Annotated in this window: 45 protein-coding genes, 5 tRNA genes and 5 pseudogenes (2 of these 55 running past the window's edge); 16 read left to right on the top strand and 39 right to left on the bottom strand. The window is 51.7% G+C overall.

All coding sequences use genetic code 11. The annotated features are described in order from the left end of the window. The 3 genes from HRU73_RS03625 to cspE all read right to left on the bottom strand — a co-directional run. Nucleotides 1–648: the 5' portion of a type II toxin-antitoxin system HipA family toxin gene (locus tag HRU73_RS03625; protein WP_287399493.1), read on the bottom strand. 642 nt of this gene lie to the left of the window's left edge; 648 of the gene's 1,290 nt are visible here — the first part of the coding sequence; it begins with the start codon at nt 646–648; the stop codon falls past the left edge of the window. Between the two features lies 1 nt (nt 649). Continuing rightward, entirely contained in the window at nt 650–898 is a 249-nt protein-coding gene (locus HRU73_RS03620) for a helix-turn-helix transcriptional regulator (protein WP_287400024.1), read from the bottom strand. Between the two features lie 680 nt (nt 899–1,578). Continuing rightward, complete coding sequence (cspE, locus tag HRU73_RS03615; RefSeq protein WP_011111890.1) at nt 1,579–1,782, bottom strand: transcription antiterminator/RNA stability regulator CspE; 204 nt, start codon at nt 1,780–1,782, stop codon at nt 1,579–1,581. 219 nt (nt 1,783–2,001) lie between these two features. Here cspE and HRU73_RS03610 point away from each other — a divergent pair, with 219 nt between their 5' ends. Next, entirely contained in the window at nt 2,002–2,250 is a 249-nt protein-coding gene (locus HRU73_RS03610) for an XkdD/Y8K6 family phage-associated protein (protein WP_502709305.1), read from the top strand. A gap of 169 nt (nt 2,251–2,419) precedes the next feature. After that, nucleotides 2,420–2,872: a hypothetical protein gene (locus tag HRU73_RS03605; RefSeq protein ID WP_287399491.1), complete on the top strand. Its 453-nt coding sequence runs from the start codon at nt 2,420–2,422 to the stop codon at nt 2,870–2,872. A 22-nt stretch (nt 2,873–2,894) separates the two neighbouring features. On the opposite strand, the gene HRU73_RS03600 is transcribed toward HRU73_RS03605, so the two are convergent. Then, the gene (locus HRU73_RS03600; protein ID WP_287399489.1) at nt 2,895–4,013 is read right to left on the bottom strand and encodes a Fic family protein; all 1,119 of its coding nucleotides are present in this window, start codon (nt 4,011–4,013) and stop codon (nt 2,895–2,897) included. A gap of 368 nt (nt 4,014–4,381) precedes the next feature. Between HRU73_RS03600 and HRU73_RS03595 the strand changes: the two are divergent. Then, nucleotides 4,382–5,075 (top strand): annotated as a pseudogene (locus tag HRU73_RS03595) (IS5 family transposase). Nucleotides 5,076–5,250: 175 nt separating this feature from the next. Here HRU73_RS03595 and HRU73_RS03590 read toward each other — a convergent pair. The 6 genes from HRU73_RS03590 to HRU73_RS03565 all read right to left on the bottom strand — a co-directional run bounded on the left by HRU73_RS03590 (nt 5,251) and on the right by HRU73_RS03565 (nt 9,426). Then, nucleotides 5,251–5,326: transfer RNA gene (locus tag HRU73_RS03590), tRNA-Phe, on the bottom strand. Between the two features lie 64 nt (nt 5,327–5,390). Then, nucleotides 5,391–5,467, bottom strand: a tRNA-Arg gene (locus HRU73_RS03585). A 213-nt stretch (nt 5,468–5,680) separates the two neighbouring features. Beyond that, nucleotides 5,681–6,214 (bottom strand): response regulator transcription factor, encoded by a 534-nt coding sequence (locus tag HRU73_RS03580; RefSeq protein WP_011111891.1) that lies wholly within the window; start codon nt 6,212–6,214, stop codon nt 5,681–5,683. Between the two features lie 24 nt (nt 6,215–6,238). Next, the gene (locus tag HRU73_RS03575; protein ID WP_281871571.1) at nt 6,239–7,537 is read right to left on the bottom strand and encodes an ATP-binding protein; all 1,299 of its coding nucleotides are present in this window, start codon (nt 7,535–7,537) and stop codon (nt 6,239–6,241) included. Nucleotides 7,538–7,754: 217 nt separating this feature from the next. Further along, nucleotides 7,755–8,759, bottom strand: a complete 1,005-nt coding sequence (locus HRU73_RS03570) for a cytochrome-c peroxidase (RefSeq protein WP_276679761.1) — start codon at nt 8,757–8,759, stop codon at nt 7,755–7,757. A 103-nt stretch (nt 8,760–8,862) separates the two neighbouring features. Continuing rightward, nucleotides 8,863–9,426 (bottom strand): RNA pyrophosphohydrolase, encoded by a 564-nt coding sequence (locus tag HRU73_RS03565; RefSeq protein ID WP_011111894.1) that lies wholly within the window; start codon nt 9,424–9,426, stop codon nt 8,863–8,865. 238 nt (nt 9,427–9,664) lie between these two features. On the opposite strand from HRU73_RS03565, the gene HRU73_RS03560 reads away from it, so the two are divergent. Both HRU73_RS03560 and HRU73_RS03555 read left to right on the top strand, forming a co-directional pair. Next, the gene (locus HRU73_RS03560; RefSeq protein ID WP_287399487.1) at nt 9,665–11,371 is read left to right on the top strand and encodes a proline--tRNA ligase; all 1,707 of its coding nucleotides are present in this window, start codon (nt 9,665–9,667) and stop codon (nt 11,369–11,371) included. After that, entirely contained in the window at nt 11,359–11,952 is a 594-nt protein-coding gene (locus HRU73_RS03555) for a lytic transglycosylase domain-containing protein (RefSeq protein WP_011111896.1), read from the top strand. The genes HRU73_RS03560 and HRU73_RS03555 overlap by 13 nt, the downstream gene beginning before the upstream one ends. A gap of 17 nt (nt 11,953–11,969) precedes the next feature. Here the strand turns inward: HRU73_RS03555 and HRU73_RS03550 are convergent, their stop codons facing one another. The 11 genes from HRU73_RS03550 to HRU73_RS03500 all read right to left on the bottom strand — a co-directional run bounded on the left by HRU73_RS03550 (nt 11,970) and on the right by HRU73_RS03500 (nt 26,203). Beyond that, entirely contained in the window at nt 11,970–12,431 is a 462-nt protein-coding gene (locus tag HRU73_RS03550; RefSeq protein WP_287399486.1) for a TlpA family protein disulfide reductase, read from the bottom strand. 172 nt (nt 12,432–12,603) lie between these two features. Beyond that, on the bottom strand, nt 12,604–14,136 hold the full coding sequence (locus HRU73_RS03545) for a 2-isopropylmalate synthase (RefSeq protein ID WP_287399484.1): 1,533 nt from the start codon (nt 14,134–14,136) through the stop codon (nt 12,604–12,606). Nucleotides 14,137–14,374: 238 nt separating this feature from the next. Further along, complete coding sequence (gene pssA, locus HRU73_RS03540; protein WP_287399483.1) at nt 14,375–15,154, bottom strand: CDP-diacylglycerol--serine O-phosphatidyltransferase; 780 nt, start codon at nt 15,152–15,154, stop codon at nt 14,375–14,377. A gap of 29 nt (nt 15,155–15,183) precedes the next feature. After that, the gene (locus HRU73_RS03535; RefSeq protein WP_276679743.1) at nt 15,184–15,834 is read right to left on the bottom strand and encodes a phosphatidylserine decarboxylase; all 651 of its coding nucleotides are present in this window, start codon (nt 15,832–15,834) and stop codon (nt 15,184–15,186) included. Between the two features lie 4 nt (nt 15,835–15,838). Continuing rightward, nucleotides 15,839–16,855 carry a ketol-acid reductoisomerase gene (gene ilvC, locus HRU73_RS03530; RefSeq protein ID WP_011111901.1) on the bottom strand — a complete coding sequence of 339 codons (1,017 nt, stop codon included), beginning with the start codon at nt 16,853–16,855 and terminating at the stop codon, nt 15,839–15,841. Between the two features lie 96 nt (nt 16,856–16,951). Beyond that, nucleotides 16,952–17,443, bottom strand: coding sequence for an acetolactate synthase small subunit (gene ilvN, locus HRU73_RS03525; protein WP_011111902.1), 492 nt, complete (start codon nt 17,441–17,443; stop codon nt 16,952–16,954). A 4-nt stretch (nt 17,444–17,447) separates the two neighbouring features. Then, nucleotides 17,448–19,151, bottom strand: a complete 1,704-nt coding sequence (locus HRU73_RS03520; RefSeq protein ID WP_011111903.1) for an acetolactate synthase 3 catalytic subunit — start codon at nt 19,149–19,151, stop codon at nt 17,448–17,450. A gap of 316 nt (nt 19,152–19,467) precedes the next feature. Beyond that, nucleotides 19,468–20,919 (bottom strand): metalloprotease TldD, encoded by a 1,452-nt coding sequence (gene tldD / locus HRU73_RS03515; RefSeq protein ID WP_276679739.1) that lies wholly within the window; start codon nt 20,917–20,919, stop codon nt 19,468–19,470. Nucleotides 20,920–21,022: 103 nt separating this feature from the next. Next, nucleotides 21,023–21,886 carry a carbon-nitrogen hydrolase family protein gene (locus HRU73_RS03510; protein WP_287399480.1) on the bottom strand — a complete coding sequence of 288 codons (864 nt, stop codon included), beginning with the start codon at nt 21,884–21,886 and terminating at the stop codon, nt 21,023–21,025. A 221-nt stretch (nt 21,887–22,107) separates the two neighbouring features. Further along, nucleotides 22,108–25,986, bottom strand: a complete 3,879-nt coding sequence (locus HRU73_RS03505; protein ID WP_287399479.1) for a YhdP family protein — start codon at nt 25,984–25,986, stop codon at nt 22,108–22,110. Nucleotides 25,987–25,990: 4 nt separating this feature from the next. Continuing rightward, nucleotides 25,991–26,203, bottom strand: coding sequence for a hypothetical protein (locus HRU73_RS03500; protein WP_287399477.1), 213 nt, complete (start codon nt 26,201–26,203; stop codon nt 25,991–25,993). On the opposite strand from HRU73_RS03500, the gene glnE reads away from it, so the two are divergent. Next, on the top strand, nt 26,190–28,979 hold the full coding sequence (glnE, locus tag HRU73_RS03495) for a bifunctional [glutamate--ammonia ligase]-adenylyl-L-tyrosine phosphorylase/[glutamate--ammonia-ligase] adenylyltransferase (protein ID WP_287399476.1): 2,790 nt from the start codon (nt 26,190–26,192) through the stop codon (nt 28,977–28,979). The genes HRU73_RS03500 and glnE overlap by 14 nt on opposite strands. 169 nt (nt 28,980–29,148) lie before the next feature. Continuing rightward, entirely contained in the window at nt 29,149–31,479 is a 2,331-nt protein-coding gene (locus tag HRU73_RS03490; RefSeq protein ID WP_287399475.1) for a fatty acid cis/trans isomerase, read from the top strand. Between the two features lie 8 nt (nt 31,480–31,487). Here HRU73_RS03490 and HRU73_RS03485 read toward each other — a convergent pair whose 3' ends face one another. From HRU73_RS03485 to HRU73_RS03470, 4 genes are all read right to left on the bottom strand, one after another. Then, complete coding sequence (locus HRU73_RS03485; protein WP_287399473.1) at nt 31,488–33,281, bottom strand: gamma-glutamyltransferase family protein; 1,794 nt, start codon at nt 33,279–33,281, stop codon at nt 31,488–31,490. A 241-nt stretch (nt 33,282–33,522) separates the two neighbouring features. After that, nucleotides 33,523–33,598, bottom strand: a tRNA-His gene (locus tag HRU73_RS03480). A gap of 51 nt (nt 33,599–33,649) precedes the next feature. After that, nucleotides 33,650–33,726: transfer RNA gene (locus HRU73_RS03475), tRNA-Arg, on the bottom strand. Between the two features lie 44 nt (nt 33,727–33,770). Further along, a tRNA-Pro gene (locus HRU73_RS03470) sits at nt 33,771–33,847 on the bottom strand. A 360-nt stretch (nt 33,848–34,207) separates the two neighbouring features. Here HRU73_RS03470 and HRU73_RS13525 point away from each other — a divergent pair. Both HRU73_RS13525 and HRU73_RS03465 read left to right on the top strand, forming a co-directional pair. Beyond that, nucleotides 34,208–34,459 (top strand): winged helix-turn-helix domain-containing protein, encoded by a 252-nt coding sequence (locus HRU73_RS13525; protein WP_502709304.1) that lies wholly within the window; start codon nt 34,208–34,210, stop codon nt 34,457–34,459. Continuing rightward, complete coding sequence (locus HRU73_RS03465) at nt 34,368–35,027, top strand: IS630 family transposase (protein ID WP_502709303.1); 660 nt, start codon at nt 34,368–34,370, stop codon at nt 35,025–35,027. Before HRU73_RS13525 ends, HRU73_RS03465 begins: the two co-directional genes overlap by 92 nt. Nucleotides 35,028–35,051: 24 nt before the next feature. On the opposite strand, the pseudogene HRU73_RS13375 reads toward HRU73_RS03465, so the two are convergent. From HRU73_RS13375 to HRU73_RS03420, 9 genes and pseudogenes are all read right to left on the bottom strand, one after another. Next, nucleotides 35,052–35,210: pseudogene (locus tag HRU73_RS13375) on the bottom strand (transposase); the annotation flags it as partial. 144 nt (nt 35,211–35,354) lie between these two features. Next, nucleotides 35,355–36,680 carry an LTA synthase family protein gene (locus HRU73_RS03455; protein WP_287399471.1) on the bottom strand — a complete coding sequence of 442 codons (1,326 nt, stop codon included), beginning with the start codon at nt 36,678–36,680 and terminating at the stop codon, nt 35,355–35,357. After that, entirely contained in the window at nt 36,670–37,437 is a 768-nt protein-coding gene (locus HRU73_RS03450) for an SDR family NAD(P)-dependent oxidoreductase (protein ID WP_287399469.1), read from the bottom strand. The genes HRU73_RS03455 and HRU73_RS03450 overlap by 11 nt, the downstream gene beginning before the upstream one ends. Nucleotides 37,438–37,602: 165 nt before the next feature. Beyond that, nucleotides 37,603–37,734 (bottom strand): annotated as a pseudogene (locus tag HRU73_RS03445) (IS481 family transposase); the annotation flags it as partial. 283 nt (nt 37,735–38,017) lie between these two features. Then, a complete protein-coding gene (locus HRU73_RS03440; protein ID WP_425595633.1) occupies nt 38,018–38,263 on the bottom strand; it encodes an H-NS histone family protein in 246 nt (81 codons plus the stop codon). 359 nt (nt 38,264–38,622) lie between these two features. Beyond that, complete coding sequence (locus HRU73_RS03435; protein WP_287399468.1) at nt 38,623–38,826, bottom strand: hypothetical protein; 204 nt, start codon at nt 38,824–38,826, stop codon at nt 38,623–38,625. Nucleotides 38,827–39,098: 272 nt separating this feature from the next. Continuing rightward, nucleotides 39,099–40,019, bottom strand: a complete 921-nt coding sequence (locus HRU73_RS03430) for a glycosyltransferase (RefSeq protein WP_287399467.1) — start codon at nt 40,017–40,019, stop codon at nt 39,099–39,101. Between the two features lie 174 nt (nt 40,020–40,193). Further along, nucleotides 40,194–41,366, bottom strand: coding sequence for a nucleotide sugar dehydrogenase (locus HRU73_RS03425; RefSeq protein ID WP_281870779.1), 1,173 nt, complete (start codon nt 41,364–41,366; stop codon nt 40,194–40,196). Nucleotides 41,367–42,088: 722 nt separating this feature from the next. After that, entirely contained in the window at nt 42,089–42,334 is a 246-nt protein-coding gene (locus tag HRU73_RS03420) for a hypothetical protein (RefSeq protein WP_287399465.1), read from the bottom strand. 47 nt (nt 42,335–42,381) lie between these two features. Here HRU73_RS03420 and HRU73_RS03415 point away from each other — a divergent pair, with 47 nt between their 5' ends. Further along, on the top strand, nt 42,382–43,650 hold the full coding sequence (locus HRU73_RS03415) for an AAA family ATPase (RefSeq protein WP_287399464.1): 1,269 nt from the start codon (nt 42,382–42,384) through the stop codon (nt 43,648–43,650). After that, nucleotides 43,650–44,324 carry an RloB family protein gene (locus HRU73_RS03410; protein WP_287399462.1) on the top strand — a complete coding sequence of 225 codons (675 nt, stop codon included), beginning with the start codon at nt 43,650–43,652 and terminating at the stop codon, nt 44,322–44,324. Before HRU73_RS03415 ends, HRU73_RS03410 begins: the two co-directional genes overlap by 1 nt. Before the next feature lie 808 nt (nt 44,325–45,132). Here the strand turns inward: HRU73_RS03410 and galU are convergent. Together galU and HRU73_RS03400 are read right to left on the bottom strand one after the other, a co-directional pair. Continuing rightward, nucleotides 45,133–46,023, bottom strand: a complete 891-nt coding sequence (gene galU / locus HRU73_RS03405) for a UTP--glucose-1-phosphate uridylyltransferase GalU (protein ID WP_281870775.1) — start codon at nt 46,021–46,023, stop codon at nt 45,133–45,135. Between the two features lie 350 nt (nt 46,024–46,373). Then, nucleotides 46,374–46,727 carry a hypothetical protein gene (locus HRU73_RS03400; RefSeq protein ID WP_287399460.1) on the bottom strand — a complete coding sequence of 118 codons (354 nt, stop codon included), beginning with the start codon at nt 46,725–46,727 and terminating at the stop codon, nt 46,374–46,376. Between the two features lie 236 nt (nt 46,728–46,963). Here HRU73_RS03400 and HRU73_RS03395 point away from each other — a divergent pair. Then, nucleotides 46,964–47,737, top strand: a pseudogene (locus HRU73_RS03395) (IS5 family transposase). Between the two features lie 31 nt (nt 47,738–47,768). Beyond that, nucleotides 47,769–49,010: an exonuclease SbcCD subunit D C-terminal domain-containing protein gene (locus HRU73_RS03390; RefSeq protein WP_287399458.1), complete on the top strand. Its 1,242-nt coding sequence runs from the start codon at nt 47,769–47,771 to the stop codon at nt 49,008–49,010. A 58-nt stretch (nt 49,011–49,068) separates the two neighbouring features. Here HRU73_RS03390 and HRU73_RS03385 read toward each other — a convergent pair whose 3' ends face one another. Together HRU73_RS03385 and HRU73_RS03380 are read right to left on the bottom strand one after the other, a co-directional pair. Continuing rightward, nucleotides 49,069–49,725, bottom strand: a complete 657-nt coding sequence (locus tag HRU73_RS03385) for a dienelactone hydrolase family protein (RefSeq protein ID WP_287399457.1) — start codon at nt 49,723–49,725, stop codon at nt 49,069–49,071. Nucleotides 49,726–50,003: 278 nt separating this feature from the next. Continuing rightward, on the bottom strand, nt 50,004–50,162 hold the full coding sequence (locus tag HRU73_RS03380; protein ID WP_173251271.1) for a hypothetical protein: 159 nt from the start codon (nt 50,160–50,162) through the stop codon (nt 50,004–50,006). Between the two features lie 231 nt (nt 50,163–50,393). Here HRU73_RS03380 and HRU73_RS03375 point away from each other — a divergent pair, with 231 nt between their 5' ends. Beyond that, nucleotides 50,394–53,657: an AAA family ATPase gene (locus HRU73_RS03375; RefSeq protein WP_011111964.1), complete on the top strand. Its 3,264-nt coding sequence runs from the start codon at nt 50,394–50,396 to the stop codon at nt 53,655–53,657. 92 nt (nt 53,658–53,749) lie between these two features. Here the strand turns inward: HRU73_RS03375 and HRU73_RS03370 are convergent. After that, nucleotides 53,750–55,006: pseudogene (locus HRU73_RS03370) on the bottom strand (OmpP1/FadL family transporter). Between the two features lie 322 nt (nt 55,007–55,328). On the opposite strand from HRU73_RS03370, the gene HRU73_RS03365 reads away from it, so the two are divergent. After that, a complete protein-coding gene (locus HRU73_RS03365) occupies nt 55,329–57,428 on the top strand; it encodes a methyl-accepting chemotaxis protein (RefSeq protein ID WP_287399455.1) in 2,100 nt (699 codons plus the stop codon). Then, nucleotides 57,428–57,671, top strand: the 5' portion of a protein-coding gene (locus HRU73_RS03360; protein ID WP_287399454.1) for a chemotaxis protein CheW. It continues 1,280 nt past the right edge of the window; only the first 244 of its 1,524 coding nucleotides appear in the window; the start codon lies at nt 57,428–57,430; its stop codon lies off the right edge, out of view. The genes HRU73_RS03365 and HRU73_RS03360 overlap by 1 nt, the downstream gene beginning before the upstream one ends.

Raw genomic sequence — 57,671 nt, 5'->3', positions numbered from 1 at the left:
CCCCAACACGGAATGCACCTGTGACTTCGCTGGCTTGAGCTGCATGGCTTCGGCCAACGCCAGACAGAAGCCTTCGTTGGTGATCGTGTCCATCAGGGTACGGATGGCGGGCTTCAAGATATGTGAGCTGGGCGATCCATTTCTCGGCAGACCGATCCGGGCGCCATCGGACACCACCGGCAGTTTGTCTTGAGTGCCCGCTAGTGAGAGCCGCACGCCATTCTTGCCGGCCAACATCGGCCGATGTGGCAGTTCATCGAGAATGGCAACAACCTCTTCCTCGTTCAGCCACTGAACGTCGTCGCTTTGCTCAGGACTGGACAACGACTGCCCTGGCTCCAGCAAGGTAACAGCCCCGGCACACTCCCCACCGATGTGATCGAGCAACGCAAAATCATTCTGGCTCGACACCTGAAATTGCTGTGCAATGAGGCGCCGGAGTTGCCCCTCTGGCAAAAGTCCCGCAAAGAAGGGCCGCGTGTGGTGATCGTCGAATGATTCTGCTTGCAGATGCAGTGAGCTGGAGAGGGTCACTGCATCTGGGCGTGAGAGCCAATCCGGGCTGTAACGGAAATTCAACCTACCCTCGATCAGGGCCAGGGTTCCAATCTGCTCGGCGAACAGCCAGACTTCCAGCTCACGCGCCATGCTAGTTGCCCTCAGGGTGATTTTCGGAGTCTGAGGATGGCAAGCCAGTGATTTGGAGCACTCCACCCAACGCGTCGATCACGCGCAGCACGTTTTCCAAACGCAGAGTGGGCTTGCCTGCTTCAAGGTCGACGATGAAGCGCACACCAACCCCTGCCGCCAAAGCCAACTGGGGCTGTGTTAAGCCCAACTGTTTGCGTGCAGCACGCAGTGCGTCACCGAGTTGTTCTGTGGTTCGTATGGAACTCATCACTGGCCTTGTTTCCCGTTCGGGAAATTATCGATCAGTTTGAAAAAGGAGGCAAGTAATATTTCCCGATCGGGAATTTTCAAGCAATCGTGTGCTTAGAAACCAAAAACTTCCCGATCGGGAAGTTCCAGTGACTGCGAGGAGCAATGAGGACAAATGCGGAAGGATGCATACAGGTTGGAACTATTGCGGAAATATTTTTTCGATGAGTTTTGAAAAAGAAAACCCCTGCCACCAGGGGGACAGCAGGGGCCAATAACTACTAATTCCATTTCTAAATCAAAACTAACTTTGTCGGCTTCGCCTAGCCGTATTATTTACTGTCTGCGGCTCGCCTTCGTGTCATTTTTGATTTGGGAATAGAATAACTAAAGAGAGATCGTGAGTCGCCTCACACGAATATATTACCCACTATCAAGAATTGTTATCATTAACAATGAAGGGTTTTTACCACCTTTATCTACGTTATGAAATACATACTTTTATGGCAGAGGAAATCATAACGGCCGTTTGGGAAACTTTGATAAATCTTGAGAAGCTACTGGTTACGGGGTGGATTGAAGTAGAGGAAACCCTGAGTTGCATCTACCCAAGACAGGAATGGGAAGGTTGGTAATGCAGGTGAACAGCAAAAAAGCCCAGCTTTTTAAGGGCTGGGCTTTTATCAAATCAAGCCTTAATCAAGGAGCTTGAATATTGGATGCTTGTTTGCCCTTTTGACCTTGTGTTACATCAAAAGAAACTTTCTGACCTTCTCTAAGCGTCTTAAACCCATTCATATTGATTGCAGAAAAATGCGCGAATAGATCTTCACTCCCATCGTCAGGGGTAATAAACCCAAAACCTTTTGCATCATTAAACCATTTAACTGTACCTGTCGTCATGTGAATACTCCTGTGTCAATAAAACGGAAAAGCTTCCGTAGAGCTATTTGAATCTAAGATTGCACATGGAATACCAACAGGAACGCCAATGACTGCAAAAACTTTGAAACAAATTCGTTGTGATGATTACTTATACTCTGAATAGAACTGGAAGTCGAGGAAGTAAAAATCTTGGTTATCTCAAATCACCATTCACAACCATCCGGTAATTTCGGATAATTGCCTGCCCCCCTGATCTGCTCGTTCACCTTGTCCAGGCCACCGCCTAATCGGATAATTTCTGCCGCAGCACCTGATTTGTATGAGGCTCTCCATGAAATCATTAGCCCACTCGCCCAAAATGATGAAGAGGGATTGATCGAGCATACGGAAACGATGGTAAAAGCAAGAGAAGCACTTGCGAAAGCGACTGGAAGAATAATGAAATCAGAGTTTGCGGAAAAACCACTTACCCGATTTATCGAATAAGTGGCTGATTTAAATGGTGGTGGATTTTAGCAGCAAATGGAACCGACTATCTTCACTCATGCCGATACGTCCCCATAGAAGTGGGCATCAGCAGACTGGGTCGGGGACATATGCGTGAACCGCTGATGTTCGCATTGCGCTGAAACGGCATGGAAGGCCCGCCGAGGCCTTGGCTTCATCGCCAACGTCACGCCTGAATGCGTTGCCTTCAACCACTGACGGAGTCAACCATGCAGAAGATGATGATGAACGAAAACGAGCTGGCCACGCGCTGTACCCCATCGACGAAGTCTTCGACTTCGAGTCCAAAGCCCTCCGGGCATCGACGTGGGAGCAAGCATCCGACGTCGTCCTTCCGAGCGGCTCGAAGATGATGGAACCGCGCGAGATCGCGTATGTGACGGGACTGCCGCTCTACATCTTCACGCAGAAGCAGATGCGGGAAGCGTTGGGCATCCCGCATCGCCGGGTTCAGAAACTCATCCGCTTCGACCGCGACGAGGTCATGGCATGGGCCAAGCGGTGGGTGCAGGACGCCCAAGATCAGGGCATCGACGCGAAGGCCGACCCCGCCAGCCAACGCAGATCGTTGCAGCAGGCCTTGGCATCGCTGCCCGCCTGATCACTGTATTCACGTCACCGGCCTACGAGCCTGCCAGCTCGTAGCCGGTGCTGCGCCCGCCGCCCGGCGACTTCTTCAGCACGCCCAACTCCAGCAACTGCGTGATGTCGCGCAGCGCGGTGTCGGGCGAGCACTTGGCAATGGCCGCCCATTTGCTGCTGGTGAGCTTTCCCTCGAAGCCGTCGAGCAGGCGGTTCAGTAATTTCACCTGCCGTTCGTTCAGCGGCGTGCCTGCCCAGCGTTGCCAGAAGCGCGCCTTGACCAGCACGGCGTCCAGCGTGGTCTGTGCGCTGGCGATGGCGCGAGCCAGCGTGCCGAGGAACCACGACAGCCAGTCGGTCACGTCGAGCGTGCCTTTCTGCGTGCGCTCCAGCACATCGTAGTAGTCCTTGCGATCCCGCTGGATTTGCGCCGACAGGCTGTAGAAGCGTTGCGGACTGCCATCGGCGCGGGCGAGGAACAGGTCGCCTACGGCGCGCGCGATGCGCCCGTTGCCGTCGTCGAACGGGTGCAGCGTGACGAACCACAGGTGCGCAAGCCCCGCCTTGATGAGCATCGGCTCGTCGGATTCTTCGTTCGCCCATGCGAGGAACTTCGCCGTCTCGGCAGGCAGCGCGTCGGCGGGTGGTGCTTGGTAGTGAATCTTGCGCCGTCCCACCGGGCCGGACACCACCTGCATCGGCCCGTCGCTGTCGTCGCGCCATTGGCCGATGGCGATCTTGTTCATGCCCGAATACCCGGTCGGAAACAACGCCGCATGCCAGCCGAACAGGCGTTCGGCGGTCAGCGGAGAAGATGCGCGCGAGGTGGCATCCAACACCATCTCCACGACACCTTCGACGTGCCGATCCACTGGTGCGACTGCGCCAATGTCCACGCCCAGACGCCGGGCGATGGACGAGCGCACCGATTCGACGTTGAGCACTTCGCCTTCGATTTCGCTGGTCTTGACCACATCCTCGGTCAGTGCGGCGAGGCTGGCCTGATCGCGCAACGCCAACCCCACATCGGCCAGACGGCCCAGCAGCAGGCCTTGGGCACGGTTGACCTCGGTCAAGGGCCACGTCAGCGCGGACAGGTCGTAGCGCCAGTTCGGCCAGTCGTCGGCCTGCCAGATGTAGCGGTTTTCTCCGTAGTTCATGCGGCGATTAAACACCCAATTCGCCGCATGTGCAAGCCATTCACCGCATCTAGCGCGGTGAATAATGCCGCCAATCTCCGCATCGGGTGGCCCAAAGAACGGCGGCGGTCTTAGCCTGAAACGCAGAGGGCATAGAAGCCGGTCGACCTGTGCAACCACCGGTTGCACAGGTCGAAAGGAGGCAATTCTCCAACCACCGGCTGGAGATTCGCCACTCGCCGACTGACCGGTGGAAATTGTGTCGGCGCTGGCGACACAATTTCGAAGCAGTCGGGTCAGCGGCGACTTGATGTTCCGTTTTGTCTCCTAGATAGTGTAGTCATGAGATAAGAAATATGAGATCCTTTTAAGAAATTAAAGGGACTCGCATGACACATTCACATCGCAGGCATGATATTTCAGATAGGATATAGTCGCTACTTGAGGGGCATTTACCAGGCCGAGAAGGGGCATGGGGAGGGACTTGCCGCCGGACTACGGGGGTTGGAGCAATACTCATCGCCGTTTCATTCGCTGGCGTGACAAAGGTATCTGGGAAAAATTGATGGAAATCCTGATTGATGATCCAGATTATGAATGGCTGATAATGGATGCCAGTCACTGTAAAGTTCATCCACACGCCAGTGGAGCCAGAGGAGGTAATCAGGATATGAATCGGACAAAAGGGGGCTCAACACCAAGATACATCTGGCCGTGGATGCGCATGGTATGCCGGTCAGAATCCTTGTTACACAAGGTACCACTGCTGATTGCACGCAGGCTGGCCGCCTGATCGAAGGGATTGATGCAGATCATCTGCTGGCAGATCGTGGCTATGACAGTAATGCCATTGTTGAACAGGCGGAAAAACAGGGAATGGAAGCTGTTATCCCGCCAAAAAAGAATCGAAAAATACAAAGACCTTACGATAAAGAACTGTATAAGCTGAGGCATCTCGTCGAAAATGCTTTTCTTCATCTCAAAAGATGGCGTGGCATCGCTACAAGATACGCCAAAAACACCTCTTCTTTCCTTGCTGCCGTGCAAATTAGATGTATCGCCCTCTGGGCTGATATCTTGTGACTACACTATATAGCGCCGATTTCGAGAGAAGAGAGGGCGGAACGGAAGGCAACCGGGGATGTTCCTGCCAGGCCATAGGACCCCGGTCGCACACGCAGAATGTGCGGGAACCCCACGTGTCATGCGGGAAGCACAAATGAAAACGCCCAACTGAGAACAGTTGGGCGCTGAATTTTGGTGGCCAAGGGCGGAATCGAACCACCGACACAAGGATTTTCAGTCCTCTGCTCTACCGACTGAGCTACTTGGCCTTTAAGTAAACAATGACTTATCAGATTGATATCGTTTTGAAATACAAAACAATATCCGTTCTTCTGGCGCGCCCGGCAGGATTCGAACCCACGACCCCTTGGTTCGTAGCCAAGTACTCTATCCAACTGAGCTACGGGCGCATCTCATCTTCTTCATACGGGAGATCATCCATCTCCCGGTTTATTATTTCATTCCACAACCATTCCAGGAAATGGCGCCCGGTGTATCCGGGGAGCTGTGCATGATGTTACATTCAGGTGTTTTTGTCAAGAATCCGGCGGTTTCTCCGGGATCAGCGGCCTTCTGCAGGGTACTTATATGGCTGCATTGAACAACAGAACACCCGAAATCAGTTACAACTGTGCCGGCTTCTTCGAAAGTTTGCGCTGCAACGTTCTGCGGTGCATATTCAACACCTTGGCCGTAACAGAGACATTATTGTCGTTTTCCATGAGGATACGGTGAATGTATTCCCATTCCAGTCGTTCCACTGAAAGCGGATGAGGGCTGATAGGGGTTTCGGTATCTCCACTCGTGCGCTCGAATGCCGCCATGATGTCATCCGCATCCACCGGTTTTGCCAGGTAGTGGGTGGCCCCCAGCTTGATGGCTTCAACTGCCGTTGCAATGCTGGCATAACCGGTCAGCACGATGATACGGGTTCCGGGATCCAGTTCCCTTATTTTCTCGACCAGTAATAAACCGGATTCATTTCCCAGCTTGAGGTCGATGATGGCGTATTCGGGCATCAGTACTTCCGCCTGCTCGAGCGCAGTTTTGATGTCATGCATGCAGGTGGTGTCAAACCCGCGCTTTACCATCGCTCTTGCCAGCACTTCACAGAAAGTTTCATCATCATCTACAATCAGCAGACTGGGGCGATCCATGGAATTATTCACAGGCATTCTCCTTTATAGTGAAGTACTGGTCGTTCCGTGCAAAACCGGCAGGGTGACATGAGTGCATGCCCCGCCTTCCGGACGATTGAATAAGCGCACACTTCCGCCGAAACGCTCGATATTAGTGTTGGCAAGAAATAATCCGATACCAAAGCCCTGCCCCGGCCCTTTGCTGGTAAAAAATGGCTCTCCCGCGTGTTCAGCGGCTTCCGCATCCAGTCCCGGTCCGTCGTCGAGTATTTCGAGATGCAATTGTTTTTCATCCCAGCGGCTGATGACGGTCACTTGCCGGGTCGAGGCATCAGCTGCGTTATTCAGCAGATTCAGGATGGATTGGCTCAGCAAACGGGTATTCATGATGATTGGCACCGGCTGCACTCCTTCACTCTGACTGGTAAATCTGATCGAGGGGCGGATCAGTTGCCATTTGTCGATCACCTGCTGCAGAAAAATATCGACAGGCTGACTGTTTCCCTCTTCTACTCTGGCCTGCCCGGCATCGGCCAGCAGATGGGTCAGCGTCTGTTTGCACAGGGAAATCTGGTTACGCAAAATGCGGATATTGTTCTGAAATTCAGTATTCCCGGGCAGTTCCTGCTGCAGCTCACCGGTGATGATGGCCATGGTCGATAACGGCGTACCCAGTTCATGCGCCGCACCAGCAGCCAACGTTCCCAAGGCAATGATCTGTTCGTTCTGCAATGCCTGCTCACGCGATCTGGACAGTTCCTTGTCACGATCCCGGATCGAGGCATTCATTTTGACGACGAACGAGGTGATGAGTAAGGTACTCAGCACAAATGTCAGCCACATTCCCGAGATATGCAGGTTAAATTCGAACATATGGCGGCTGTGGTCATCGAGATGATCATGCGGAAGCGGAATGAACTTGAACAACAGAAGGGTGTAACAGGAAATGGTAATGGCCGCCATGGTCCAGGTGTAATGCCAAGGCAGCACAGTCGCTGCAATGGTAAGCGGAAGCAGATAAAGCGAGATGAAAGGATTGGTTGAACCGCCGCTGAAATACAGTAATGCGGTCAATCCGGCGACATCGATCAGCAACTGGGTAAAAAATTCAGGATTGGTCACCGGCCAGGAATAGCGCAGACGAATCCAGGTAAGAAAGTTCAGAACCGCGAGCAGGGAAATCGTCACGATAATCGCTGTCCAAGGCAGTTCGAGTTCGATGATGCTGTAAACTGTCCAGAAAATGATGATCTGGGAAATGATAGCGATGATTCTGAGCAGGAACAAGCGCTGCAGATTCTTAGCGGAAGGAGACTGGTTCAGGATATTGAGAATGCCCATCGATCCGTTCTTTTACTCCATTCGTCTGTTTTGTCTCCGTGTCACGAAGATCAGATACGGCCCGGAATACGAAGTTACCTGTTTCAGCCATGCCGGCCTCTGTAAACCTCTGGTACGCCGTCTTTACATCATGCAGGCATCCGGCCGCTCCTCCATGATGGAGCGCGGCCGGACATTTCAGGAAAACCTGCCAGAAACAGGAATTCTCCTGGCAACATCACTCATACGGCTGAGAACGTGGTGTATCGTTATTGGAAGGTGGCAGAATCGGCAACTTGAAGTCAGGCTGATCGCCGGTCAGGGTTTTCAGGAAAGCAACGATTTTGGAAACTTCATCCTTGTTGAACTCACGGTTCAGTTGGATTCTTCCCATGGTCTCCACTGCCTGTTCCAGCGTTGCGGCCCCTCCATCATGAAAATAGGGGTAGGTCAGCTCGATGTTTCTCAAAGTTGGCACTTTGAATACATTACGATCAGCTTCATTGCCGGTCACATCCATCCGCCCCACAGCCGGGTTTTTGGTCTCATAGGGTTTAAAAACACCCATTTTCTGATAAGAACTTCCACCCACAGCTGGTCCATTATGACATTGCACGCAGCCGCTGCCCTTGAACAGGTTGTAGCCTTCCAGCTCATCCTGATTCAGTGCGTTTTTATCGCCTTCCAGCCATTTGTCGAATTTTGAACCCGGTGTCACCAGCGTTTCTTCAAATTGGGCAATTGCGGTGGTGATGCGATCGATCGTCACTTCATCGGAACCAAAGACTTTCTTGAATCGCTCACGATATTGAGGCATGGAAGCGACCACTTTTTCTGCTATCTCATGGGTAGAGGCCATTTCCTTCGGGTTGGCAATCGGGCCGGCAGCCTGTTCTTTCAGGTCTTTGGCTCTGCCATCCCAGAATTGCGCCAGATTCATGCTGGAATTCAGTACAGTCGGAGCATTGATCGGGCCTTGCTGCCATTTGTGCCCGATCGAGGTGGTAATATTATCGGTTCCGCCCATGCTCAGGTTATGACAGGAATTGCAGGAAATGAACCCCGATTTGGAAAGTCTGGGGTCAAAAAACAGCATTTTCCCCAGTTCTGCCATATCGGCATTCTCCGGAGTCACCGCCTTAATCGGTTGTATCGGTTCATTGGCAGCCATTACACCGGCAGACGCAAACATCGCCCCCAGACTTAATGACAGCAGCGAAACAGTCAGTGTACGCTTGATCATTGCACTCTCCTTGTGATTTGAATAATTGTAACGGCTGACATGGCGCAGCCGCTTACGCCTTGAATTCCTCCATCTGACTCAAAACTTCGGGCAAAAACCAGAATCAGCTCTGCCTGGTATCAGAAGATTTCTTTCTGTTTTTTTCAACCGGCTCCAGTGGTTCCCGATAAGCCCGGTCATTACCCAGGCCGGCTTCATGATCCAGCAATCGCGAAAGCTCTGTCAGCGCCTGGCGATAAACCTGCCGCTTGAACTCAACTACGGATTCCAGCTCGACCCAGTACTGATTCCAGCGCCAGGCATCGAATTCGGGATGTGCGCAGGTTTCGAGTGATACATCACTGTCTCTCCCCAACAGACGCAGCAAAAACCAGATCTGTTTCTGTCCCCGGTAGTTTTTGCGCCAGTCCCGGCGAGTCCAGCAGGCGGGTACGTCGTAACGCAGCCACTCCCTCGTCCGCCCCAGAATTTCCACGTGTACGGGTTGCAGACCTGTTTCTTCCGCCAACTCCCGATACATGGCCTCAGTGGGTGTTTCTCCCGACTTTATCCCACCCTGCGGAAACTGCCATGAATCTTGCCGGGCACGCTTTCCCCAGAAAACCTGGTTTTGTGAATTCAGGAGAATAATACCGACATTTGCTCTATATCCATTACGGTCTATCATCCGATTCGCCCATCAATTTAACTTAATCTGCTTGAACTGCCGGTAATTCTTCCATATTTCGATAACGATTTATAGTGCAGAACCTGGCGGCACCACAAATCACCGCAATTTTCACGATTACCCTGCTTTGACTCCCGGAACAGCGGCCAATTCCTGTCGAAATACGCTGAAGCACGCCGGATTACGACGATTTCAAGGTAAAATTCCTGATTACCTACAATGATAATGGAATCCCATCATGCGTGTTTCTCAATTCTTCCTTGCGACACTCAAAGAAGCTCCTGCTGAAGCCGAGCTGATCAGTCACCGGCTGATGCTGCGAGCCGGGCTGATCAAGCGTCTGGGCAGCGGATTGTATACCTGGATGCCGCTGGGTCTGAGAATTCTACACAAGATCGAGCATATCATCCGCGAGGAAATGAATAACAGTGGCGCACTGGAGCTTCTGATGCCTGCCGTTCATCCGGCTGAGCTCTGGCAGGAAACAGGTCGGTGGGATGTATTCGGCCCGCAAATGCTGAAAATTCAGGATCGACACAAACACGACTTCTGCTTTGGCCCGACGCATGAAGAAGTCATCGTCGATATCGCACGCCGTGAAATCAAAAGCTACCGGCAGCTGCCCATCAATTTCTACCAGATTCAGACTAAGTTTCGTGATGAAATCCGTCCGCGATTTGGCGTGATGCGCGCGCGGGAATTCATCATGAAGGATGCTTATTCCTTTCATGCCGATGTGGATAGTCTGGAGCAGACCTATCGTCTCATGCAGGAAACGTACAGCAGAATTTTTACCCGGATCGGCCTGAAGTTCCGTGCAGTCGCTGCTGATACCGGCGCAATAGGCGGCAGCGGATCGCATGAATTTCACGTTCTGGCCGATTCCGGTGAAGATGCCATCGCCTTCTGCCCTGTTTCCGATTATGCCGCCAATATCGAACTTGCCGAAGCCGTGCCTCATGGTATTCCACGCAAGGAGCCGGCAGGAATCATGGCGAAAATCGCCACCCCCGATCGCAAATCCTGCCAGGATGTGGCTGACTTTCTGGGTATTCCGGTTGAACAGACACTCAAAGCGCTGGCTGTAACCGCAGGAGGCAAATTTTACTTACTATTGCTGCGGGGCGATCATCAGCTCAACGAAACCAAAGTCAGAAAAATCCCGTTTCTGGGTGATTTCGAGTTTGCTGAAGAAAGCAGGATCATTGCCGAGATGGATTGTCCGCCGGGGTACCTCGGACCGGTGGGTGTAAAAGCAGAAATCATCGCTGACCGGGCCGTTCTGGAAATGAGCGATTTCACCTGTGGTGCAAACGAGGAAGGCTTTCATCTGAGTCATGTCAATTTCGGGCGTGATCTGCCGTTGCCGGACCAGGTATTCGATATTCGCAACATAGTGGCAGGCGATCCTTCACCCGATGGCAAGGGCGTACTTGAAATCTGCCGGGGTATCGAAGTCGGCCATGTTTTTCAGTTGCGCACCAAATATTCGGAAAAAATGAAGGCTACCTATCTGGATGAGTCCGGACAAACCCGAATTATGGAAATGGGCTGCTATGGCATTGGTGTTTCACGTATCGTCGCTGCAGCCATTGAGCAAAACTATGATGAACGAGGCATTATATTTCCACAAACGATCGCCCCGTTCCAGTTGTCGATCATTCCGGTCGGTTATCATAAAAGTCAGCAAGTCCGGACTGAAGCCGAAAAACTTTATCAGGCCTGTCGTTCAGCAGGTATCGAGGTATTGCTGGACGACCGCGAGGAGAGACCCGGCGTCATGTTTGCAGATCAGGAACTAATTGGAATCCCGCATCGTATCGTGATCGGTGAACGGAATCTGCAGGAGGGTATGGTGGAATATCAGGGGCGACTGGACAAAACACCTCAAATGCTCTCACTGTCGGAGGCAGCTTCCATCATCAGTAAAATATGTGGCGATTGATATATTCTCTGTTATTTCTGATACCCGGTGCAGCGATGGCCGGAGCACAGGTATATGAGCCCTTATCGGCCAGTACCCGTACCGTATTGCATCGCACCATCAGCGACCAGGCAGTGCCCATGCTCGTCACCCTCCCCGGGCCTGAAGCAAAAGACTGGTTAGACAGCATGACGAAACGCCTGGAAAAACGGATATCTGACATCGAGGAACGCAGGGCATTTCTGATCACCGTTCACTATGAAGCTACTCGCGCCGGGCTCGATCCCGAACTGGTGCTCAGCATCATCCAAGTCGAAAGTAATTTCAGAAAATACGCGGTCTCTTCTGCCGGAGCACGCGGGTATATGCAGGTCATGCCGTTCTGGGTAGATACGATCGGCAATCCGGAACACAATCTGTTTCATCTGCGCGTCAACCTGCGTTACGGTTGCACCATCCTTCGCCACTATCTCGATCTGGAACAGGGGGATTATTTCAGGGCACTGGGAAGATATAACGGCAGCCTGGGCAAGGCTGGCTACCCCAATCTGGTATTCAACGCCTGGCACCGCCACTGGACTTACTCCACGGCTTCACAATAGCCAGATTCATATATCGTCTAGTGAGTGTTGATGAAAGCTTCGATTTCAGCGCGGGTAATCAGCCCGATTTTACGTGCTGCAGGCTTTCCGTCTGGATCAAACAGATAGGTACTCGGTAACATCGAAAGCTCATCTCCAAGTTGTGCTGCTGCAGTTCTGTCACCCAGCACGATCGCATAGGGAATCGTCATCTTCTCCACAAATTTCATGACATCTCGAGCATCGTCATACTCCATCGCAATCCCGATGATGACGATGTCGTTTCTTTCCCGGGACAACTCGGACAAATCAGGAATTTCTCTCAGGCAGGGTGGACACCACGTTGCCCAGAAATTGACCAATACCCATTTCCCCTTATAGCCCGACAAAGTATGCGTTTTACCTGAACTGTCCTCGAAGCGGAAACCATAGGCTCCCGCCTCGAAAACAGGCAGATACCCGACCAGCACAAGCAGGAAAATTGTAAACCACCGTTTCATCGACTATTCCGACAGCATTGACCAGAGCAGTTCATCCCGCAAGACCGGTTGTAATCTTTTCCGGAAAACCGCGCTACAAGAACCATATCTGTACCGCAATCATGATCTGCTCTGGTTATTTTCATGCAATCAATTCTGGCAGTCAGTAATTTTCAGTGGCTCCTATCCTCAACTAAATCTGGGGATGGGTTCGTTCCAGACTGGAGTGCAATTTATTGCAGGCACTCAGATAGGCTTTGGCGGAAGCCGCAATAATATCGGTATCTGCTCCATGACCATTGACGATCCGCCCGGCTTTCTGCAGGCGAACAGTTACTTCACCCTGCGCATCCGTCCCGCTGGTGATATTGTTCACGGAAAACAATTGCAGCTCTACTTTACTGTCCAGTATTTTCTCGATCGCGCGAAATGTTGCATCTACCGGGCCACTCCCTTCGGATACTGCCTGTTTTTCACTGCCTCCCACGGCAATGACGACCTGGGCCGAGGGTATTTCTCCGGTTTCACTGACTGCATGCAGTGAAAGCAGGCGATAGTGCTCCTCGGGAATCTGTGCCTCATCCGAGACCAGCGCATGCAGATCCTCATCGAAGATTTCATGCTTCTTGTCTGCAAGATCCTTGAAGCGCAAGAATATGGCATTCAGTTTCTCTTCTGATTCCAAACCGATTCCCAGTTCTTTCAAACGACTGCGAAACGCATTCCGGCCAGAATGTTTACCCAACAGCAATTTGTTTGCTCCCCAGCCCACATCTTCTGCACGCATGATTTCATAGGTTTCACGGTGCTTGAGTACTCCATCCTGATGAATACCTGATTCATGGGCAAAGGCATTGGCACCGACAATTGCCTTGTTGGGCTGCACCGGAAACCCGGTAATCCCTGAAACCAGCTTGCTGGCGGGTACGATCTGCGTTGTATCGATACGTGTATCGCATGGAAAATAATCCTGCCGTGTACGCACGGCCATCACGATTTCTTCAAGTGCAGCATTACCGGCCCGCTCCCCCAGACCATTGATGGTACATTCCACCTGGCGTGCACCATTCATGACCGCGGACAGTGAGTTAGCCACTGCCAAACCGAGATCGTTATGGCAGTGAACCGAGAATATAGCCTTGTCAGAATTCGGAATGCGCTCTCGCAGCGTACGGATCAGACCACCAAACTGATCCGGCATGGTATATCCCACCGTATCCGGAATATTCAGTGTCCGTGCACCTGCATTGATCACTGCTTCCAGCACTCGGCACAGAAAATCGATCTCGGATCGCCCGGCATCTTCAGGGGAAAATTCGACGTTATCAGTGTACTGACGTGCCCACTTTACTGCCTTGATCGCCTGATCGATGACCTGATCGGGCGACATGCGCAGCTTGTTCTTCATATGGATCGGAGATGTCGCGATGAAGGTATGAATGCGCACATTCTGATTGACCTGCAAGGCTTCCCCGGTGCGATCGATGTCAGCCTCCATCGCACGGGCAAGACCACACACCGTACTGTTGCTTACTGCCTCTGCCACTGCCCGGACCGCTTCAAAATCACCTCTCGAAGCAGCCGGGAAACCCGCTTCTATAACATCCACACCCATACGCTCCAACTGCCTGGCGATGCGTACCTTTTCTTCCATGGTCATGGATGCGCCGGGACTCTGTTCCCCGTCACGCAAAGTCGTATCAAAAATAACCAAATGCTCTTTCATTGTTCCACTCCACTATTATTCTGGCTAAAACGGACAACCGGCTGGCGGTGTACCAGCCCACATACTTCAAAACAGATTAAGAAATGATTGAAATAATTAGCGCGCAAGGCGCAGCAGTCGGCCAGTCAGATACAGCCAGACTGTCAGGCGGAAAGGATGAAAGGCGAGAGTAATTTCAGTAAATTGCATCATGCCGGCAAATATAAAACGTTTACCTTCATTTCGCAACAGCAGATGTTCAAGTTTCTTTACGGATTTCGTTACGTTTTCTGTTCTTGTACAGCCGCCAGATCTTCATGCCATATCCGGATAACGCATAAGTCAGAAATACCCCGAACAACACCAGCGGCGGATGACTCGGAATCAGAACGAAAAAGAACAGAAGCAGCAGCAAAACCACAAAAAACGAAACTTTCTTGTGCAAATTGAATTCTTTACCGCTGTAGTAAGGGATATTGGTCACCATGGTCAAGCCGGCAAACAGTGTCATGGCCCACGCCAGCCATGTGATATCGGCAACATCTACCTGGAAACCCAGTACTACCCAGATCATTCCAGCGATCAGAGCAGCCGCAGCCGGACTGGGCAAGCCTTGAAAATATTTCTTGTCGACGACTTCGACCGTTACATTGAAACGGGCAAGGCGCAACGCCGCACAAGCACAATAGATGAATGCAGCGATCCAGCCCAGTTTCCCCAGATCTCTCAACGCCCATTCGTACACGATCAATGCAGGAGCCACACCAAACGAAACCATATCAGACAGGCTATCGTACTCTGCACCGAATTCACTTTGCGTATGCGTCAGGCGTGCCACCCGGCCATCCAGGCCATCAAATACCATGGCCACAAAAATGGCAATGGCAGAATGCTCATAATGACCATTCATCGCCTGGACAATCGCATAGAAACCGGCAAACAGCGCCGCAGTCGTGAAGAGATTGGGCAGCAGATAGATACCCCGTCTCCTCCACCGCGGGCTTGTGACGGGCAATTGCTCTGGATCAGATTCCTGCATAAACAGACATGGGCATAGATCGGAGATAATCAGTGAAATTCAGCCAATACCGTTTGAGTGGCATAAACCTTGTCACCAATTGCGACATTGACTTTCGTTCCCAGCGGAAGATAGACATCGACACGTGAACCGAAACGAATGAAACCGAAACGCTGTCCGCGGGCAAGATGTTCCCCCGGATGAACATGGCAGACGATCCGCTTTGCGATGAGGCCGGCTATCTGCACACATGTCACATCCTGCCCTCCGTCGGTTCTGATCCACAAAGCATTGCGTTCATTCTCCAGCGAAGCTTTGGGCAGGCTTGCGTTCAGAAAATTTCCGGGAAAGTACCATCGATTGCGTATTTCACCATCCACCGGACTGCGGTTCGAGTGCACGTTGAAAACATTCATGAAAACACTGACTTTCAGCGCTTCACGCGGCAGATAAGGATCCTGCACCTTATCCACAGCAACGATACGCCCATCTGCCGGGGCAAGTACAGCCCCGGCAAGAGCCGGCACCACCCGTGGAGGATCGCGAAAGAACTGCAGAACGAACAGCGCAATCAGCCAGAATGGCAGTGCCCATAACCAGCCTGCCATAAACTGCACCAGTAACGCCACAGCAAATGCACCGGCGATGAAGGGCCATCCTTCACGTGCAATGATCGGATGAGGGTAGTAAGAAGTCGACATACGCTCAGTTCTTCGCCTGATCGACCAGTTTGTTTTTGCTGATCCACGGCATCATGTCACGCAGTTTGGCGCCTACTGTTTCAATCGGATGCTCCGAAGCGAGGCGGCGGCTCGATTTGAGCACGGGTGCGCCGGCACGGTTTTCCAGGATAAACTCGCGTGCATATTCGCCCGTTTGAATCTCGCGCAGGATTTTACGCATTTCATTACGGGTCGCATCGGTGATGATACGGGGTCCTCTCGATACATCACCATATTCCGCATTGTTGGATACGGAATAGCGCATGTTGGCGATACCTCCCTCGTAGATCAGATCCACGATCAGCTTGACCTCATGCAGACATTCAAAATAGGCCATTTCCGGTGCATAGCCTGCTTCCACCAGCGTTTCGAACCCGGCCTGGATCAGTGACGTCAAACCGCCGCACAACACGACCTGTTCACCGAACAGATCGGTTTCCGTTTCTTCCTTGAATGTGGTTTCAATCACACCACCACGTGTACCGCCATTCGCAGCCGCGTAGGAAAGTGCCAGATCACGCGCCTTACCGGATTTGTCCTGATGAACGGCAATCAGAGATGGAACACCTCCTCCCTGAGTATAAGTGGAACGTACCAGATGGCCCGGCCCCTTGGGAGCGACCATGATCACATCCAGATCTTCACGCGGAATGATCTGCCCGTAATGAACATTGAAACCGTGTGCAAAAGCCAGCGTGGCATTCTTCTTCAGAACCGGTTCGACTTCGGTCTGGTAAACCGATGCCATCTGTTCATCCGGCAGCAGCAGCATGATTACATCGGCATCCTTGACAGCAGCGCCTACTTCTTTCACGGTCAGACCGGCTTTTTTTGCTTTATCCCAGGATGCACCACCCTTACGCAGACCGATGGTAACCTTGACCCCCGAATCATTCAGATTATTGGCATGCGCATGACCTTGCGAGCCGTAGCCGATGATGGCTACTTTCTTTTTCTTGATGAGGGACAAATCCGCATCTTTATCGTAATAGACTTTCATTATTTTCCTTCCAGAGTATTGAATGGGGTGCAGCCACATCGGCAGATGAGGCCTATCGATGAAATCAGAATCCGCTGTCAGATTCCGCTAAAAAAATTACAGCTTTAAAACCCGTTCTCCACGGCTGAGACCCGAAACACCTGTTCTGGCTATTTCCAGAATCAGATTGCAATCTACTGCCTGCAAAAAACCATCCAGTTTCGACCGGGTTCCCGTAAGCTCGATTGTGTAGAGCTCGTTGGTAACGTCGATGATATTGCCTCGAAATATATCAGCAAGCCGCTTCATCTCCTCACGATCCTTACCCACCGCCCTTACTTTTACCAGCATGAGCTCCCGCTCGACATAACCTTCACTGCTCAAATCAATCAGTTTGACGACTTCAATCAGTTTGTTGAGCTGTTTGGTGATCTGTTCGACGATTTCATCCGGCCCATTGGTGACCAGCGTCATACGGGACAATGTCGGATCTTCAGTAGGCGCGACAGACAGAGATTCAATATTGTAACCACGAGCAGAAAACAGGCCTGCCACCCGCGACAGGGCACCGGCCTCGTTTTCCATTAACAAAGAAATAATATGTCGCATACTGTTATACCAGAATCATTTCGGACAAACCTTTGCCACCAGGTACCATAGGAAAAACATTCTCGGTCTGATCCGTAATGAAATCCATGAATACCAGTTGTTCTTCCAGTTTGAAGGCTTCTCTCAATGCACCATCGATATCTTCCGGTTTATCGATCCGCATGCCGACATGCCCGTAACTTTCTGCCAGTTTGACAAAATCGGGTAATGCATCCATATAGGATTCAGCGTAACGGTTGCCATGGAAAAACTCCTGCCATTGACGCACCATCCCCATGTAGCGGTTGTTCAAATTGATGATCTTGATGGGCAGGCGATACTGTTTACAGGTGGATAACTCCTGAATGCACATCTGGATACTTGCCTCTCCGGTAATACAGGCCACCGTACTGCCCGGGTTGGCCATCTGTACCCCCATCGCAGAAGGCAGACCGAATCCCATCGTACCCAGGCCACCGGAATTAACCCAGCGGCGCGGTTTATCAAATTTGTAAAACTGGGCTGCCCACATCTGATGCTGCCCGACGTCAGAAGTAATGAAGGCGTCTCCGCCGGTTATTTCATACAGTTTTTCCACCACCAGCTGCGGCTTGATAACGCTGGCCGACCGGTCATATTTCAGGCAATCACGTGCCCGCCACAACTCGACCTGCTCCCACCATTTGTTCAAAGCATGGACATCAGTCGTCTCCCTGCCGGCTCTCAGCAGCATGATCAACTCTTTCAGTACCGCAGATACACTGCCGACGATAGGAACATCCACCTTGACCCGCTTGGAAATCGATGATGGATCGATGTCGATATGGATGATTTTCCGTTCTTCGCTGTAGAAATGCTTGGGATTTCCGATGACGCGATCATCAAAACGAGCACCGACTGCGATCAGCACATCGCAGTATTGCATGGCCATATTGGCTTCGTAGGTACCATGCATGCCCAGCATCCCGACAAATTGCCGGTCAGTCGCCGGATATCCTCCCAGCCCCATGAGGGTACTGGTACAGGGAAAATTCAGCATCTGCACGAGTTCTGTCAATTCTGCCGCAGCATCATCCAGAATCACCCCGCCACCGGTATAGACCATGGGACGCTTGGCTTCCAGAATCATCTGGACGGCTTTCCTGAGCTGCTGGGCATCCCCGTTGATTACCGGTGAATAGGAACGCAATGAGATACTGGCAGGATAATGAAATTCCGCCTTCTGCTGGGTGACGTCCTTGGGAATATCCACCAATACCGGTCCTGGACGACCGGTTGAAGCAATATAAAAAGCTTTTTTGATTGTGACCGCCAGCTCCGATACATCCTTCACCAGGAAGTTGTGTTTGACACAGGGCCGTGTAATTCCCACGGTATCCACTTCCTGGAAGGCATCCTGACCAATGGCAGCCGTGGGAACCTGCCCACTGATAATCACCATTGGAATGGAATCCATGTAAGCGGTAGCAATACCCGTTACGGCATTGGTCACCCCCGGGCCAGATGTCACCAGTGCTACACCGACCTTGTTACTGGAACGCGCATAACCATCCGCTGCATGGAGGGCAGCCTGTTCATGGCGAACCAGAATATGCTTGACTTTATCCTGCTTGAACAATTCATCATACAGGAACAATACGGCACCGCCGGGATAGCCAAAAATATGACTTACCCCCTCCTCCTGCAGACAACGTATCGTAATCTCGGCACCTGTCAGTTCAGTACTCATACCAGGGAATCCCCAGACTCAAAATAATTTTTCTTCATCTCATCATTAAAACCAATATTTGCTTTGTATCGATTCCGATTACAAAACCATAAAAACGCTTTGGAGCACCTTGCATTCGGTGCGCACAAATAAAAAATGCGAGACCCCTGTCCAAACGATCGGAGGACAGTGTATCTCCCGGATTTTTCCTGACCGACAGCAAAGGGAGCAAGATACGAAACAGATAACCTTTGTCTCTATTACCAGGATTATATATTGACTTCCGGCAAATATCTCGGTAATACCACAACTATATTAATGGTTTCAGCATGCGGAACTATCCGTTCGTCCCCCCGACCGTCAACCCGTCTATCCGCAAAGTCGGTTGTCCGACACCTACCGGCACACTTTGTCCTTCCTTGCCGCAGGTACCAACCCCCGGGTCCAGCGCCAGATCATTTCCAATCATGGAAACGCGGGTAAGTACATCCGGGCCATTACCAATCAAAGTAGCCCCTTTCACCGGATAGGTAATTTTACCATTTTCAATCATATAGGCTTCCGCAGCCGAGAATACGAATTTACCACTGGTGATATCAACCTGCCCTCCACCGAAATTGGCGGCATACAAACCCTGCTTGACAGAAGCGATGATCTCTTCCGGTTCTTTATTACCATTCAACATACAGGTATTGGTCATGCGCGGCATGGGGATATGGGCAAATGATTCACGCCGGCCATTACCGGTAACACGCTGATTCATCAGCCGGGCATTCAGATTATCCTGCAGATACCCCTTGAGGATGCCATCCTCGATCAACGTAGTACATTGTGTCGGATTGCCCTCATCATCGATGTTCAACGACCCGCGACGATCGCGTATCGTACCATCATCGACCACTGTCACCCCCGGTGCCGCCACCCGTTCACCAATCCTGCCAGAAAAGGCCGAGCTCCCTTTCCGGTTGAAATCTGCCTCAAGACCATGACCGATTGCTTCGTGCAACAAAATACCCGGCCACCCGCTACCCAGCACGACAGTCATGCTTCCTGCCGGAGCCGGTTGCGACGCAAGATTCGTCAATGCCTGATGGACTGCCTTACGGGCATAATCCTGCAATATTGCATCGGTAAAATAAGCATAATCAAAACGTCCGCCTCCTCCAGCAACGCCTTGCTCCCGCCGGCCGTTTTCTTCGACGATGACTTGTAACGACACGCGCACCAATGGCCGCACATCGGCAGCAAGTAATCCATCGCTGCGCGCAACCATGACCACCTCATATTCTCCAGCCAGCGATGCCATGACCTGGATGACCCGCTTATCCAGCGTGCGCGCAAATCCTTCCAGCCGTTCGAGCGTACCGATCTTGTCAGCATCTTTACAAAGCGCGATAGGGTCCAGAGAAGAGTAATACAGTGCCTGCCGGGCATCGTTTCCTGATAATCCCGTAATAGAGGCATGTGTTCCACCGCCCTGGGCAGCAATTGCGCGCGTTGCCCGGGCAGCAGAAATCAGTGCCTGGCTGCTGATATCATCCGAATAGGCAAAAGCGGTCTTTTCACCGCTGATCGCCCGTACCCCGACTCCCTGATCGATATTGAAGCTGCCTGATTTGACGATACCCTCTTCCAGCACCCAGCCTTCCGACCGGCTGTACTGAAAATAAATATCCGCATAATCAATCTGATGGGTAAGGATGTGCCCGAATACATCCTGCAGCCTGCCTGTGTTCAACTCATAAGGGGCCAGCAGGTATTGATCGGCAATCGTAAATGAATCCATCATTCCAGAAATAAGTTCATAAAAAATCACAACGGACGAGCTGCTGTTCCTCGCAGCAGCTCGTCCGCAAAAAATAGAAATAACGTAAAAGCCGAATCAGGTTTTCTCAACAGGCAAGCAGGCAACGGTGCTCCAGTGCGGGCAGACTCGCCCGCACACTTGACTGATATGCTCGATCGATTTCCGCCACCACCACCCCCGGTCCACGCGGAAGACGGTCGATAATCACACCCCATGGATCGACGATCATGCTGTCACCATTGGTTTCACGCCCGTTCACATGGAATCCCCCTTGCGCCGGAGCGATCAGATAAGCCTGATTCTCGATCGCACGCGCACGAATCAGCGTCTCCCAGTGGGCCTTGCCGGTAATGGCAGTGAACGCCGCCGGTGCCAGAATGACATCCACCTTGCCCATCATACGGTAAAGTTCGGGGAAACGCAGATCATAGCAGATGGACAACCCCATCCGCCCAAACGGGGAATCGAGCGCAACCACCCGATTACCCGCGTCGATCGTTCTCTCTTCAGCGAAATTCTCGTTACCCAGCGACAACCCGAACAGGTGAATCTTATCGTAACGCGCCACCTGCTGGCCATGTTCATCGTATACCAGGCAACTGTTGTATACCTTGTCCGATACCGGTGAAATCAGTGGTACCGACCCTCCCGCCAGCCAGATGCCAAACCGCTTTGCGGTTTCGCTCAGAAAATTCTGAATTTCCCCTTCACCAGGATTTTCACGTACTGCCAGCTTATCCGTATCCTTCATTCCCATGATACAGAAATATTCCGGCAACACTACCAGCTTGGCCTGTTTTGCGGCGGCCTCTTCAATCAGGCGGAAAGCCTCTTCAAGATTAGCAGTTACACTGGGACCGGAAGCCATCTGAACGGCTGCCACCCTTACTCTGGTATTATCACTCGCTTTAGAGCGGGCAGCCTGATCGATACCAACGTCAGTAGACATGATTCCCGCCCTCCCTGTATCCGATTCCTGCCTGCGACAATATCAAGCAGTTCATACTCAGCCCCCCTTCCTCTTGATTGATTTTAACGCAGGGTACCACCTCGATTCCCCCGTTATCGTTATTATATGTGGCCCCTGTTTCGGGCCGGTACCTCTGTTGAAATACAAACTTACTGCGCAGCGGATCGTTGCAGCTCATGGAGGGCCTGATCAGAGGTTCCCTAAGGTTGCTCAACCTTGTCTCGCTCTTCATCCAGCCTGACGACAACCGGGTCACTCCAACTCCCAGTTATAGCATATTCATTGAGCAGCACGCGATCAAAAGGATCCTGCAAAGCCCTCTTGGCAATCATGGCCGCAATTCCAGCGATGGGAGTTGCCAGTCCGAACGAGGGAAACACTTTCAGATTCAAGGTCTGTGTCTCGTTTACCAAATCCCATTCCCCTTTCAGGATAAGCTCTGCCGCACTGCCCGCTATATACAGATCATCGACCGAAGCAACACCACTCTTAATACTGATGTGGCCGTTCAGTTCATCAAATCCGAATCCTTTACCGAATACATCATAAAAGTTCAATGTCAGCCTGCGAGGCAAGGATTTCAGGTCAAAAACCCCCAGTAATCTACCAATCCCAGGTTTCAGTTCTGTGAATTGCCCATGCTGCGCATCAAGCTGCAGACTGCCGTACAACGTTGCAAAATCCACTGAAAACGGTTTGCCCGCCCAATCCAGATTTCCTTCCAGCACCCCTTTACCGCGAGCAATACGTCCCGGATAACCATGGCGCTTGAACAGTTTTCCGATATTACTCGATTGCAGTCGGATGTGACTGTACATCCGGTAAGGCGGTTTATGATTTTCCCATAATCCATTGGCCTGCAGCCTGCTGTTCGGGTGTCTGATATCCAGATTCTCGACCAGCCAACCATCCTGCCTTTGCACGGCACTGAGTTTCATCTGGCCCAGCAGCCCGCCTTTTACGAACAGCTCATCGGCTTCGATATCTACAGCCGGCCAATCTCCAGGAGGATCATGTTTATGGGGTGTCAGAATATTCTCTGGCGCATCCTCCGGTATTTTCAACCGGCTCAGACGTGCCACAACTTTCTGTGGAGATGCTGCCTGCCAGTCTATCCTGCCGTCGACCTCCTGGCTGGAAACATCCACCCGCCAGCTTTCACCCTGCCTGTCGATGGAAAAATGAGTGTCATTGAAATAGCTGGACAGAAACTCAAACTGACCGATATGCAAATCGAACTGTACCGACCGGGTCAGAATATTATCCAACCCGCGCGCAGTATGGTCGAGCGAAGCATCCATCCCGGCATGCCTCTTGAACAACTCACGTAACTGATCCCATTCCAGCCTGGACACCGAACCTTCCACCCGGGTCACCCGATCCTGCGGCAATGTACCATGCCCGCCAAAACTGATTATCCCGCGTACCGGATGATAATAATGTGCCTTTTCGCGTATACGCTGAAATTCCGCTGTCAGGATATCGCCATAATGAAAATGCACATGATCATCACGCGGCAGGGTAAAAACTTTTTCCAGGCGCACGGGAATCACTTCCGCAGCAGTCTTGGAAAAAGGTGCCGGGAACATCAGCTCCACGCCTTCCAGCGAGGATTCGACCACGATACCGACTTTGCCCGATTCAACCTCCACTGCAGCCTGCCAGGCTGAACCGCCGCGTATGAATTGTGTCCACAACTGCGATAAATCAACTCGTTTGACGAGATTCGCATCCGGCCGAAAGTGGTCGAAATCAGCCCGACCTCGAGCAGTGATACGTACCCCTCCCTCAGGCAGGGAAGCAGAGGAAAACTCGACTGCCCCCCCCATTACCTGAGCACGAATCCCTTCCAGTACCACACCGGACTCAGTAAAGACCAGTGAGCCGTTGACCTGGTGAAAATCGGGAATATAGCGATCAAGATCGATCCGGTTATCGACGAACTGGTAACGCCCCTGCATTCTGGTAACGGAAAATTTTTCCTGAGCAACCGACAACACCACCTCTGCCTGCAGTCTCCCCTTCCCGGAAAATTCAGCCTGACCCAATAATTCTCCGACATTCGGACCCACATCTACCCTGCGTAACAGAGTGGCCATCTCTCCGCTCTCTCCTTCCGCCATGCCTTTTATCCTGATTTCAGGGCGGTCTGCATACACGTCATCCGACTGCAGCATGAACTTTTGCAATCGGATGCCCGCAACACTGGCGGAAGAAAGAGACAGATCGAGCGCACCGTCCTGTATCGAAACACGCCCCGTCATATCGGAAACCTCCGGCCAGTCATCGGAAATCTTAATACCGGCATTACTGATGGCAGTTTCTGCATGAATGGAGAATGCGTCCTTTTTATCAACAGACCGGCCGTTCAATAACCCCATGAACTGGAACTTTGCATCGCTCAATTTCCCTGAGAGGGTTGCCTTATCAAGTTTATCCTTCCAGGTTTCATCCGCCATCCAGGTGGCATATTCGCCGAGAAGATGCATGTCGGCGTGTGATAAACCGCCTGTCAGATCGATCCGTGCAGGCATCTCTCTGTCAAAGGCACAGTTCCCCTGCAGAGTGCCACTTCCTGCATCGCTCTCGAAAGCGATATCGCTGAATTTGATCCGGGTTACGGCATGATCAGCAGCGGTTTTCCAATCCACCCGTCCGATCAGCGAGTCGAAGCGGAATTTCTCGCCAGGCGACTGCGACTTGCTGATTTCCACATTTTTTGAAGACAGGAACAGGGAACCTCCCGCCTCAGTAGCGTCAACGATTCCACTGATACCGCTGAATGCGGGATAGTCGTCGAACGACTGCACGGCGAGATCACTGAAACCGGCATTTATCCGGAAAGGTGGTTTTTTTGTCCAATCACCTCGCCATTCGAGATTGACATGCTTTACCATCCCACGCGCAGACAACCTGGACAAAGACTCATGTAAAGCTTCTTCTACCGGCAGACTGGCAGCAAGTCTCATCAGCACATCCATCCTCAGCCCGCCGGCCTGCAGACTGTGTACGGGTAATCCACCATCTTTCGGGTTCAGCACGCGCCAGGATGCATCGATCGGCCCGGTCAGCGGCAAACCGTTGAGCTCGATGCTCATACCACGAGCAAACCATTGTCGATTTACCCCCTTTGCATCTTCTGTCTCGTGCCACCCCCAGCGACCGTGCAACCGATCGATCTCCAGTACAGGCAACTGCCGGGCAACATGAACCGCTGTACCTCGCAGGCTGATATCCGACACCCACCTTGCCAAGCTGCCGGCACGGATATCCGCCCAGGCACGCATGCTGCCTTTTCCTTTTTTGAGTACCAGATCAGCCGGCAATGTCATCCATTCCTGCCAGCTTCCCAGATCAACATCCTGTAACTGGACGAACAGACGTCCCTGCCATGCTGACAACGTCCGGACAGAATCACCGGTAACATCTCCACGAAGATCCACCCGGGAAAACAATGGGTCGGATGAATGTGCCTGCAATCCGAATTGATGACGTCTGCCTCCCCGTTTGTTCTGCAGATGCAAATTGACCGATTCAAAATAATGTACCGGGCGGCGGTGTAATTCATCCTGCCAGTAAATGACGGCCTGCCTGATGATCAAACGCCGCTGACGCAGCAGCCAGTCAAGAAATCCACTTTCCTGCTGATTCTCACCCAGTGTCACGCCAGCAATATGCAAAACGCCTTTCACATCCCGGCGTGTCACCAATGCAGGCCGGTCAATGATGATTTCATGAAAGTTGAGTTCACCGCGCAATAGTGATCGCCACGAAACCGTCCCTTCTATTTCCGGAAACACCAGCACCGGCTCATCCTGCCGATCTGACACACTGACCCCCTGCATCGACAAATGCGGGCGCAAACCATCCCAGTTGGCCCGGATGGAATCGATCCGTACCGGTTGCCCGGCAACACGCGTCATGGCTGCGGCAATATCAGAGCGGTATTTTCCGATATCAGGCAGAATCCAGTAGCGCAACGCAAGCAATAGCAGACAGGCAAGTATCGCCACCAGCAGAAAACCTCGGCCCGCCCAACCCAGGCAGACCGTACAATGACGTAACAAAGAATGCGGCATAAGCTCAATACAAAACCATCACCCGGTATTCCATCCGTTTCTGAAGTTTGCCTTCCATTTGAGAAATGGCAGTCTTTACGCTCTCCGGCAAGATATTATTGCCGCAATGATCGTTCATCACCGTAAAAATGGTACGAATCTGTGTTTCACCCATGTGTTCCACCATTTCATGACATAACCAGACACAAAACCGTTCATTCCGTATGTCCACACCCATTGATTCATCCCGGGCTGCATCCATAGTTGCCAGTATTCTGCCTTACAGCCGGTACCTGAAACGGACGCTGGCAAGCGAACCCGGCCTGCAGCAGGAACTGCTGGATCAATTACCGAATCCCTTTTTATGGGAGGAAATGCTCGACTTCCTGCAGCATCCTGCAATCTCTCTCGAAGATGAGGCAGATCTGCACCGGTTATTGCGCCAGTTGCGCAAATGCGTCATCCTGCGGCTGGCCGCGCGTGATCTGGCCGGACTGGCTGATCTGAACGAGGTCATGACGACCATGACCGCACTGGCGGATACGACGATCCGGTTTGCACTGGAATTTCTCCACACAGCCATGACGCACCCCGGCCATTTTGGCAAACCGACCGGAGAAAAAACCGGCACGGAACAGCAGTTACTGATCGTGGCCATGGGAAAACTGGGGGGTGGCGAACTCAACGTATCCTCTGACGTGGATCTGATTTTTATCTATCCCGAAGATGGTGAAACAGATGGCAGAAAATCCATCACCAATCATGAATTTTTTGTCAGGCTGGGGCGCAAGCTGATTGCCAGCCTGAGCGATTATACCGTGGACGGCTATGTATTTCGTGTCGACATGCGGTTGCGCCCGCACGGTGAAAACAGTCCGCTTGCCATCAGCCTGCCCATGCTCGAAGACTATTTCGTCACGCAGGGCCGTGAATGGGAACGGCATGCCTGGATCAAAAGCCGTGTCATCACCGGCTCATCGGTGGCCGAAGCCACGCTGATGGAGTTGATCGTACGTCCTTTCGTGTTCCGCAAATATCTGGATTTCGAAGCCTATGAAGCAATGCGCAGTCTGCATGCGCAGTTACGCAAGGAAGTCGATCGGCGCGAGCTGCACGACAATATAAAACTGGGCCCTGGCGGTATCCGGGAGATTGAATTCATCACTCAGGTATTCCAGTTGATCCGGGGCGGACGTGATGCCGATCTGTGCATTCGCCCCACACTGGGTGTCCTGCGACGGCTGCGGCAGAAACAACCCCTTCCCGGACAGACGATCGAAGAACTGACCGAAGCTTACTGTTTCCTGCGCAAACTCGAGCATCGCCTGCAATATCTCGATGACCAGCAAACCCAGAATCTGCCGCAACATCCGGATGAGCAAACATTGATTGCAAGAAGTATGGGATTTACCGGCTATGGCGATTTCCTCGATCATCTCGATCTGCACCGCCAGAACGTTACCCGTCATTTCGAACAGATTTTTGCGGCCCGCCGCAAATCTCCCCGACACGATACATTTGCCCGGATCAGACCGGAACAGTCCGGCGATCATGAAACGGTCGAAGCCTTCAGCAAACAACTGCAAACACTGGGATACCTCGATCCCGGCAAAATTACCGCGCGCGTCCGGCAGTTTTACGACAGCACATTTTTCCGGCAACTGACCCACTCCAGCCAGGAACGCATATTCGAACTGATGCCCACACTGATGGAGGTGATCGCCCGCTTCCCGCCTGTCGACATCACACTGGAACGCATACTGCGGTTACTCGAAAAAATCGGGCAATATCCAGCCTATCTTGCTCTGCTGCAGGAACATCCGCAAACACTGCCGCGTGTCGCCAAACTGGCCAGCGTCAGTCAATGGGCGAGTGATTATCTTGGCAGACACCCGATCCTGCTGGACGAACTGCTTACGTCATCCGGTCTGCACATCCTGCCCGACTGGCCCGCACTCAAAACCGAGCTCACTCACCAGCTGCATCACGTCAACATCCCTAAAGTGCAAATGGTCGAATGGCAAATGGATGTATTGCGCCACTTCCAGCATGCACAGGTATTTCGCCTGCTCGTCACCGATCTCGAAGGGGATCTGTTACTGGAAAAACTCAGCGATCATCTGACCGAGCTGGCCGATCTCATCCTGGACAATGTGCTGCAACTCGCCTGGCAGGGATTGAAAAAGAAACATCGGGAATTGCCCGCTTTTGCCATCATCGGCTACGGCAAGCTGGGAGGAAAAGAGCTGGGCTACGCCTCCGATCTGGATATCGTGTTTCTCTACCGGGACGATCATCCCGATGCTGCATCAATCTATACCAAACTGGCGCAGAACATCAATCTGTGGCTCACTAGCCATACCTCCGCCGGCATACTGTACGAGACCGATCTGCGATTGCGCCCGAACGGGACCAGCGGACTGCTGGTCAATTCTATCGAGGCTTTTACCCAGTATCAGTACGAACAAGCCTGGGTATGGGAACATCAGGCATTGACGCGAGCACGCTTCGTCGTCGGCGACCGTGAAGCAGGTGAAATGTTCGAGCAGATGCGCAAAAACATGCTGTGCCAGCCACGCGATCTGGTGAAACTGAAACGGGAGATTCTGATGATGCGCAGCAAAATGCTGGAAGCACATCCCAATCCTACTCCGCTGTTCGATATCAAACACGACCGCGGCGGCATCATCGATGTCGAATTCATCGTTCAATACCTGGTGCTGGGATATGCGCACCGTTACCCGCAACTGACCGGCAATATCGGCAACATTGCCTTGCTGAAGCTTGCCGGAGAACTTGGATTGACCTCCGCCGGGAAAGCAACCGCAGCACTCACCGCCTACCGTGAGCTCAGGCGAACACAACATCAGCTCAGACTGAGTGGCACGCCCGAACCTGCCGGCACAGCTCTGTCCAGAGATGTATCTCAGAAATTTGCACGGGTAGCAAACAACCATTTAAGCGATGCCAGACAGGCAGTGTTTCAACTATGGGAAGATATTTTCGGAACATGAAGACGACGGTTACAAACAGTGGTCAACACCGCCGATATCACCCCACCTCTCTGAGTTTCCGGCTTTCGGTAATACAGGCAATGAGATAGAATCCTCCCGGCCTGTTTCACCCCGGAGTTTATCAGTGCGTGCATGTTATCCATTCCTGTGTTTGCTGAGCCTCATTTTTATGCTGTCTGCATGTCAGGACAGCAAGCCTCTATTATTCGACAACAACCCTACTCCGACTCCTGCTGATTTGCCGGCACCTGCCAGGCATCAGGTCTCTTTTGCAAAAGAAGTCCAGCCGATCATCGAAACCAAGTGCCTTTCCTGCCACAGCTGTTTTGATGCACCCTGTCAGCTCAAACTGGAAAGTGCCGAGAGTCTGCTGCGTGGCGCTTCTCAGGAACCGGTATACAGCAGTGCACGCACCACGGAGATGAAACCTACCCGCCTGGGCATCGACGAACTCACCGTCGCTGGCTGGCGCAAGCGGGGTTTTTATTCTGTGCTGCAATCAGACAGGGAACACGCTCAATCTCTGCTGAAAAATATGATCACTCTGGGGAAACAGTACCCGTTTCCGCCGAACAGCAAGCTGCCTGACTCGATCAAAACAGGTTTCGCACGCAAAAACCAGTGTGTCTCAGAAGAAGAGTTTCCCGACTATGCGCATGATCATCCATTTGAAGGTATGCCGTTTGGCACCAGCGGACTGACCGATCGGGAATACTCACTCCTGGCCGGATGGCTGAATCAGGGAGCAGCAGTGACAGATGAACCCGTTACGCTGACACGGGATGAGGAACAAACGATCCGGACATGGGAAACGCTGTTCAACCGGGATGACAAGCGTGGCCGATTGGTAGCACGCTGGCTGTACGAACACCTGTTTCTGGCTTACCTGTATTTTCCGGAAGCAGGCGATGAGCCCCGTTTCTTTGAACTGCTGCGTTCATCCACCCCATCCGGCGAAGCCATCATCCCTGTTGCCACAGTCAGCCCGAATAGTGATCCGGGCGGGCCATTCTTTTACCGCCTGCGTCCGATCTCGGGCACGATCGTGCACAAACGGCGTATCAGCTATCCACTCGATCAGACGAAACTGAGGCGCATCAGTGAACTGTTTTTCAGTGAAGACTGGCCCGTGGGAGATCTGCCAGGGTATGACTATACGGAACGTTCCAATCCCTTTGTCACTTTTGCCGCCATACCGGCGCGTGCACGTTACCAGTTCATGCTGGACGAAGCAGAGTATTTTGTGCGCACCTTCATTCACGGCCCGGTCTGCCGCGGCCAGATTGCAACCGATGTCATACGCGATCATTTCTGGACATTATTTCAGTCCCCGGAGTCCGATCTCTTCATTACAGAGGACACCTATCGAAGCCAGGCCATCCCTTTGCTGGGAATCCCCGGGCAGGATGATGATCTGCTCGATGCCGGCGAGAACTGGTTGCGCTATCTCAAACGCCACAATGATTATCTGGCATTGCGCCAGCAACGTTATGTTACGCAACAACCACAGGGCGCGTCACTGGCCCATATCTGGAATGGTGATGGTCACAACGAAAATGCGCTGCTGACCATTTTCCGCCATCACAATAGTGCTTCTGTCGTAAGAGGATTGGCCGGTGCTGTTCCGCAGACCATCTGGCTGATGGATTATCCATTACTGGAGCAGACCTACTATCAGCTGGTCGTCAATTTCAATGTATTCGGCAACGTTGCACATCAAGTCCTGACCCGGCTTTACTTCGATCTGATCCGTAACGGTTCGGAACAGAATTTTGTGCGTCTGCTTCCAGCCGGGCAGCGTAAAACCGTATTGAACGACTGGTACCAGGATCTGGGCAAACTGAAGTTCGGCATCGTTTACGAGGATATTGACGATCGATCTCCCTCAGCAGAGCGCTTCGTCACAGAAAACCCGAAACTGGAACTGGCATCACACATGCTTGAACGTTTCCAGTCCATTAACACCATGTCACATGATCCATTGAATCGCTGCGAACAAGGAAACTGCAGTCGTATTGACCAGCCGCACTGGATACAGCAGGCTGATCGTGCATTATCAGGCATTGCGGCACAGCCTGCTGCCAGTCTGCCGGGAATCGGCCAGCTTCCGGAAGTGACATTCGTACGCATCCGGCATGGACAGAATGAACGCACCGTTTATACCCTGCTGAGAGATCGCGCTCACAGTAATGTCGCCTTCATGCTGGGTGAAGAACTGCGCTATCAGCCTGAAAAAGACCGCATTACCGTTTATCCCGGCATTACCGGCAGCTATCCCAATTTCATATTTGATGTTCCTGCTGCACAAGTTGGGGAGTTCGTAGCGAAATTGAGCAAAGCAGGAAAAACGAAGAACTTTGAACAGATCGTGGAAACCTGGGGAATACGGCGCACGCATCCGCAATTCTGGGAAATTCTGCACGACATCACCGCTTGGCAAAAACAGCAGCAACCTTTACAGGCGGGAATCTTCGATATCAACCGGTATGAGAATTTTTAGGGAAACCGTCAATCACCCATGACCACGCCCTCACGGCGCGGATCAGCCCCGCCAAAGTACCCGCCAGGAATTCGTTGGATGGCTTGCAGACCGCTGGTCATATCCATTTCCTGAACATCGTGCCCCCTGGCTTCGAGTGCTTCGACGGCTGCAGCAGGAAAGCCTTTTTCCTCCAGTAATATGAGATTATTTGCTGAACCGAAGTTGGGAAGATCAATGGCCTGCTGCATATTCAGGCCCCAATGCAAGGTTCCCCACAATATCTTTGCGATGTAGTGGATGATGAAAGCACCGCCAGGGCTGCCGCCGACCATGACGAGCTGGCCGGTGGCTTTGTCGAACACTAGAGTGGGCGACATGGATGAACGGGGACGCTTGCCCGGTTGCACACGATTGGCGACAAGGTTCCCCTGCGCATCGCGTGGCGTGAAGCTGAAATCGGTCAGTTCGTTGTTGAGCAGGAAACCCCTGACCATCTGCCGCGAGCCGAAAGCATTTTCAATGGTGGTGGTCAGCGCCACCGCATGCCCCTGAGCATCGACGATACTGATATGACTGGTACCGTATTCCGGCTGATCAGGCATAGGGGCAAGATTGATTCGCATCCCTTCCGGTTGCCCGGGTCGGGCTACCTTCATCGGCCGATCACCGATCAGTCGCGCCCGCCCGGCCAGATAGCCCGGAGATAACAGGCTCGTCCAGGCGCCTGCGGGCGGTGCCACGAAGTCGGGATCACCCACATATTTCGCGCGGTCGGCAAATGCCAGGCGTGCAGCCTCGGTGTAGAAATGCAACCAGTCAGCCGTCGGCAGGCCGTCGCTACCCAAAGGCAGCGCAGCACCGGGCGTATTTTGCAGGATGCCGAATATCTGGCCAATGGCGATGGCACCAGAGCCGGGTGGCGGAAAACCACACAGCCGGTACACCTTCGGCGGTACGGCATGATCGTGACAGAGTGGCTCGCGCTTGCGTGGCTGATACCCGGCCAGATCAGCCAGGGTGATCTCCCCCGGATTAGTAACATGCGAACGCACCTTATCGACGATGGACTGAGCCACCGGGCCTTCCAGCAATGCCATGGAGCCATGCATCGCAATACCTCTCAGCACCCGAGCCAGCTCAGGATTCCTGAGAACATGCCCGACCGGCCACGGCTGCCCGTTACTGTCGTAGAAGTAAGCTGCAGCCTCCGGATCTTGCCTGAGGTATCGATCCGCAGCCAGCATCGTGTTAAGACGGGCACTGACCTTGAATCCCTGCTCGGCCAGGCGGATGGCAGGCTCGAACAGAGTAGCCCAGGGCAGTTTCCCGTGCTGCTGGTGTACCTGCTCCAGCATGCGAACAACACCAGGTACGCCGACCGAGCGCCCACCCACAGCACCTTCCATGAACGACATGGGCTTGGCATCAGGCTTGAGAAACAGATCTTCGTTGGCTGCAGCAGGAGCAGTCTCGCGGCCATCGTATGCCTCGACCGATTCGCCATCAAAGTACATCAGGAACGCACCACCACCAATGCCACTGGATTGCGGTTCAACCAGCGTAAGTACCATCTGCACAGCGACGGCGGCATCCAGGGCACTGCCTCCAGCCTTGAGGATCTGATAACCCGCATCAGTCGCCAGCGGATTGGCGGCCGCCACGGCAAACGTAGCAGTCTGCCAGCCTGGTTTTTCGGTATAACCGGACGAACCTTCCGGTTGAACCGGAACGGTGTAGTTCAGGCGGGCGGGCTGAGTGTTACATGCAGCCAGTAGTACCGTTAAGAGTAAGGTGGCCAGTTTGATGCGAAAAATCCACATAGAAATTCTCTCCTATGGAGTTAGCGCGCGATAATGATGATCATGGCCTTCATCCGCGGAACTGTTACCGGAAAATATCTGAATCTCACATGCTGATACTGGAATAATCCCAACATTTCGCGTACCAGACGTTGGATACTTGATGGAGAGATGCCTCAGAACCCGTTCAAAATAGTCTGACGGAGAACAGAATGATATGGAAATGATCAGTCCGGAACGATTGATCTAATTCCAAGAATAGTGGGGTGGCTGATGGGACTCGAACCCACGACAACCGGAATCACAATCCGGGACTCTACCAACTGAGCTACAGCCACCATGGATCTGAAAGACTAACTTGATCTGATCAGGACAGATCTGATCAGTTTTGGCGTGCCCGACAGGAATCGAACCTGTAACCCCCAGCTTAGAAGGCTGGTGCTCTATCCGGTTGAGCTACGGGCACTGCTACTCAAACCGGGCTTTGGCCCGTATCAATGACACGAAAACTGGTCGGGGTGGAGAGATTTGAACTCCCGACATCCTGGTCCCAAACCAGGCGCGCTACCAGGCTACGCTACACCCCGGAAAAGTCGGCACTATACCGATTAACAGGCCCAGCGTCAATCAAACTCCACATCCATACAACAGTAAAATTGATTTACTCCTGACTCTCTGTCGTTAAGAAATGATTTTTTACTGAAAGAGTGATTTCAAATTGCTTATGAGGCCAAGTTCTCTAGAGCGTTTTTCTTCTAGTTGGAATCGAAGAGATTCCCCTGTGAGTTAAAATAAGAAAGGATAGGGATGGAGGTGAGAGATGCCGAAAGCTTATTCTGAGGATTTGCGCCGCCGAGTTGTAGCGGACACGGACAAGGGTCTGAGTATCAGGGCTGTTGCTGATAAATATTCAGTCAGCCCGTCATTTGTATCGAAGATAACCTGCCTTGTGGAGACGGGAAGGGAGCGTTTCCCCGCGCAAGATTGGGGGCTACCGGCGTCATGCGTTGAGAGCCCATGCTGCAGAGGTCAAGGGCAAGCTTCTGGAGGATAAGGACATAACGCTTGCGCAGCTGCGCGATTGGATTGAAGAGACTTTAGGGATTCGTGTCCACGTTTCCTCGGTTGACCGGTTTATCCGCTCGCTGGGATACAGTTATAAAAAAAACACTGTGGGCCAGCGAACAAGAGCGTGCTGACGTGGCGGCAGCAAGGCTCATTTGGCAAGACTGGCAAAAGACCTGCAATCCCGCTCGTCTGATCTTTCTCGATGAAACGGGAGCAAGCACGGACATGACGAGGCGGCATGGCCGCTGCCCTGTGGGAGAGCGATGCTATGACCATGCTCCCGGCAGTCACTGGAAAACCATGACTTTCGTTGCCGGACTGCATCTTGACGGTTTGCTTGCGCCGTGGTGTCTGGATGCACCCATGAATGGCGCAGCTTTCCTCGCTTATGTGGAAACCCAGCTCTGCCCTGCACTCAAGCCAGGTGATATCGTCATCTGCGACAACCTGAGCAGCCACAAGGTTGCCGGCGTGCGGGACATGATCAAGGACAAAGGTGCAGAAATCCTTTATCTGCCACCTTATTCTCCCGACCTCAACCCCATTGAGCAGGTCTTCTCCAAAATCAGAATCCTCCTGCGTAAAGCCGCCGAACGATCTTTTGATGCTCTCTGGGCCGCCATCGGACGCATCGTTGAGACCATCCAGCCCCAGGAATGCCGCAACTACTTCACCAACTCCGGCTATGTGTCTAACTAAACGAGAAATGCTCTAAGAACCTGTTTACGATCTTTTAAGTAGTAATGCCAGGAAAGCCAGATGAATGAACTGTAAGCTGGTGTTGAGCTTACGCTCGCAGTTTTTCCATAATCTTCTGCTCTTCTCCAGCCAGGCGAAACTACGCTCGACGATCCAGCGTTTGGGCATAACTTTGAAGGTATTCGCACTCAAATTGGCATCGCAGAATGCTGCTTTACCCTGATTGCTCCAGCATACGTACTCTACTTCTCCACCAGGTTTGCCAAAAATCTCATACACAGCCGACATAATCGGTACATGGTCTCCAAACCAGCACAAACTTGCAGGCTACCTGCATTCCGCCAATGTTTGACGCAATCGGGCAACCATTTGATCAGCATTACGTAAGTGACGAAGATAAATCGTCAAATCATCACAGCCCGCGGGCGGCGGTTCGGTATACAACGACTCGATGTCTGAATGAGCCACCTGCTCAAGATGTAACGGCCCGTGGTTCTCCATGGTGATGACAAAGATAAAGAGCGGGCCCGCAGCATCTCGTAAAATAGCACCCACTTTATCAGCGACAGCAGCATCACCGATATAAGGGCCAGACCGCATCGTATCGTCAAATGTACGGATATCGAGAAATTCATCAAAACCGAGGCAGGGGTATACCCGGTCGCGTCGATAAAAACTTGCCGGATAAGGATGAATACAAACCGTACGATAACCCAGATTCTTTAGAAATGATGCCAGTGATGGGATGTTCCAGCCGGCCGCTATAGCACGATAGGGATTGAAACGATGGACACCCAGCCCATCCTCACCAATCCCGGAAAGAAAAGCGAATTCGGTACGTACCGTATTGGCTCCCCAGGCAGGTACCTTTAATCTGCCATGAAATAAAGCCTCTTTCTTAAGGCGATCAAATTCAGCCAGTACATCCGGTCGGATCCCTGGAAACAACGGCCGGGGATCGAAGAAAGATTCACTTTGGATAGCCACCAGATGAGGCAAATCATTCATCTGACGTTCTGATACAGAAAAATCAAATGGGGAAGGTATTTTCAAGGGAGTTCTTTCCTCCCGTCCATAACGCCAGAAGCTGGCCAGCAAACCCAGTGCAACGACATCCTGCCGCGGATTAAAACTTACCGGGAGTGATTCATGGTTACCCGCCAGCAGAAACAGTATCCCCAATAGAGACAAGACCAGGATTCCACCCAACTGACCGGACAATATAAATTGTTGTTCAGGAACAGATTCTCCCCATAATCCAATGGATACAGCCAGAATAAACCCGGCTGCCGCACCGAGAAACTTCCACCAGCCTAAAAACGGAATATAAAGACGCGGATGCCGGATTGCATCAGTGAAGTATTCATAATCCTGAAAAACAAAAGGTTCATGCAGCGACTTCACCTTGGCGTTATTCACCAACACCAGCATCAGCATAAAAGCTGAAACAATCGCAACAGAAAACCATGGACGACCTGAAACCAGGGTTATCAGAGAATAAGACAGAAACCATAATCCGCCATGTAATGCCCAGGCCGCCCAGGGTCTCGCAAGTACCGGACGTGGAACCATCAGGCGTTCAATGATTACCGACAGTACCAGACCCGCCAGTGAAGCGGTCAATACTGAAATAAAGCTTTCCTCAGCCACCATAACCCAGTAAACGAACGATAAGAATGGAAACAGAAGCTGGCAGTACTGCCAGCCACCAGGCACCCCAATTCAACGGAAAGGGAAAACTGATACGCGCCCGATCTCGTTCCAGGCCACGTTTTATGACTTTTGCCGCACGATCGGGCGGCCACAGAAAAGGCTTTGAACCCGGCATATCGTCACACATGGGTGACTTGACATACCCCGGCATGATGACATTGATCCCCTCTCTTGCCAGCCAGCCACGCAGCGCCTCACCATACGCCTTGAGGCCTGCCTTACTGGCACAATACGCCGGTGTGACGGGCAAACCGAAATACGCAGCCAGAGAACTGACAAAAGCAATCTGTCCGCTGCCACGCATTCGCATGGATGGAAGCACAGCATGCACAATAACCATTGCAGCCTTCAGATTGACATCCAGTAAGGCCTCCACCTCATCCAGCGGCTCAGATTCCCCTGCAGAACCAACATGTGTATTCATACCCGCATTGACGATCACCAGATCGAGTGGCTCCAGCACTTTCAGCCCGTCTTGCAGAGCAACGGAATCGCGCAAATCCAGACATTGCATCAGGACATGCGCCCCTTTCAAACGGCAGCGTTCCGCCACTTCAGCCAGCTTTACCGCATTACGACCCTGCAAATGAAGTGTTACGCCATGTTGCGCATATATTTCTGCCAGTGCAGCACCAATCGCCCCTGTTGCACCAGTAATCAGGATACTTCGTCCACTTTTATCAGGTAGCCTGCTCATTTCCACGTATTCCCCGCCAGGACCAGAAAAGAACCATGCCAAAACCTACACACACAGTGAAATTCAGCGGTATCAGGAAATAATTTCCTTTCTGAACAGCCGCCAGAATCGCCAGCATTTGATGATATATTCGTAAGGTATGAGTCCTCGTAAGGTTTTGAGTCATCTGGCGAAGTTGTAGGCATTCAGGAAGTTGTAGAGATGCTCTCGCAACTGTTGATGATTTTCGTAATGATATCGTTTGACAGTTGCTTCCTTGAGGGTACGGTTCATGTGCTCGATCTGGTCATTGGCATAGCTGATTTCCAGTACAGAAATCCAGACCTTGGCGATGTTATGAGTGATATCGCAATCGACGGCAGGCAATGGACAGGTTGAGTATCTGCCGGGCACAGCCGGCACATAAGCGCACAAAACGCTGAATGCTATCCAAACTCTGTATGTTATTGAGTTGTGTGTGGAATCATGCAAATTGCAATTACAATTTGCATGATTAATTAAAACTACTTCACAAGTACTGTGATTAGAATTCGCATATAGTCATCAGCAAACCCAACCTTGCTTCAAACAGGCTTATTAATTACATCAACAGTTCTTCAAGATTCCCACCTGCTTCAAGGTGCTCTTTTATCCACCCGGGCTGACGCCCGCGCCCCGACCAGGTCCGATTACCTTTTTTATACAAAGGAGGAAAAATCATTTTTTTCTGCTTCTCACCAAAGCCTAAATCTTTCTCAGTGATGCCATATAGCTGAATCTTGACTTTGATATCCGCAATAATATCGGCTATCTCTTTCGCACGAATTTCATTTGCCTGCTTTTGCAATTTCCTGATTTCTTCCTGAATCTCGATATAAGTTAAGTTTTTCATTTTCGATAATTAAATTATTTTCTAATTTTTTCCTTGCAAGATTCTGTGACGTAATGACGAATAATGGAAGAGTATTCTGCCACGGAATACCCCGTTAGCAATGGGGCTTGCAGTTCTATACATTATTAACCTGTACACGGCAACTTCTTTAGTTTTGGAGCATTTCTATCCGCCACCCTATATAAATCTTCCGCAGAAGTAATGTCATACCATTCAATCTTTGCTTTGATATCGCTGGTAATAACAGATAGCTCTTCTTCGCGAACCATTCCGATCCGTTCTCAAAACTCTCCGATTTATCCCTGAATCATTACTCACTCCATTTGCAGCAATCTGTTCCAGTTCTCCTCATCCAGCAGACCGGCCGCCGCAGGCACAACAACAGCATCCCGATAACGCCACGCCAGATAATCGCGCTTTCTTTCCTGATAAGGCAACCCCTTGCCTTCGAGCTCCGGCAGATATTCCACCATCCAACGCAGACGCGAAAACCAGGCAAGCATTACGTAACGAATCACGCTCCATACCGAGAGCCCAGATTAACAGAGCTCTGGCATCAGGGGCAGAAGAACTGTGCTTGATGGTTGGCAGCCACGCTCTCCGTACCACCCGTGGTGGTACCAGGTGAATGAATACTAAAATTGTCTTAACCGATGCTGCAGACGACTCCCAAAATCCTTCAGTGGCTTATCTGCCAGCAAACTATAACGCGCCAGAAAAAATCGATCCAACCGATTCCCCCAGACACCAAACTCTCTTCGCAAAATACGTGTGGCCTCGACGACATCCATCATCTCTTCATCACAGGAAGCAAAGCAAGAATCTCCTCTGCTGCCAAAGCAGCGCCATTCATCTGTATCTCTGGCTTCTCAGCAGGGGTATCAGCCAGCATTTTCAGCAAATTTGCGACAGCCTCGCTGCGCTGTGTATCCGTCTCGCAAGGCGACACCACCGCTGGAATCAGCTCAGCCACCATCTGCGCGCGGCGCACCTGATCATCCGCCAACTTATCATTAGGCACCAGCAGCGCCGGAATACCCGACTGCACCAGCTCACAGCAACTGTTATAGCCAGCCGCCCCGACGAAAACATCAAAAGCACGGAGATACCGCGCAAGAGGATACACAGAAACAGATTTCACCCCGGATGGCAATTCAACATCGCGCACAGAAATCGGTGCCCGCGCCCATATCACCTGAAAGCCTGCTGCTGTAAACAACCGGATCAAACCATGGCCGATCCCGCTGACATCCTTGAGATTGCCCGGCCCAAGTGAAAAAAGGGCAAAACGCCCCTCTTCCGGCAAATTCAGTGCTTTGCGGGCCTGCTTTCTATCCAGTAACGCTTCAGACTCCAGCAAACATACCGGCGGCACCGTTACCCGTTTACCACCACCCTCAAGCGGTAACTCAGACTTCACTGCGCCAAGCTCACCCGGTTGAATAATCAGATCAAACAGATTTTCATCCGCCGGCGCGTGCATTACATCTTCTTTAAGCAAGCCACGATTAGACCAAACCAGGGCTGATGTACCATGCACTTTGCACGCGGCCAGAAATCCCTGGAACGGCCAGGTACCATCAAACACAATTACCTTTGGCTGTACCCGCTCCAGCATCAACCCAAAACGGAAAGTCAGCTCACTATTCCAGTGAAACGAAGCATTGGCCGACCAGAAATGAGAAACAAAATAATCCGCCTCAAACCCCATTTCCTCAATCATTTCAATAGCAGATGCCAGAGAAAAGAAAACAGGGCGTACCCGGGCCTTTCAACTGTTGCGCATACACCAGACAACGGTTCAGATGCCCCATACCGGAGCCATTAACGTTGAAAAACAGAATACTTGGTAACTTCGGAGATTTAAAACCCTGCACTGATCTTGTCACAAATCATTACCAAACAAATCCCGCGTATAAACCTTATCTTTCACATCATCGAGCTGTGCTGAACAGCGGTTGGCCACAATCACATCGCTCATCGCCTTGAATGCGGCCAAATCCCTGATCACACGGGATTTATAAAAATCCGGCGCATCCAGAACCGGCTCGTATACCACCACCTCGATTCCCTTGGCCTTAAGCCGCTTCATCACACCCTGCACACTGGAAGCACGGAAGTTATCACTACCAGCTTTCATCACCAGCCGATAGATTCCCACTACTTTGGGATTACGCCGCACAATGTCATCCGCCACAAAATCCTTGCGTGTGCGGTTAGCCTCCACAATGGCCTGCACCAGGTTTTGCGGTACCTGGGCATAATTGGCCAACAGCTGCTTGGCATCCTTGGGCAGGCAATAACCACCATAGCCAAAGCTGGGGTTGTTGTAATGGCCACCTATCCGCGGATCCAGCCCTACGCCTTCGATAATCTGGCGTGTATCCAATCCGTGCACAGCAGCATAAGTATCCAGCTCGTTAAAAAACGCCACACGCATTGCCAGATAAGTATTGGCAAACAACTTGATCGCCTCAGCCTCGGTGCTGTCAGTCAGCAACACGGGTACATCTTTTTTGATAGCGCCTTCACGCAGCAAATCAGCAAATACCTGAGCACGATCTGAGCACTCACCCACCACAATGCGGCTGGGGTGCAGGTTATCGTACAGCGCCTTACCTTCACGTAAAAACTCGGGCGAGAAGAAGATGTTGCCGCTACCCGTTTCTTCTCGCAAACGCCGGGTAAAACCCACTGGTACGGTGGACTTGATCACCATCACCGCCCGTGGGTTGATAGCTAACACATCACGCACCACAGACTCCACTGAGCGGGTATTGAAATAATTGGTCTGCGGATCGTAATCCGTGGGTGTGGCAATGATCACCCAATCCGCCTCGGCATAAGCCTGCTGCTTATCCTGCGTAGCACAAAAATTCAATGGCTTGTGCGCGAGAAAATTCTGAATCTCTGCATCTTCAATAGGAGACTGCCTGTTATTCAACAACTCCACCTTATGTGCATCAATATCCAATGCAGTCACTGCATGGTGCTGTGCCAACAGCATGGCATTGGAAAGACCGACGTAACCAGTTCCAGCGATAGTTATTTTTTTCATTTCAGTAAGTAGTAAATTGGTGAGTAGTGCGTGGCAACTTAATCAAATACCTCAGCTTCAATAAAAGACTTCCCTTTAGGGAACCTCAGAAAAACGTCGACGAGGCAGTCAGTTCAAGGCAAAAATCGGTGACGCAAGCAAAGCGTAGCGAACAGCCGTAAGGCTGGCCCGTAGGGCGAGGCGCTGGCGCCGAGTAAAAAGCGGAGTTTATACATAATAAATGAGCATTTTAAGCCGATTTTTAACGCAGAAATAGCAACGCAGGTAGTTTTTCAGAGGTTCCTTAGCACCTTTGGCAGACATCAACGGTACTGTTTGCAGCTGCGGCCAGGTGATATTCAGAGTGGCATCGTTCCGGCAGATACAGCGTTCATACCCGGAAGCGTGAAAGTCGGCAGCCTTATAGAGGAAGTCTGCGCTCTCGCTGCGGCTTCTCAACCATCACGCTCCCTGTTTCCCACTTCCTGCTTTACAACACCCACTCTCCCGAATAATCATTGTAGATACTTTAGATCGGGAACCTATATAGTGTAGTCACATCTATTCAACCACTTCTCAAAACCTGCGTAGTAATTTTATCCTGCTGTGCTTCGATAATTTCTTCACCGTTATTTTTGGTAAATAGTAAACGGAGGGCAGACCACGATCTTCTGATAGGCTTGCAACTTTATTCTGACGAGAGCAGTTGTGCCGCGCCGCCCGCGATTGATCCTGCCGAATGTTTAATCTGCCCCCGTTTTTGTGATGTGGCGATCCAACGCCTCTGCAATCGACTGACTGGATTGCTTCACGCCGCTGGCGTTCGCAAAGATGGTTAATGGTTTGGCTCGAATTGCTTCGACGACTGCGCTGTCTTGCTTTTTCATTTTTTTCTTTTTTGATACTAAACCTGATTCACGCCATCCACTGGCGATCTTATACTTCTCACAAAAACAAATGACACCAAATAATAATTTGGTATTTTGCATAAATTTGACATAATACATATTTATTATTACATTAACAGGAAAATACAATGCTGGTCGAGTTCCGCATCAAGAACTTCCACAGTCTGCGTGATGAGCAGGTGTTCAGTCTGGTTGCATCCAAAGACAAGACTTTGCAGGACACCAATACGCTGACAACCGGCATTAGTGCTGCTCCTCTCCTGTTGCGCAGTGCTGCAGTCTACGGTGCCAATGCCAGTGGTAAGTCCAACCTCATCAAAGCGCTGCAATACATGCGCGGCGTGGTGGCCGAGTCGGCGACTGTGATCCAGCCCGGCCAGAGCTTTGCCGTGCAACCTTTCCGTCTCGATGCCCAATCGGCCAACCAACCCAGCGAGTTCGAAATCACTTTCCTGCTCGATGGTGTGCGCTACCAGTACGGCTTTGCCATGACGGCGCAACGTATCGTCAGTGAGCATCTGCTGGTCTACAAGGCTTTCAAACCGCAGCGCTGGTTTACGCGCCAGTTTGATGCCGATATCAGCAAAGATGTATATGACTTCGGCCCGGGCCTGAAGGGGCCAAAGAATGTATGGGAGGGTGCGACTCGCCCGAATTCGCTGTTTCTGTCGATGGCCGTGCAGCTCAATAGTGAGGCTTTGCGTCCGGTGTTTGACTGGTTCATCAACCATCTGATCATCTTTAACGAGCAGGCGCAGCTCAATCCGCAAATTTCCATCCAGAAGCTCAAGCAGGACGAGGGGCGCAAAGAAATCTGTAATTTCCTGTCTGCTGCTGACATCAGCATTGCCAACATCGATGTGGAAACCCGCAAAGTGCCCGGCCAGGCGGTGCATTTCGATCTGGTGGCTGGTAAAACCGAAGTGCGTACGGAAGAGGTGGAGGAGCACAGGTTGCGCTTTCACCACGTCACCGAACAAGAGCGAGCCATATTTGATTTGTCGGACGAATCCAATGGCACACGCAATCTGCTGTTTCTGGCCGGGCCTGTGCTGGATATCCTCAGCAAGGGGCTGACGCTGGTGATCGACGAGCTCGACACCAGCCTGCACACTTTGCTGGTGCGCAAGCTGGTGCGGCTGTTTCACTGTCCAGATATCAACACCGGTGGCGCGCAGTTAATTTTCACGACCCACGACACCTCGCTGCTGGATGCACCCGATCTGCTGCGACGCGATCAGATCTGGTTCGTCGAGAAAAATCGTGATCAGGCATCCAGTCTGGTAGCTTTGTCAGAATTCAGCCCGCGCAAAAATGAAGCATTGGAACGTGGCTATCTCATGGGACGTTACGGCGGCGTACCTTTCCTCAGCCCTACCCTTGGGAAAAAACACTGATGGCCCTCGACAACGCTCCTTCGGTGCGCCAGAAAAAGCAATTGGAGCGTAAGCAAGGACGACGTGCGAGCTATGATCGCATCCTGATTGTTTCCGAAGGCAGCAAGACAGAACCGAACTACTTCCGGGAAATCCGTGCTGCCTATCGTCTTCACACGGCCAACGTGGAAGTCCAGCCCAGCGAGTTGGGTGCCGCGCCGATTCAGGTGGTGCAGTACGCCCAGGAATTATTCGAAAACGGCGATCGCCACAAAAGCATCCAGCGGTGCGCCTTCGAGCAGATCTACGCGGTCTTTGACCGGGACGACCACGGCAGCTATGACGATGCCTTAGCGCTGGCCGATCAGCTCAACGGCAAGCTCAGGAACGATGCCCGGCAGTCGGTCACATTTCAGACTATTACCTCGGTGCCCAATTTCGAGCTGTGGCTGCTGCTGCACTTTGAAGATATTCAAGCTCCGTTGCGCCGCGATGAAGTGATGCGCCGTCTGAAACGGCACATTCCTGACTATGTAAAAGGCAGCGACAACACGTTCACCATCACACGCGAGCACTTGGCCGTAGCCACTCAACGTGCCAAACAACTGGCTCAGCGATTTTCAGCACATACTGATCCTGAGCCGTTCACCGCCGTCGTGGATCTGGTCAAACTACTGACGACGTTGCGTGGCTGAATATCACGGGAACTGGTCAGTATTGGAATTAAAAAGCAAGGATTCCTTACATTGACGAGATGTTTGATACGCTTGCAAAAATGACAGCAGAAAATCAGCTGACCCTGCCAGAGCGTAACAGCAGCTGTTGGTGTCGATGAGTATTCCAGAATTAATTCAAGTGGTTGATTCTGATTTCTTTCCGGGGAGCGCCTACGCCTATGGCAACCTGTCGCGATGCATCATTCATGATATTTATTGATTTAATCAACGCTTTTCTAAAGACCGGCTCATGCAAGACAAGCCATGCTAATAACGTCTTTTTCCTATGGCCTGTAATTTCTTTAGCGTGCTCACCCAGATACTGTAGTAAAAAATGAGGGAAAAGATGAGATATAACTTTTTTCTCCACGTCGCAGCCGATCCAGGCACTACTTCATCAACGACGGTTGAAGTTACCAGATAAAGAAGTAAAACATTGCTGATACGTTCAATGATCTCGTTAGTGAACAGCAGAAACATCATTCATCCTTTAACGATTTTGTACAAACGGGTAATTTCGCATAACTTCTCATATCAGTTATTGTTGAAATAGCAATATATTCTCCCGCTATTTACGGCTTTCATTTTTTATCAGGCCACTCTGTGAGATCCCGTCGGACAAAAAAATCGCTGGGAAAGGCGAAAACCAAAAGGATAAAACTCTGCCATGGCACCTGAAAAATCATCTGTATTGCCATTCCTGCGCTGGAAGTTGCGCTCAAAATGCTCATTTATCACGTCGTATAAACTCCACTTTCTCGCTGACTCTCGCTTTGGGCTGACTACTTCACTGACTTTCTTCAGAGTTTCCCTGATGCTGAAACGACTGTAACAGCTGTTCAAACTGCGCCCCCACTTCAGGGTGCTTACGCGCCATAGCCAAGGTGGCTTCCAAATAGCCTATCTTGCTGCCACAGTCGTAACGCTGGCCTTTGTAACGATAGGCCAGCACCTGCTCTTCCTGCATCAACGCAGCAATACCGTCGGTTAACTGTATCTCGCTCCCGGTGCCTTTGCCCAACCGTATCAGGTGATGGAAAATGCGCGGGGTGAGTACATAACGTCCAACCACTGCCATGGTGGAAGGAGCCTCTTCCGGATCAGGTTTTTCCACAATGAACTGTACTGCTTCCAGATCATCACGAATCGGCTGGCTGGCCACTATGCCATAGCTGCGCGTATCTTCACGCGGCACCTGCTGCACACCCAGCACCGAGCACTTGTAGTACTCGTACACATCCACCATCTGGCGTATCACGACAGGGTCACCTTCAAGTAAATCGTCAGCCAGTAACACAGCAAAAGGTTCATCACCCACCGCCGGCTGGGCGCATAGCACCGCGTGGCCCAGACCCAGTGCTTCAGACTGGCGGATATACACACACTTCATATCGTCGGGCAACAGGTTGCGCACGTACTGCAGCATCTCGGTTTTTCCCCGGCGCTCCAGCTCGGATTCCAGCTCATACGCTTTATCAAAATGATCTTCAATGCTGCGCTTGCTGCGACCCGTGACGAATATCATTTCGGTAATACCAGCAGCCCAGGCTTCTTCCACAGCATATTGTATGAGTGGCTTATCCACCACCGGCAGCATCTCCTTGGGGCTGGCCTTGGTGGCTGGTAAAAAACGAGTACCCAGCCCCGCCACCGGAAAAACCGCTTTACGAATTTTCATGCATCCCCCTTTTCCAGAAAACCAGTTGTAAAAACAACTTACATATCCTCCAAACAAATCTCACATATAAACCTGTCTACTATATCGCGTCTCGCGGAGGGGCTGATCAGAGATTCCCTGAGGAACCTCGGAAAAACTACCTGTGTTGCCATTTCTGCGTTAAAAATCAGCTCAAAATGCTCATTTATTACGTATAAACTCCGCTTTTTACTCGGCGCCAGCGCCTCGCCCTACGGGCCAGCCTTACGGCTGTTCGCTACGCTTTGCTTGCGTCACCGATTTTTGCCTTGAACTGACTGCCTCGCCGACGTTTTTCAGATGCTCCCTGATTGAGCTTGTCACGCAACCCGTCAATCTACATGGTCGAGTATGATGCCTTCCAGCAGCTTCAGGATTCCAGCCAGCATCAGCGCAAACAGCAGTGTAACCAGGGTGTTATAGATACGCTTGGGCTCCATCGGATATTCAGGAAGGGTGGGTGCCTGCAGTACGGAAACTTTATCCAGCATGCGTGTGGCATCGATCCTGCCTTTTTCCAGTGCAGTGAGCGCCGCTTTATAAAGTTCTTGCGCAAAGGTAACTTCCATTTCCAGCCGCTGGAATTCTTCCATCGTGATATTCAGGGTTTTTCCTGTGGGATTGGCAAGTTTTGCTTTTTCATCGGTAATCTGCCGATCGATGGCCGCCAGGGATTGCCTGAGCATTACCAAATTGGGGTGGTTACGATCCAGCGTCCTGGGTAAAGATGCCAGCTGCGTTTTGAGCTGAGCACGCTGCTCCTCCAGTTTGGCAATGAGGGTATTGAGGCTCTCCGCAGTTGCCTGGGGTGAAAGCAGCCCTTTCTTGTTCTGATAGGCCAGTAATTTCTGTCTTGCCTGCTAGATAGTGTAGTCATGAGATAAGAAATATGAGATCCTTTTAAGAAATTAAAGGGACTCGCATGACACATTCACATCGCAGGCATGATATTTCAGATAGGATATGGTCGCTACTTGAGGGGCATTTACCAGGCCGAGAAGGGGCATGGGGAGGGGCATGGGGAGGGGTAGCCACAGATAATCGTCAGTTTATCAATGCTGTTTTCTGGATTATACGGACAGGAGCCCCATGGAGGGATTTACCGCCGGACTACGGGGGTTGGAGCAATACTCATCGCCGTTTCATTCGCTGGCGTGACAAAGGTATCTGGGAAAAATTGATGGAAATCCTGATTGATGATCCAGATTATGAATGGCTGATAATGGATGCCAGTCACTGTAAAGTTCATCCACACGCCAGTGGAGCCAGAGGAGGTAATCAGGATATGAATCGGACAAAGGGGCTCAACACCAAGATACATCTGGCCGTGGATGCGCATGGTATGCCGGTCAGAATCCTTGTTACACAAGGTACCACTGCTGATTGCACGCAGGCTGGCCGCCTGATCGAAGGGATTGATGCAGATCATCTGCTGGCAGATCGTGGCTATGACAGTAATGCCATTGTTGAACAGGCGGAAAAACAGGGAATGGAAGCTGTTATCCCGCCAAAAAAGAATCGAAAAATACAAAGACCTTACGATAAATAACTGTATAAGCTGAGGCATCTCGTCGAAAATGCTTTTCTTCATCTCAAAAGATGGCGTGGCATCGCTACAAGATACGCCAAAAACACCTCTTCTTTCCTTGCTGTCGTGCAAATTAGATGTATCGCCCTCTGGGCTGATATCTTGTGACTACGCTATATAATCATTCCCTAATCACCTCATGAAAATTCTTCACACCTCTGACTGGCATATCGGCAAGACCTTATATGGCCGCAAACGGTATGATGAATTTGAAGCCTTTTTCAGCTGGCTGGTGGAAACGATCGAGCAGGAGCAAGTCGATGTATTGCTGATTGCGGGTGATATTTTTGATACCAGTACCCCGGGCAACCGGTCACAGCAGCTTTATTACCGTTTTCTGCACCGCGTTGCTGCCTCCACCTGCCGGCATGTCGTCATCATCGCGGGGAATCATGATTCTCCTTCCTTTCTCAGCGCTCCCCGGGAATTACTCAGAGCACTGGATGTGCACGTCACAGGCAGCCTGTCCGGCAACCCGGCAGATGAAATACTGGTTCTCCATGATCCGGAGGGTAATGCGGAACTGATCGCCTGCGCCGTTCCACATTTGCGGGATCGGGATATCCGCACGGCAGAGGCGGGAGAAAGTATAGAAGACAAATCGCGCAAACTGGTCGAGGGAATACGTGACCATTATGCCGAGGTAATCAACCTGGCCAGGCTGCAGCGCACTGCACTTTCATCGTCCATCCCGATTATCGCGATGGGGCATTTGTTTGTTGCCGGCGGACAGACTGTTGAAGGCGATGGCGTACGGGAATTGTATGTCGGATCACTGGCGCATGTTCCGGCCGGAATTTTTCCACCTGATATCGATTATCTGGCGCTTGGCCACCTGCATGTTCCACAACGTGTCAATGGCTCCTCCGTCATGCGCTACAGTGGCTCTCCTCTGCCGATAGGCTTCGGTGAGGCCGATCAGGAAAAGAGCGTTTGTTTGATTGAATTCAACCGGCAGATTTCTGCAACCCGCCCTGCTGTCAGCCTGATCAATATCCCGGTTTTCCAGCCGCTTGAACGTATCAGAGGAAACTGGCAGGTAATCTCAGACAGGATCTCCATGCTTTCTGCAGCGAACTCCTGCGCCTGGCTGGAAATCAATTATGAAGGCGACGAAATGATCACCGATCTGCAGGAACGTCTGCAATCAGCCATCGAGGGGTCACAACTGGAAATTTTGCGCATCAGAAATAACCGGATCATGAACCAGATACTCGATCAGATCGATGATGGCGGAACACTGGAAGAGCTCAGTGTCAACGAGGTATTCGAGCATTGTCTGTCAGCCGCGGCCATCCCGGTGGAACAGCGAACAGAACTGTGGCGCACCTATCAGGAAACCCTCGTTTCTCTCGATGAAGAGGATATCAGGGCTGAATAGCCATCAAAATGCAACTCACTCGGGAAATCCAATTTCAGGGTTTGGCAGCCATGATGAATCAGTCCTCTTCCACTTGATCACACAAATATTCCGCTAACCAGTCGGCTGCCAGGCTGGCAGCCTGTTCCAGCGCACCCGGCTCTTCAAACAAATGAGTGGCACCCGGCACCAGGCTCAATCGTTTTCTGCATCTCAGCATGGCGTAAGCCTGCTCATTCAATTCGATCACACCGTAATCCGCACCACCAACGATCAATAAGGTTGGCGCAACTACCCGGCTCAAAGCGGTTTCTCCTGCCAGGTCAGGGCGTCCACCACGTGATACCACAGCGGCAACAGCAGTTCTCATTTCGGCCGCCGCCTGCAGTGCCGCAGCAGCACCGGTACTGGCACCGAAATAACCGATCTTCAACGCCTTTGTTTCGGAATACTCTTGCAACCAAGCCGTCGCTGCGAGCAAACGCTGTGTCAACAGGCCGATATCAAAGCGCAGGACATGATTCTGATCTTCCGCATGTGTCAGCAAATCAAACAGCAAAGTGCCCATGCCTTGCTGTTGCAACACTTTTGCAACATAGGTGTTACGCGGGCTGAAACGACTGCTGCCGCTGCCATGCGCAAACAGCACGATACCTGTTGCAGCCGGCGGTACTACCAGTTCGCCGCTAAGTTCAATTGCATCGACTGTACCCGCCGGAATTTTTACTGCGGTCATAGCATTCCTCCAATTCTGACTGGAACACGCTGTCGAATTGATCGGCAAACGACCTAAAATGGCCCGTAATCCGAATATGGTAAATTAGATGGTTGGTTCGACTTCATACCGGCCACGCATCACACTACAGGTATTTGCAAAGATGATTCGTCAGTATCTGTAATATCTCTTTTACCGTGGCGGGTCTTATAGTGCTGAGCCACGGAAAACAGGTATGAATATTAAGCGCCCAATAAAAAACCGCCCGTGAAGGGCGGTTATATTTGTATTGTCATATTTTATTTCTCACTATTTTGTTCTGCTTTATCTACATTGTCAGGCATGGAATCACGTTCCATTGACATGCTTGGAGGATATTGACCTGGTTTGGGATCCATACAGGCAGTCAATGTAGTAGCTGCGAACAACAGTGTTGAGATGACGAGTACGAGTTTCATTTTCAGTCTCCTATAAGAAAAAGTACATTCACAATATAGTTCTTCCAACAGTTCTGACTTACTGTCCCCTTTTTAGAAAGACATCTATTTGATACCAGATACGATATGCCCTGTCAAGAATTTTTTAGACGTATGCTTGACAGCATCTGATTACCATAAGACAACTATATTTTTATAAAACAGCAGCTTGTTTTGATCATCATCAACGGAAATCAGGAACGAAAATAACACATGCAGATATTGCAGGTACGCCTCAAGAATCTGAATTCACTGGTCGGCGAATGGGAAATCGATTTCACCGATCCCGCTTTTGTATCGGATGGTATTTTTTCGATTACCGGCCCGACCGGGGCAGGTAAAACGACGGTGCTCGATGCAATTTGTCTGGCGCTATATGGACGTACCCCTCGCCTCGGAAAAGTCAGCAAAAGTGAAAATGAAATCATGTCGCGGCAGACAGGTGAATGCTTTGCCGAAGTAACTTTTGCTGCTCAGTCCGGCTGCTTCCGGTGCCACTGGAGCCAGCACCGGGCCCACAAAAAACCGGATGGAGAATTACAGAATCCCCGGCATGAGCTGGCTGAAGCTGATTCCGGAAAGATACTGGAAACCCGGCTTACAGAAGTCGGCAGACAGATTGAGAAAATCACCGGAATGGATTTTGCCCGCTTCACTCGCTCCATGTTGCTGGCGCAGGGAGAATTTGCTGCATTCCTGCAGGCGGCGCCGGATGAACGTGCTCCGATTCTGGAACAGATCACCGGCACTGAAATATACAGCCGCATTTCCATCCGTGTGCATGAAACCCGGGTATCCGCACGCCGGGAGCTGGATCGGCTATCCGCCGGTCTCAATGGTATACAACCGCTGACCAGGGCCGATGAACAACAGTTTCACACTGATCTTGCACAAAAAATTCAGCAGGATGCCGGATTGAATGAGCAGATTGCGCACGAGCGACAAATCCTTGTCTGGCTGGAGAACATCGCCCGCCTCGAATCGGAATTGCATCTGATCGCCGGACAACAGCAAGCATGGTTAAGCCGGAAAGAAGCGCTGACTCCTGACATCAGCAAGCTCGACAGCGCCAGCCGTGCGCTCGAGCTGCTTGGTGAATACAGCAGACTCACTTCGATCCGGAATGAACAGGAAACTGACCGGAATAATCTGGCTATCTGCGCTGCCTCCCTGGCCGGGCTTGAACAGGCCGTCAAACAGGCCGAACAATCCCTGAAATCCCTCAATGAACAATGTGATCGCCAGCGGGCAAAACAGCGGGAAACCATCCCGCTGCTCCGCAAAGTACGGGAACTGGATATTCAGATCCGGGAAAAAGAATCTCCCATCAGCACGGCAAGCAAAGGAATTACAGCACAGAAAAAAACACTCGCTGCTCTGCGAAACCAGTATCAGCAAAATGAAATCCAGCTTGCCGGACTGCAAACGACACTGGCCGGTTTATTACAACAGCTCCACGTCATTCAGCCGGATGGAGCACAAATGGATTTTGCACATAACCAAAACCTGTTGAACCGGAAACAGGCTGAATACAGGCAACTGCTCGAAAACCGAAGCCTGGCAGACTGGCGACAGGAAATCGCGGTACTGTCCGGGCAAAAAACGCTTGCAACCCGGGCGATTGAAGCCATGCAATCACTGGCTGCATCGAAGCAGATTTCTGCCGAACTGGAAAAACACACCTGTTCGCTGCTGGCCGGAAAAACACAGCTTGCGAAGCAACTCGGAGCCGAGGAAGAAATGCTGGGCGCACTTGAGCGGGAAATCAGCCTGCTCGAAACACAGGCGCTGCTGCTCAAAAAAATCAGCCACCTTGAAGAGGCCAGACAACAGCTGAAAGATGATGAGCCCTGCCCGTTGTGTGGCGCGCTGCAACATCCTTATGCAGCAGGAAATACCCCCCGGCCGGATGACAATATCACGGCGCTGAATCAGGCAAGAACGATGCTGAAAACCCGGATCGACACTATCTCGACATTAAAAATCAGACAAGCGGAAACAAACAGGGACATCGAACAGACCGCCTGCAGACAGCAGGAAATCCACAGACAGATTCAGGCGGATGAAACACTGCTGCAGCAATGCGCCGTATCATTGTTCCCCGGCCTGCCATCTGCCGCCATGTTTCCGGAACTGCCTCGGTTGCTGCAGGAAACAGATGACAAACTGGCCCGAATGACCCGTATTCTGCAAACAGCAGAGATACTGGAAAACGAAATCAGTGTGCAGCGTGAATCTCTGGATAAAACCAGAGAACTTGAGCAAAAAATCGGGATACTGAGGGTGCAGCACCAGCATCAGTCCACACAGATCCGGCAACACGAAGCAGAACTGCAATTGCGACAGGAACAACTCGATCAGCTCCAGCAGGAACTTGGCAATCTGCGCACAACACGCCTTCAGTTGTTTGCTGACAAACAGCCCGATCAGGAAGAACAGTCATTAACCACCGCAATAGAGGCAGCACAAAAATCAGCAGATAACGCTCGTCAGCAGTTGGAAACAGAAATACAACAGTACAACCGATTGAAAAACCGGGCAGAAGATCTGGTAAAAACCATCACCACCCGCGCCGTACAGTTAGAAAAGCTGCAGGAAACCTTTGCTGCACGGCTCACTCAATCCGGATTTGCTGATGAAGCGGGCTTTACCGCTGCCTGTCTGCCGGAAGAAGAACGCAGACGCCTTGCACAGCGCGCTCAACAGCTTGCGGATGAGAAAACCATGCTGGATACCCGGCAAAAAGATAAAACGATTGCGTTACAAGCTGAACAACTGAAGTCCATGACAGACCAGCCCCGGGATTTTCACGACCAGGTACTGGCACAACTGATCACCCGTCAGCAGGTACTACAACAGGAAATCGGCGGACTACGGCAAAAGCTTGCAGATAACGAAAACAGCAAACAAAAACAGCAGGAACAGCTGCAGGTAATCGAGGCACAGAAACGGGAGTGTGCCCGCTGGGATCTGCTGCATGGCCTCATCGGCTCAGCAGATGGCAAAAAATACCGCAACTTTGCCCAGGGACTGACTTTCGAAGTCATGATCCGCCACGCCAACCGGCAGCTGCAAAAACTGTCCGACCGTTATCTGCTGATCCGCGATCCGGTCCGGCCGCTGGAGCTCAACGTCATCGACAACTACCAGGCTGGCGAAATCCGGTCCACCAAGAATCTTTCGGGAGGAGAAAGCTTCCTCATCAGCCTGTCGCTGGCGCTTGGCCTTTCCCGCATGGTGAGCCGCAACATCCGGGTCGATTCCCTGTTTCTGGATGAAGGTTTCGGAACACTGGACGAGGAAGCGCTCGATACTGCGCTGGAGACACTCGCCCACTTGCAGCAGGAAGGCAAACTGATCGGGATCATTTCCCATGTTACCGTCCTGCAGGAACGCATCAGCACCCGCATTCAGGTCATCCCCCGATCAGGCGGAAGAAGTGTATTAGCCGGGCCGGGTTGCAGGCACTGCCAATAACGATCTCTGGAACATCCCGCTCCCTGATGTTAAAAAACATTGCGAGCAGGTACAGCCGGTGAAACGATGTAAAAGCTCATACCCGGAAAAAATCAGAATTTGTAAGTGATTTGCACTGCGACTGAGTTCTCATGCAGCCGGTTGGTTATCCGCGTTCCGGGAATCGGCTGGTTGATCGGGACAGCACCTGTACCATTACTGATGAAAGCGCCGGACTGTTCCGCCGCAAAAGCGTGATAGTAGGAGAAATTCAGTCCCAGCCGGCGGGTCAGCTCGTAGCCGGCACCCGCAGTGAGGTGATGGCGGACGATGGCCGGAGCAAATACGTTGAAAAACTGCTGTCCGGCAGAAATGGGATTTCCACCATAGTTATACCCCGCACGCACGGCAAAAGCAGGCGTAACCTTATACTGTGCACCGAGTGATACCGTCCAGATATCTCGCCATCCGAACCCCTGAACAAACGGCCCCGAAGCGGTCATTGCCCAGTTCTTCTGTTCAAATCCCCTGGTACCGCTGTAATTGATCCACTTGACATCGAGCGCCAGCAATAATGGCGCAACGGGCCGATAACTCACGCCACCACCGACGATCATGGGATAGTCCAGTCGAAAACGGAAATTCGTTGGCGTCCCATCAGGATGCTAAGAATTCCAGGAAAAATTGCCGAACCACTGCGGGCTCTTGAATACCAGACCCAACATCAGGTGATCGAACAGCTTGTAGGTTGCACCGAGGGTGAACCCCCATCCCCACGCAGATGCATCCCGTGTGCCTGTCGGAAAACCAGATGCATTGGGAACAGCCGCCGGCCAGGGATCGGTTACCAGTGAGGCCCAATCGATATTCACTCCTACACCGAGCGATAAATCCGGCGTCACCTGATACGCTGCCGAAGGCGTCATCTGCAATACCCGGTAATCCGAGTAAACCGCGCCAAACCCGCCCAATGACTGCGGCAGGGCCAGAGGATTGAAATTTCCGCCGGGATCCGGATTATTGGCCGGGTAATCCACACCAAATCCCGCAATACCCAGTGCCGAGAATCCGAATGTCCAGGGACTCTGTGTCCGGTATACCACGCCAAAAGCAGGCAGAAGCGCCGCACGGATCTCGCTGTCCACCGTACCGGCAGGGCCGCCACTGATGACTCCGGTATGGCTCCGGTCGGGCGCAAAGAGTTCTACGGATAATTCGAGCGCGTTTCCGGTGAGAAACGAGATGGATGACACATTATTATAGTTTGCACCGATCACATCGATCGATGTCGCAATCCCGGCCCCGCCCATGGACTGGTTGATGGCGCCAACCCCGTGAAGAACATGACCATTGGTTGCCAGTACCGGCATGGCGTGCAAGGCGATCACAGCCGGAATCAGTTTCCACCCGCTTCTTTGTTTCTGCATGATATTTTCCCGTTACAAAAATAGTCTGCCAATGTTAATTCCCTGATCTGGCAGGCAAACCGGATAAAAAAGCAAATATTCCTGCCTTTATCTATACGGAACCGTTCCCTCCATTTCAGGCAGCAGGTTTTATCGCGTGGCTGAATGATCGGCAGAAAAGACGCCTGAATCCCCTTCTGTTCGTTCTCAAGCCATCGTCATCCCGGCCGAAAAACAGGTTGTTAAACAGCACTGCGATCACAACGCGACACAACCCGAGGAAAGCATGTCATCATCACTACCGTTTACCAGAACCCGAACCCCGGCAGAGCACGATCTGCAATATCAGAACGATATTTACAAGGCAATCACCCGCAGTCTGGCGGGTGCGGAATATGATCTGCACGGCAATATCCTGAATGCCAATGCCAATTTTCTTTCCCTGTTCGGCTACACCCTGGAGCATCTGGCCGGCAAGCACCACAGTCTGCTGTGCTTACCAGGGACTGCAGAAAATGAGGAGTACGCTGCCTTCTGGGAAAAACTGCACGCTGGCGATTGTGTGAATGGAGAATTTCGCCGTATGACCGCAGAAGGCGGTTGTATCTATATTCAGGCGAGTTATATCCCGGTGCTCGATACGGAAAACAAACCGGTTAAAATCATCCAGATCGCCAGTGATATCACCAGTGAAAAACTGGCGACGATGGAAATGGCCGCCCGCATGGAGGCTGTCTCCAGAAGCAGTTGCCTGATGGAGCTGTCGGCCGAAGGTCGCGTCCTCAGCGCCAACGAACGCATGCTGCAAGCCCTCGGCTGTAACTCTGCCGATCTCATCGGCAAAAGCGAGCGACATCTCCTGTTTGAAGAAGATGTGCAGGCACAGGAATATATCGACTTATGGATCGCGCTGAATGAGTTCCAGCCGGTCAACCTTGAACGGTGCTACAAAGGAACAGACGAAAAAGAACGCTGGTTTCTGGCCAATTTCAGCCCGCTCAAAGGGCGTGATGGAAAACTGGCCAAAGTCATCGTGCAGGCGGATGACATCACCACTGCCAAATTCGAGCGCATCGACCGTATCGGTAAAATGCAGGCGATCAACCGGTCGCAGGCAGTCATCGAATTCGATCTGAACGGCAAAGTACTTCACGCCAATGAAAACTTCCTCAAACTCACGAGCTATCATCTGGAAGACATCATCGGTCGGCACCATCGCATGTTCGTCGATCCCGCAGAAGCCGCAAGTGCCGACTATGAAATCTTCTGGGAACGACTGGGGCGCGGAGAATACACCACGGGCGAGTTCAAACGGATCGGCAGTAATAACCATGAAATCTGGATTCAGGCCACCTACAACCCGGTCTTCGACCACAAAGGCAAACAGGTCAAGGTAGTGAAATTTGCCACCGATATTACCGCCAGCAAATTATACCAATCCGAATTTGAGGCCAAAGTTGCAGCCATGGGCCGTGGTCAGGCCGTGATCGAGTTTGATCTGGATGGTCATGTGATCGATGCCAATTACAATTTCCTGGCGGCAATAGGTTACACGCTGCGCGAAATCAAGGGACAGCACCACAGCATGTTCTGTCCGATCGATTACGCCCGGAGTAAGGAGTACCGCGATTTCTGGCTCAAACTGGGTAACGGCGAATTCATCAGCGGTCGCTTCCACCGTATCGGCAAATATGATCGCGATGTCTGGATTCAGGCCACGTACAACCCGATTTTCGACCTCAATGGTAAGGTAATGAAAATCGTCAAGTTTGCGCACGACGTCACCAGTGAAGTGCAGCTCGAACAGCTGATCGCAGCTGGAACGACCGAAATGAACCTGCATGTGCGCAAGCTGGCTGAAAGTGTGGATGCCATCGCTGCCAACTCCAATGTCGCAGCAGAACTGGCACGTGATTCTTCCAGCGCGGCACAAAACGGGTTTGATGCGCTGCAAAAATCTATCGCTGCGATTACTGCCATTCAAACCAGCGCATCGCAGGTATCTGAAATCGTCGGGGTGATCGATGAAATCGCCAATCAAACCAATCTGCTGGCGTTCAATGCCGCAATCGAAGCGGCACGTGCCGGTGAACACGGCATCGGTTTCTCGGTAGTGGCCGATGAAGTACGCAAGCTGGCTGAACGCAGTTCGGTCGCAGCACGCGAGATCACCAAGCTGATTGCGGAATCTGCCAAACACGTGGATAAAGGTGCGGAGGTCACCCGCGAAGCTTCGCGCAGCTTCGAAGGCATCATGTCGGGTGTGGCCAGAACCAGCAAGAGCGTAGCGGAAATTGCCGAATCGGCAGAAAACCAGAGCACGGTTGCCAAAGAAGTCAGCGCACTGATCGAACATATCGCCAACGCAAAAAACCAGGTGGACTGATGGAGCCAATAGCGGCAAAGCCGGGATTCGGCGGATTCCGCATTGGCGGCATGGAACTCGCTTTGCCGATGCAGGTTTTGCGTGAAGTCGTCCCCTGCGGCGGGCTGGCCAGATTACCTTGTGCATCACCCTGCGTGATCGGCGGGATCGATCTGCGCGGGATCATGGTGCCGGTAGTCGATTTGCGCATCGTATTCGACATGCCCACCCCCAGAGTACCGTTCCAGAATGTCATGATCATGG

Origin of the sequence: Nitrosomonas sp. H1_AOB3 (assembly GCF_015709435.1) — a bacterium.
GTDB classification, from domain to species: Bacteria; Pseudomonadota; Gammaproteobacteria; order Burkholderiales; family Nitrosomonadaceae; genus Nitrosomonas; species Nitrosomonas europaea.
This window is presented reverse-complemented; position numbering and strand designations above follow the sequence as displayed.

Coding starts and splice junctions, on each gene's coding strand:
- HRU73_RS03620 (WP_287400024.1), bottom strand. CDS start 898: ATGAGTTCCATACGAACCACAGAACAACTCGGTGACGCACTGCGTGCT.
- cspE (WP_011111890.1), bottom strand. CDS start 1,782: ATGACGACAGGTACAGTTAAATGGTTTAATGATGCAAAAGGTTTTGGG.
- HRU73_RS03600 (WP_287399489.1), bottom strand. CDS start 4,013: ATGAACTACGGAGAAAACCGCTACATCTGGCAGGCCGACGACTGGCCG.
- HRU73_RS03580 (WP_011111891.1), bottom strand. CDS start 6,214: ATGGATCGCCCCAGTCTGCTGATTGTAGATGATGATGAAACTTTCTGT.
- HRU73_RS03575 (WP_281871571.1), bottom strand. CDS start 7,537: ATGGGCATTCTCAATATCCTGAACCAGTCTCCTTCCGCTAAGAATCTG.
- HRU73_RS03570 (WP_276679761.1), bottom strand. CDS start 8,759: ATGATCAAGCGTACACTGACTGTTTCGCTGCTGTCATTAAGTCTGGGG.
- HRU73_RS03565 (WP_011111894.1), bottom strand. CDS start 9,426: ATGATAGACCGTAATGGATATAGAGCAAATGTCGGTATTATTCTCCTG.
- HRU73_RS03560 (WP_287399487.1), top strand. CDS start 9,665: ATGCGTGTTTCTCAATTCTTCCTTGCGACACTCAAAGAAGCTCCTGCT.
- HRU73_RS03555 (WP_011111896.1), top strand. CDS start 11,359: ATGTGGCGATTGATATATTCTCTGTTATTTCTGATACCCGGTGCAGCG.
- HRU73_RS03550 (WP_287399486.1), bottom strand. CDS start 12,431: ATGAAACGGTGGTTTACAATTTTCCTGCTTGTGCTGGTCGGGTATCTG.
- HRU73_RS03545 (WP_287399484.1), bottom strand. CDS start 14,136: ATGAAAGAGCATTTGGTTATTTTTGATACGACTTTGCGTGACGGGGAA.
- pssA (WP_287399483.1), bottom strand. CDS start 15,154: ATGCAGGAATCTGATCCAGAGCAATTGCCCGTCACAAGCCCGCGGTGG.
- HRU73_RS03535 (WP_276679743.1), bottom strand. CDS start 15,834: ATGTCGACTTCTTACTACCCTCATCCGATCATTGCACGTGAAGGATGG.
- ilvC (WP_011111901.1), bottom strand. CDS start 16,855: ATGAAAGTCTATTACGATAAAGATGCGGATTTGTCCCTCATCAAGAAA.
- ilvN (WP_011111902.1), bottom strand. CDS start 17,443: ATGCGACATATTATTTCTTTGTTAATGGAAAACGAGGCCGGTGCCCTG.
- HRU73_RS03520 (WP_011111903.1), bottom strand. CDS start 19,151: ATGAGTACTGAACTGACAGGTGCCGAGATTACGATACGTTGTCTGCAG.
- tldD (WP_276679739.1), bottom strand. CDS start 20,919: ATGATGGATTCATTTACGATTGCCGATCAATACCTGCTGGCCCCTTAT.
- HRU73_RS03510 (WP_287399480.1), bottom strand. CDS start 21,886: ATGTCTACTGACGTTGGTATCGATCAGGCTGCCCGCTCTAAAGCGAGT.
- HRU73_RS03505 (WP_287399479.1), bottom strand. CDS start 25,986: ATGCCGCATTCTTTGTTACGTCATTGTACGGTCTGCCTGGGTTGGGCG.
- glnE (WP_287399476.1), top strand. CDS start 26,190: ATGTCCACACCCATTGATTCATCCCGGGCTGCATCCATAGTTGCCAGT.
- HRU73_RS03500 (WP_287399477.1), bottom strand. CDS start 26,203: ATGGGTGTGGACATACGGAATGAACGGTTTTGTGTCTGGTTATGTCAT.
- HRU73_RS03490 (WP_287399475.1), top strand. CDS start 29,149: ATGCTGTCTGCATGTCAGGACAGCAAGCCTCTATTATTCGACAACAAC.
- HRU73_RS03485 (WP_287399473.1), bottom strand. CDS start 33,281: ATGTGGATTTTTCGCATCAAACTGGCCACCTTACTCTTAACGGTACTA.
- HRU73_RS03455 (WP_287399471.1), bottom strand. CDS start 36,680: ATGGTGGCTGAGGAAAGCTTTATTTCAGTATTGACCGCTTCACTGGCG.
- HRU73_RS03450 (WP_287399469.1), bottom strand. CDS start 37,437: ATGAGCAGGCTACCTGATAAAAGTGGACGAAGTATCCTGATTACTGGT.
- HRU73_RS03430 (WP_287399467.1), bottom strand. CDS start 40,019: ATGGGGTTTGAGGCGGATTATTTTGTTTCTCATTTCTGGTCGGCCAAT.
- HRU73_RS03425 (WP_281870779.1), bottom strand. CDS start 41,366: ATGAAAAAAATAACTATCGCTGGAACTGGTTACGTCGGTCTTTCCAAT.
- HRU73_RS03420 (WP_287399465.1), bottom strand. CDS start 42,334: ATGCAAAATACCAAATTATTATTTGGTGTCATTTGTTTTTGTGAGAAG.
- HRU73_RS03415 (WP_287399464.1), top strand. CDS start 42,382: ATGCTGGTCGAGTTCCGCATCAAGAACTTCCACAGTCTGCGTGATGAG.
- HRU73_RS03410 (WP_287399462.1), top strand. CDS start 43,650: ATGGCCCTCGACAACGCTCCTTCGGTGCGCCAGAAAAAGCAATTGGAG.
- galU (WP_281870775.1), bottom strand. CDS start 46,023: ATGAAAATTCGTAAAGCGGTTTTTCCGGTGGCGGGGCTGGGTACTCGT.
- HRU73_RS03400 (WP_287399460.1), bottom strand. CDS start 46,727: ATGCTCAGGCAATCCCTGGCGGCCATCGATCGGCAGATTACCGATGAA.
- HRU73_RS03390 (WP_287399458.1), top strand. CDS start 47,769: ATGAAAATTCTTCACACCTCTGACTGGCATATCGGCAAGACCTTATAT.
- HRU73_RS03385 (WP_287399457.1), bottom strand. CDS start 49,725: ATGACCGCAGTAAAAATTCCGGCGGGTACAGTCGATGCAATTGAACTT.
- HRU73_RS03380 (WP_173251271.1), bottom strand. CDS start 50,162: ATGAAACTCGTACTCGTCATCTCAACACTGTTGTTCGCAGCTACTACA.
- HRU73_RS03375 (WP_011111964.1), top strand. CDS start 50,394: ATGCAGATATTGCAGGTACGCCTCAAGAATCTGAATTCACTGGTCGGC.
- HRU73_RS03365 (WP_287399455.1), top strand. CDS start 55,329: ATGTCATCATCACTACCGTTTACCAGAACCCGAACCCCGGCAGAGCAC.